Raw genomic sequence first — 56686 nt, forward strand, 5'->3', positions numbered from 1 at the left:
GAGCCTGTAAATTATTTTGTGTAAGTTCCATTTTTTATAAATGATCTTTTAATCGATCATCGAACTGAATCGTAAACCAATTCATTGCTAAACGCCAATTTTGAATTGGCATCGTCCATTTCTTCGCAGCATTTGATGTTGCTAAGTAAATGACCTTCTTTACTGAGTCATCAGATGAAAAGATTTTCCTTTTCTTCGTTGAATGGCGTATTACGCTATTCAACGACTCAATCGCATTTGTTGTATAAATTGCATGACGTATTTCGGCTGGATAGCTAAAGATCGTTCGGATATTTTCCCAATTGGCCCGCCAGGATTCTCCAATTTTGGGATACTGGTGATTCCATTGATCACAGAAGATGTCTAGGGATTTTAAAGCATTTTCCTCTGTACTTGCCTGATAAATCGCTTTCAGACCCGACGTAACAGCTTTGTAGTCTTTCCAGCTTACAAATCTCAGGCTATTGCGTACAACATGCACGATACACAGTTGAATATCAGTATGAGGGTAAACAGAGGCTATCGCGTCAGGGAAGCCTTTTAATCCATCTACACAGGCAACAAGAATGTCCTGTACTCCTCGATTTTTTAGCTCTGTCATGACTGACAGCCAGAATTTGGCACCTTCTGTCTGAGCAATCCACATACCCAGTAATTCTTTTTGCCCATCCATATTGATGCCTAAAGCAAGGTATACGGACTTGTTAATCACATTGGAGTGCTGACGGACTTTGACAACAATACAGTCAAGATAGACAACAGGATAAAGGCTATCTAAGGCTCTATTTTGCCACTCAGTCACTTGCTCAATCACAGCATCGGTAACTTTGCTGATGAGAGATGCTGACACATCGGCATCGTACATTTCTTTGAAGAAGGCTACAATTTCCCTATTAGTCATTCCTTTTGCATACAGTGAGAGGATTTGGTCATCCATACTGGTGATGCGTGTTTGGTGCTTTTTGATAATTTGTGGCTCAAATGAACCTTCTCGATCACGGGGAATATCTAAAGCCAGTTGTCCATCTTGAGTTGTAATGGTTTTAGAACTAAACCCATTACGGCTATTTGAGCCTTTCTTGGGCTGATGCTTTTCATAACCGAGATGGTCTGAAAGTTCAGTATTGAGTGCAGTTTCAATCATGAATTTTTTAAAGACTGCTGTCATTTGGTTTAAGTCTTCTGGTGTTTTTAGACCTTTAGCCAATTCGGCAGCCATACTTTTGATTGTTGCTTCATCCATGTGAAGTACCTTTTGTAATTATCCTCTGAAGGATAAATGAAAATTAAGTACTTACACAAAATTTAGAACAGTCCCCTAGCGATACCCATAACAGTGCTAAACTGTTTTTTCTCAATGATTGTGTAGATATCGTTTAGATTACCAATCACTGTAGACAGATGTGCAATTTGCAGTAGAATTTCTACAGTAACTGCATGAGAGGGGACATCATATTGAGCTACAAGCTGCTCAATGAATTGCTCATCTTCTTCTTGTCGACGAAGAATACTTGTACCAATATCTTTAAGCCTTAACGAGCTATTGTGAGCCTGACTCTTCTTTTTTTTCTTTGAAGCACCATTTGTTCCTTCATTTTTTTGACTAGAGCCTTTAGAAATATTATCTGTTTGATCACTCTCCTGACTAGGTTTTTCGTCAACGTTGACAGCTACCTTACTCTCATTACTAGGTTCTTCTGCTCCTTCATCTTTTTGACTAGATTCTTCAGCAGTACCATCAGTTACTTTGTCCTCTGTACAAGGTTCCTCGGTCGCATCATTAGCTATTTCTTCTCCTTGATGGTATTCTCGAAAAGAATTTTTGAATTAAGGTGATTCTCTCATCTGGTCGTTCAGCTTACTTTGCTTTAGATTGAGTCCGTTTGCATGGTCGAATACTTTGAATGTATTGACCGTCTCCCGTGTCCTGAAAGAAACCATGTTTAGATTGGACTTCCAGACATTGACCCTTTTTAAATGGTTTAATCTGTTTAGCCACTCTTTCAGGAAGAGCATACATATTGAGGATGACTTCTCCCTTAGTCGTGTTGAATATCACAGCTTCTTCACCGAAACCGATATTTTGCTTTAAAGTGATTTTTTCAGTTTTCGCCGTTGCAACAGAGCACATCAATAAACTAAATAAGCCACAAGTGAGTAGCCGAACCATTTTGAAGGTCTTCATGAGTGTTCTTCCTTATAGATAAATGAAAGTTAGTCTGTGATGAGCTATCTGCGCTGTTCTACCTTTTGTACTTCACGCTGTGCGCATGCATTCCATTGGGGAGAAGCTTCAACATATTGAGAACAGTTCATCAGAGCACCCATAGAAGCCTGTTGCATGGTGCCAAGCATTTGCCCGTATGCATCAATATCAGCAATTGAAACATCACCTGCACGCTTGGTTTGAGTCGTATACTGACGTTGGGTAGCTTGTTCAGCTTTCCTTTGTTGCTCCAATGCTTGTTGAGCACGAAGTTCCTGTTGCTTCAATACTAAATATTCTTCCTTAGTATTAAAGTCAGCGAAGCCAGTAATTTCTCCAGCAGCGTTGTATTTCAAAGCCCGCCATACTGTTTTCCCTTTTTCAGTTACAGGGATAATGCCATCAGGTGAACTCATGATTCGTTGAGCCATTTCCTGTTGTTGCTGAGCCTGATAAGAAACCACCAACTCATTGGCTGAGTTAGCAACTTGTTGAACATCTGGATTACCAGAGAATGTAGCAACTGCAGTAAGTGCAGAGCTAAGTAGATTTGAAAACCCCATCTTTATGCACCTTATATTTTCTCGTTAGAAAGTGAAGACTTAGTTCTGATTTCAGGAATAGTTACACATTACATGTATCTATATTGGGTACAAAATATATTGTATCGATAATAGGTACATGACAGCAAGTATCAATACCCCAGAAATGCAGGCTTTAACTAAGTGGTTGAAGCAAATGCGGGAAGAACAACATCTCACTATGCGTGCATTAGCCGAACGCATGGGTAAACCACACTCGTATGTTCAAAAGGTTGAACAAGGTGAGCGTCGGTTAGATGTTGTAGAATATGTATGGTATTGCCGTATACTTGAAATTACCCCAGAAGAGGGGTTGGAGCAGATCAAACAAGCGATTCCAGCATCAAGAGATTGATATAGATCATAGTAACCATAAGAAGGGAGTTACTTGTTTTGCTCTTGGGGATCAAGGTCAATTAAGCGAATACCCTGATGAGGGTCAATGTTCAAGGCTTGGCAATAATAAATAAACTCAACGACCTCCAAGCGATAATCACCATGCTCCACATCTTCAATGTATTGCAAAGGTTTCCCAAGCTTATGAGCTAATTGCTGCTGAGTTAGATCATTGAGTTCACGTTGCTGTTTCAGCCATTCTTTCAATGCTTTCATTTTCACCTCCATGTATTAAATAATAACCCCAACTACAGCATGTAGCTTAGTGAAGACATGCGTGTCTTGGTCATTGCAGATACGAATCGCATGTGCAATGGATTGGATTTGAGGGTGAGGAATTGATGCAAGGATATCGGAAACTGTATCAAGTTCGGGAAAGTATTTCTTCATGGTCACTCCTATGTAAATAGACCATGTAGATAATATCTATGCAAATTGAAGGCAAATACAGAAGTCGTTCTCTTCCTCCATAAAAGCTAAGCAATTTGGCCCCGCAAAAAAGGGGGATATTTTAACAAAACTCCCCATAACCATCAGGCATTCCCCCTAGATGTCCAGTCCGAAACAGGAAATGTAAGGAACCTTAAAAATGCCTCTTTAAATATCATATTCATAAGCTTCAAATTCTTCTTTTATAACTTATTAGATTTTATTGTGTTGGTCTTTTTACAAGCAATGTCTTTCAAGAGAATAGAGTTGACCTAATTTATTAGAAGGAAGAGTTTCTTAGTAGAATTTCTTAGAAAATTCCTATATTTGTCTAGACTAATTATATAAAAAATAAATTATTGGTAAGATTAATTTACAATAATTTCTAATTGAGCTTGATGAAGATAGTATAGTTAAGCCTTGTTGATATAATTAATAAATATCTTTTAACCGAATCAAGCAACTTCCGATTTTATAAGGTTTTCAAGGTTGATTAGTTTTTTGATGTAAGACCATGTTTTCTCTGGATTAATTAGAGATTTGTTGACTGTGCCATCAATAATAAGACCATCGACAATATTAAGAAATAGACTTGTTAAACCAGCCGCATCTTCCACTTTTAATTTTATTACAATTGAAAAAACTAAATTATAAATCCATGCACGATAATCATTGATAGGATTTTTTACAGATGGATACGTTTGAATAATTTCCATTGTTGCTTTCTTGAATAGACAGCCATTGAAATCGTCAGTATGAATCCAGTTAATATACCAATTAAATACACTTTGTAACTGAGTTAAAGGTAGATCATTAGCGTTTACTTTTTCAAGAATAGCCTGTTGTATGTCACTATTTCTTTGATATAGACATGCTTCAATAAGGTTTTCTTTTGATGGGAAATACTTATAAAAAGTCATTTTAGCAACATTGGATTCAGCTATAATTCTATCAACTCCTATAGAGTTGTAGCTTTTCTGGTTAAAAAGCTTTAATGCTGTTGTTATAATAGTATCTTTTTTTGACATTGATTGCCCCATAATAAATCTTTTTAAAATAGTATACTCTATTAAGATAGAATAGTTATATCAAATCACTCTGTATTGTATCAATAATGTTTCTTTAATTCAATAATTTAGCTATATATAAATATGAATTTTTTGTGAAAATAGTCACACTAATTTTTTATTAAGAATAAGATGAAAACATAGATTGATTTGTAGTAATAATAAACCTAATATCAGATTGTTAAGGATGAGCATATAGTCTTCTTTTTTAGCAATTGGATGCAAGGGTGAAATAAAGGGGGCTCATAACTTAGCCATAAGAAAAAACCTAGTTATTGAGAATGAATATGTCTAAAAAATTCGAAGATTTTAATAATCCACGGCAAAAAGCATTACAGGGGATGAGGAATAGTATTCCTGCAGAACAGTGGGAGGAAAATCTCCTGTTTCTCCAACAGTTACGTAATAAAATAGCAGCGTTGCCAGTGTGTAAACATCCTGCAATTGAATTGTTAAATAATGGAAAGATTGATAAAGCTTCATTAACAAAAATCCATTTGGAATATCGTCATGCCATTGTGCAGATTTTTACTGATGCGTTATTAATGGCTCAATTCCAGACAAAACAACTAGAGCCATCTCTCCCATCTGGATCAAAAATGTTTCCACGGGTCTTATTGAGTTTGAATATACTTGATGAGTTTGGTTTCCGACCAGGATTAGATTCAGAAGGTTATTATCTTGGTAATCCTGAATATGCACATTATCCTCTATATGAGGATTTACTAAACGATTATGGTTTGAGTGAGCAGGATCGTCGAAATTTTCAACCCTCGCAAATAGCAGACAAAGTAAGAACCTTTTTAGAATCATCTTATGATAGCTATATTAATGTAGTTGCACTGCTTGCCGTCGCAGAAGAAGAGGTAATCCTCTTTAGCCCACCTTTACGAGAAGCAACTAAAGCTGTCGGTATTGATATCGAAGGTGGAGGGTATTATCACGTTCATGGTGTATCTACGGATGAAACTTCTGAAGCAGCAGATGATGACCATGAAGATGATTTATGGTTTGCATTGGCACAAGCAATAACGAAAGATAACTATGAAAGTTTGACAACGTTGTGTATTGAATACTGCGACTTATGGAATAAGTTCTGGGATAAACAGGTAGCTGATTTAAGCTATATTGAAGAGAAAAAACTCGCCTGATTTCACTCAAGTAAGTAAGTGAATATATTCATTCATATCTAAGGCTAATAAGAACCTATTAATCATAATAGGTTTTTTTATTATCTTTCTGGAAGTAATTAGAATTTTATTTATTCTTTCCAATTGGTATAAGTAATCTAATACAATCAATAATATCGCCAATAAAAACAATATTTATTTTACGAAAATCCCCATAACCATCGGGCATTCCCCCTAGATGTCCAGTCTGAAACAGGAAATGCAAGGAACCTTAAAAATCCCTCCCTAAAAGCTACTCTAAAAAAATATCCATCAACCAAAGCAAAAAAATCCCCTATTAAACTACTCAATTACAGGGGAAGTACTTTGATCATAGATGGGATAAATGAGGGTTGATTGAAATGTAGTCCTGCCAGTCAATACCGAGAGAATTGGCAAGATTTTGGTGATAATTTTTTAGAATCTGATTCTTTTCATTTTCAGAAGCATCAATGAATTGCAGTACTAAATGGTTGGTGTCGATACCTAACTGGGTTGCATGTTCAACGAATCGTTGATTCATGACTTGTGAGTGAAGTGTTTCAACCGTAGTGCCTATACTTTCTGCTTCATCAACTGTAATACAGGCAAGCTCTTTTTGTAGGGCAGGATTTTGTGCAAGAAAAGAAGCCACAGCTTCACGGAAATATTCTGAATAGTCTTTCATGTTAGGTACTAAATAAAGTTTTTTTGAATAAACGCATCATAGTTGGAAAGTTTGGAGAAAAAAATATAAAGGGGATGTATTAAGTGTTTGTAGAGGATTTGGGGTATTGTCCAGAAGGGGCATAGCATAGTGTTACGGATAGGTTCATATAAAGCAAAACTCCCCAGAACTTTCAGGGGCCTAGCCTAGATGTCCTGTTTGAAACAGGAAATGCAAATAACCTTGGAAATTCCCCTACGCCTTAAGTTTTCCAAGCGTCCTGCTCTGTGTAGCGATAGCAACTCTGAAAAGTTGATGTATCGACATCGCAATACGCATGGAAAGCCAAAGAGCTGAAAACGGTATGGGGAACATGTTGGGTTGGGAATGGAAGTAGGTCCAATGACCTATTTAGACCATCAGACTATCGATCAAATGGACCACAAAATAGTCCGTTGGGCCAGAACTGAACCAACTTTATGGGCAACAAAAAACCCCATAAATCAAATATTTATGAGGTTTAATGATGGTGCCGGCACACGGATTCGAACTGTGGACCTACTGATTACAAGTCAGTTGCTCTACCAACTGAGCTATGCCGGCGATGTGGAGTGAATTTTACAGTTTCTTAAAAAAAATACAAGCCAAAAAATGAGCATTTAAATTTTTTCATATGATTTTTAAATACTCATCGGGTTTAGCCTAAAAAAGTTAGGGTTTTACTACATTAATGCGCTTTAGCATGTGAAGTATAAACCGCTAAAAATATTCCAATTAAAGACAAGAACACGGTTAAGCCGACAATCGCACTCCAGCCACCGTGTAACCAGAACCAACCGCCCGCCGAGCCAACAATACTTGAACCCATATAGTAAAACAGCAAGTAAAGCGAACTGGCATGAGCTTTAGCTTGTTTGCTTTCGGCACCCACAGAACTACTCGTAAGTGAGTGGGTAATAAAGAAGCCTGTGGTAATAAATGCGATGCCAATAATAATGCCGAAAAGAGAGCTGAGCAGGGTCATGAGACTACCCAAGATCATGAGCGCAAAGCCACTCATCATCATGGTTCTCTTGCCGAAGCGATCAGCTAAGCTACCTGCCAACGATGAAGACACCATACCAAAGCTATACGACAAGAAAATAAGGCTAATTTGTGTCTGGCTGAGTGAATAAGGTGCACCGCTTAAGCGGAAGGTTGCATAGTTAAACAGGGTGACAAAAACACTGGTAAGCAAGAAACCAATGGCAAACAGGCGTAATAATTTAGTATTGCTTAAATGAGCACGCCACATTTGCATGTGAAAGCCTAAATTCAGCCCTTTTTTCTGCACAAAATTACGCGAAGTAGGCAGTAGTTTTAAAAATGCAATTGAGCAAATAAAACAGATTGCTCCAAGTAGGCCTAAGGCGGTGCGCCATGAAAAATATTCAACCAAAATACCCATACCGACACGGCCCATCATGCCACCAAAGGCTGTCCCTGCAATATATAAACCCATGGTTTTACCGAGGTGTTCAGGTGCAATTTCTTCGGCAATCCAAGCCATAGTCACTGCGGGTACGCCACCAAGCAGTAAACCTTCTAACGCACGTGCTATGAGTAAACTGTGCCAGTTCGGTGTAAGCATCGAGACAATATTTAAAATTGCGGCACACAGCATTGAGGTAAAGATTACGCCGCGACGGCCAATCGCTTGTGAAAAGGCACTCGATAGCACAATTGAAATTGCTAAAAAGGCAGTCGTTAATGACAGTGCCAAAGAGCTACTCGCAGGACTAATCTGAAAGCTTTGGCTAAATGCAGGTAAGAGTGGCTGTACACAATAAATTAGAGAGAAGCTAGCAAAACCTACGAGGAATAAAGCAAATCCTGCATGTTTATAAGCTTTAGTCCCTTTGTGAATCCACTCACGGGAAAGAACAGACGTTGCCTCAGTGTTTAAGGTACTGGGTGTAGATGAAGAGTTCATATCATGACCATGACAGAAAAAAGAGCAGGGCCTAAAGGCATGCTGCATCGAGAAAATTCGATAAATTAAAATTAGCAATTTAAAAGGTATTTTTCTAATATATTTAATAATGGGACACGATATGTTTTATATATAGTAATGGAACTCAGGCATATACGCTACTTTTTGGCAGTAGCAGAAGAAAAAAACTTTACCAAAGCTGCGCAGCGCTTAAACATGAGTCAGCCGCCTTTAAGTATGCAAATACGAGACTTAGAAGAAGAGCTAGGTGCAGATTTATTTATTCGTTCGCCTCATGGGGTGGAGCTGACCGAAGCTGGGCTTGCCTTTTTAAATGCAATTCAGCCAGTACAGCAGCGTGTAGAAGATGCAGCAAACCTTGTTAAACAGGTGGCAAATGGCGAAGTGGGTCAATTAAGGTTAGGTTTTACAGGTACTTCAATGTTGAACCCTTTAATTCCTAAATGCGTTCGCTATTTCCAGCAGCAATACCCGAAAGTAAATTTAAAGCTTGAAGAAGCCAATACTTTACTACTCATCGACTTATTGCTTGAAGACCGTTTAGATGTCGCAATTATTCGTTCGCCACGCAATATGCCGGATAGCCTCATTCTACAAGAATTATTGGCTGAGCCACTCATTGCTGCTTTACCTTCAGAGTCTTTTCAACTCGACGATGCATCACAAGAAATTGATTTAACTGCGCTGCGAGAGCTTGATTTTATTGTCTCGCCACCTTCAGTGAGTGCAGGGCTTTTTGATGCGATTAAACAAGCCTGCCATGAGCGTGGCTTTGAACCGAAAATTGGACAAAATGCCCCGCAAATTGTATCAATTTTATCGTTGGTGTCTGCAAACTTAGGGGTGTCTTTGGTTCCCGAGTCGACCAAACAATTGCAAATACAAGGTGTGGCTTATCGCTCTTTGAAAGCACCTGTACCTACGGTGGGTTTAGGGCTTGCTTATAAAAAACATGCCCCTTCACAGATGGCGATTAACTTTGCCAGTGTGGTGCAAGTGGCTTGTCACCACGCCAACGAAATAAATGAAATCAGCTAGTTTGATTTCGGCGCTTTGTTCATTAAAAAGATGCCTGAAATAATGAAGATTGCACCATATAAAAACGATAAAGTCGGTTGTTCATGAATGAAAACCCAAGCCATAAGCGCTGCAAAAATGGGTTCTGAAAGCTCGGTCACTTGTACCTTTGCGGCACTCATATAAGACAACGCTTTAGTGGTACAGAAAAAGCCGAGTATGGTTGGTAGAACAGCTAAACCAATCAAACCTAAAATGATGTCACTATTAAAAGTAATGCTATGCAAATTTACTAAAAACGGAACTGCAAGATAAACGCTACCAAACAGCAGTAAGTATTTAGTCAGAAACAGCCCGCCATTTAATTTGAACTTTTTCACTAAAACCGAAAATAAGCCATAACCCGTACCGGCAATAGAAGCATTGATCAGCATTAAAAGGCTATTTTCACCTTTCCACGAAATAATGCTAATCCCCGTGACAGCTAATAATGTTCCAATAAGCGAATGAATATAGATACTTTCTTTTAAAATGAACCTCCCAAAAAATAGGGCAGAGATGGCAGCCGAAGCCATGAGTACCACCACGACATTGGCCGCAGCACCGTGGTTATAAGCAATGGTCTCAAAAAAGAATAGCGAGAAAATTCCTAAAAAAGCACAGATAGCAATTTGAGTAAAAACGCTGAGTTTACTTGGCGTACTGCTAATAAATGCAATCTTTTGGCTAACTGGCACTTTAAATAAAAACACACTTAAAAAGAAAAAGGCGATAATGGTTTTTAAAAAGGCAATGTCTTGTGGGTTTAAACCACTGTGCATGAGTAATTTACTAATTACACCAATAGATGCATTTAAAGCTGCTGCACACAGTGCAAATAGGGTTCCAATAATTAAATTATTCACTCTTATAATTTTTCCTAATTTTTACGCATGCAGTCTACATTATTTTTTGGTTGAATATTCAATTAAAATAAACAGTTAAGGTTGAATGTTTTTAAAAAATTATTCTGTATGGATTTAACTATTTTTATAAAAACCTAAACTCTTCTAATAGACTTTTGTTTCAAATAATTGTGATTTATAGCGCCAGCTCATATTATATAATTAGTTAATTATTAAAGAATTTTAAAATGATTAAATCTATTATTTCAGGTTGCGCGGTTCTTACACTTTCAGCTTTAACGGTAACTCATGCAGAGTTTTCTTATGAACAAGAATTACAACAAGGCTGTAATAAAGTGAAGCAGTACGCGAGCTTAGGTAAGAAATTCTACGATCAAAAACAATATAAAAAAGCGCTCGAAAATTTCCAGAACCAAGCCTCTTGGACTGCTTTTTGTAAGGCCAATGCAGATGAAACCACAGTTAAATTTACCGACCGTGATATTGAAGTTGCCAACAATAACGTGGGCTTAGCCTATGCCAAATTGGGTCAGCCACTTTGGGCAAGAGCATGGTTTATGCTCGATGAAAAATCCAAATCTAGTCAATTTAACCTTAAGCAGTTGCCTCAACCTAAAGCATCCAATGATTTGTCGGGTGAATACGTCCGTTACTCAGGTTTTGGTGAGTGGGATCACATCATGGTAAGCCGTAAACAGGGCCAATATGCCATTGGCTATTCGGGCGTTTATATGGGCTTACGAAGCTTAATTTACGGCCCAAATATGGGTGAGTTTGACACCAAAATGCCGACTAATGCCAAGCAAACCATTTATAAAGATCAAGACTGCCGTATTCAGCTCGATTTTAAATCTAATGCGAAATTAGGAAATTATATTCAGGTCAAACAAAACGAAGGTGAGTCGGGTTGTGGCTTTGGACATAACGTTTATGCCGATGGAACGTATTTAAAAGTTGAGTCTGGAAAATAAGACTAAACATATAGGAACACAATAATGAAAAATATATTTGCACCTTTACTACTTGTTTCTACGGTTATTTTTTCTGCTCACATTTATGCAGAGCCGACTAATACCTGTAAGGAAGTGAAATTCCAAAAGGCTGATCAGGCTTGGAGTGGCCACTATTATTTACATGGTGTAATGGAAGTTGGTTCAGAACTTTTACTTCAGCCAGACGGCAAGTTTCAATGGATGCTTGCTGTAGGTGCTTTAGACCAATATGCCGAAGGCACATGGTGGAAAAATAGTGACTGTATTGGTTTAAAACCAGAGGCTAAATTTAAAAAGGATTTAAGTATTTTCCCTGAAAGCCTAACGATTTCGGATAAATCCTTAGATGCGATCTGGGAAGGGGGACGCCAGCAAGGCACATATAGCAAAGACTAAATAAAAAAGTCCGACACTGAGTCGGACTTTTTTATGGCTTATATTTTAATGATTGACCGCTGCAAGTTGCTGAGCGTTATAGCGTGCGCCCATGTTTGGATATCTTGCAATAATCGCTTCAATTTCTGCTAAATCTGCTGCTGTTAAATGAAGGTCTACAGCACCCGCATTTTCCACAAGACGCTCAATTTTACGCGTACCCGGAATTGGAATAATGTCGTCACCTTGCGCCAAAATCCAAGCCAAAGCCAGTTGAGCCGCTGTCGCATTTTTGCTTTGAGCAAACTCGCTAAATGCTTGCGCCAAGCTTTGGTTATTTTTCCAGTTATCGCCCTGATAACGTGGTAACTGGCGACGGAAATCATTTTCATCTAGGTTATTTACATCAAGCGTATTGGTAATTAAACCACGCGATAGCGGTGAATACGGCACAAGGCTAATACCTAACTCACGAATGGTTTGCAAATGGGTTTGCTCAAACTCACGGGTAAGTAGCGAATATTCATGTTGAACCGCTGCAATCGGGTGAATCGCATGTGCTTTACGAATGGTTTCAGCCGATGCTTCACTCAGCCCTAAATAACGAACTTTACCTTGTTTGACCAAGTCCGCCATTGCGCCAATGGTATCTTCAACCGGAACATTTGGGTCTATGCGGTGTGCATAATACAAATCAATCACGTCTGTATTTAAGCGTCTTAAACTGTTTTCGACCGCGACTTTAATCCACTCAGGTGAGCCGTCGATATAAGACTCTAAAGAGTTTTTCGGGTTGAGGTTATCTTCTTTATAGCGGAAGCCAAATTTGGTCGCCAAGAACACTTTGTCACGGTGTTTTTCTAAAACTTTTGAGAGCAACACTTCGTTTGCGCCGTTGCCGTACATGTCGGCAGTGTCCCAAAAGTTAATGCCGAGGTCTAAGGCCTTTTCTAGAGTTGCAATGCTTTGTGTGTCATCTGAGGCACCATAGGCAAAGCTCATTCCCATGCAACCTAAACCAAGTGCTGATACTTTTTCGCCTGTTTGTCCTAAAGTTCTATATTTCATTTTTCACACTCTTTTTGCAAAATCACTTGAGTAGAAAAACTATAAAATGCTTTGGCTCAAACTGACGTATAACATTCAAACCAATAATTATAAAATTCAAACAATCTGTTTTTAGGCCACACAGTCTTCACGGAACTTTTTAGGTGAAAATCCGGTATTTTTCTTAAAGAAGTTAGTGAAATACGCTGAATATTCAAAGCCTAAGCTATAGGCAATTTCGGAAATATTCCAACTGGTGTGTTGTAGCAGCGCTTTGGCTTCTTGCGTAATGCGCGAGCTAATATGCTCAGACGTAGTTTTACCTGTGGCTTCTTTTACAGCTCGGTTTAAATGGTTCACATGCACTGACAAGCCATAGGCAAAGTCATTTGCAGTTTTGAGTTTAAGCTGAAAATGTGGCGAGTCGATTGGGAACTGGCGCTCTAATAATTCAAAGAACAAATGGCAAATGCGCACCGAAGCATTACTATGTTTTTCAAACTGTTGGGTCGGTTGCATTTTCATGGCTTCATGCACAATCAGATGCAAATAATTTCTTAAAACATTGTATTTATGAATATAGTCTGAATTTATTTCATTCATCATCTTTTTGAAAATAAATGAAATTTCTTCAACCTGTTGGTCGTTTAAAAAATATAGTGGATCGCCGTCGACTTTAAACAGTGGTGAGTCTTTTAAAAAGCTTTGTCGTGATTCTTGGTTTACAAATTCTTCGGTAAATAGACAAAACCAGCCTGCCTGTTCGGGCGAATTAATTTCCCATGCGTAGGGCACCATTGGGTTTGAAAACAGTAAAGCAGGGCGGTCGACTCGTATCCAGCGGTTAGCATAGTGAAGTTCACCTGTGCCTAAAACCAGTGAAATTTTATAATAATCGCGGCGGCTATAAGGTGTCAGAAACGAGCAGGCATCGCGTTGGAACACGTTAAAATGTCCAAACGAAGTCGATGGAACCGAGTAATCGCTATCTCTGGTTAAAGAAAAGCGCCGATAAAAATCATGTATGGTTTCCATGTCTTTGCCTGCATGCGTTATCAATTTATTTAAAGTTATAAAATTCAAACTTTATTTACTGTAGCTTTTATTTATAGCGCGATCAATCGGTTCATTTAAGCAGTTTTGAAAATGAATAATTTTTTATAAATACTCTGGGTAAGCAATGTAAGAGGACTCTACGCATTCAAAACCCATTTGGCGGTAAAGGGTAACCGCTGGGGTGTTATCAACGTCGACAATTAAGTGGGCAATCCGTCCAGTTGCAACGATTCGATTAACCGCGAATTGTAAGATGCGTTCGGCAAAACCTTTTCGACGATAAGCAGGGAAGGTATATGTGCCACCAATAGAAACGAGTCGATCAGTTTCTATGCCTAAACGCACAATCGAAACGATCTGTTGATCTGCTTCAAGCACAATAATTTTTTGTTGTTGAATTAGAGATGCCCAGTCAGGTGTTTCATTTACTGAGCGCTCTTTATTGTATTGATGTTGATATTCGTTAAGGCGGGCAATGTCCGAAAGTTCAGCCAAACGGCCTTGAGCTTCAGAAAATTGGCGTGAGCAAACCATGATCCATTGATCATATTCTCTTAAAATACGCGCTTTTTGCTTGATCTCGGCATGTAATAAGTCCCGCCCAATTGCAGTAGTTACGATCCGACGCGGTTGAAGCTGTAAAATTGATGTACACAGTAATGATCTAGATGATGCCTCTGATGGAACCCAGAAACAGGTGCCACCAGCAACGATGACCGCGACTCCTAGCAGTAGCTTGGCGTTTTGTGAGTCATACAACCGCAAGAGTTGCCACTCTGCATTGGTAGCTTGTGTTTGAGCAAGAAAGGCCATCGCCCCAATAGAATAATTGGACCGTTCATCAAGCCATTGAAAGATAAGTTGGTATTCTTCTGAACTGGTGGGAGGCCCCTTTATTATCATTATTAATTACCTATTCAAATCATGAACTCAATCATAATTCACTATCCTATATTTTTATTATCATGACATCGTTAAATTTAAATTGAAGGTCTTTTTAGCTTAAATATCTAATTGAATAAACAACAATAATTATTTAACCAATTTCTATTCAACCTTACATTGACACTCAAAAACACGCGGATTATCCTTTGCCTGCTGGCCACATTGCCAGTGGGTTTTAGCAGACCCTTTTACACAAGAGTACTAAAAGCTTGCTTTTCAGTACTGGATCCTTACGTCCCCCTTTTTTCTATGGTAGGACGGAGGGGGACGCGCTTGCGCGTGCTGGGTCCTTGTGTACCAGTCTGCTAACCCCCTTCGTTCTGCCACCATTATTTAGCAGTAATCGTGGTAGTTCTTCTTTAATACACAAGGAGTTCGCCATTATGCGTACTATTTCATCTCTCTCTTTGGCAACCTTCGCCAAAATCTTTGACTCTATACCCAACTGGTCTTTAAAACGGTTTAACCGACTCTAGGTTTTAAGCCATAGGTCATTACGACTAAAAAATCATAGCAACAATAAAACCCGAGATAGGCGAGCACACCATTTTTGTGCTGCTTTTGCACGCCTGTATTTAGCGCTCAATTTAAGAGCGACGGCATTTCTATCTCTTTTATTTACAACAAAAAATTATTTTAAGCGATATACATGAAAAATTTAGAAGCTTCATTTAGAGCATTGCGAGTGCTCCACACGGCAAAAGATTTATTTAACCAATATGGGTTTCATAAGGTAGGGGTAGACCGAATTATTGCCGACTCCCAAATTCCCAAAGCTACCTTTTACAACTACTTCCATTCAAAAGAAAGACTCATTCAGATGAGCTTAACTTTTCAAACAGACGCTTTAAAAGAAGAGGTATTTTCCACGATCTATTCGTACCGTGAACTGATGGTGTTCGATAAACTCAAGAGAATTTTCTTTTTACATGCTGACTCAGGCGGGCTTTATCGTTTGCCTTTTAAAGCAATTTTTGAAATAGAAAAGCATTATCCGTCGGCTTATAAAGTGGTTATTGATTACCGAAACTGGCTTATTCAAGAAATTCATAAACTCCTTTTAACTGTAAAACCTGCCGCTACAGTTGAAGATGCACATATGTTTTTGTTTGTGGTCGATGGAGCAATGGTGCAGCTTTTAGGCTCAAATCAAACTGATGAAAGGGAATATTGATTGATTATTTTCTAAGTCGGGTTTGATGGGGAAAGGCCTAGATTTAGGCCTTTTTTAAAACTTAAATATTAGTTAGTTCAACAGTATGAGTATATTATTTTCATCAAAAGATGAAATTAATTTTAATTCCTTACTAAAGGATTCATAATCTAATTTTGCCATTTCAAAAACTTGCTCTAGAGTATCGGCATTCAAGTAGCCACCTGAATATTTTACAACGGCATTAATCGTTTGATCTAAATAATCATGTGAATTTTCGATTAAAGTATCAATATAAGGTAAAGAGCGACCACTATGAACTATAAGATTTCTGGTTCGATAAATTCGACGTAATTGCCAGCTTACCTTTTTTTCATGTAATGATATCTTTGCTAATACATTTTTGGGATTTTTTAAAATTTCTGATAATTCAAAACACCTATATCTAAGTAGGTGGAAGTTACCTAAATTTTGATATAAAGTGTTTCTTAAAGGTTTATATTTATCTAAGGCCATGAGCTCAAGTACTAACTGGTTTATTTTTTTATCTTTGTAATTGTCAATTTCTTTTAAAATATCAGTTAAATTGCTTCTGCCCCATTTCAAAAGATCTCTGATCAAATTTTGTAATAAGCGACTTATATATTCTTTTAGTAGGATTGGTTCTAATGCATTACATATTTTTTTAACCTTTCCACCTCCATTGATACTTGAGGGAACAATAGTTTCTATTGCTATCCAAATATTAATTAATTGATTTTCAGCTAAATCACTAGCTAATGCGGTTGAATGTAAGTCTATTACTCGATTAAGCTTCTTGAATGAATCTTTCTTCAAAGAAATATTTTCTAAAAAATAGTTTAATTTTTTTGAAGCAGTATGAGGTCTTACATCAATGCATTTATCCATAGGACTTTTTGCTTTACTGATAACTTTATCAATATTCTCACAACATTGTGTTATTATCGCTTTGGATCGCCATATAATTTTTTTCTTATGTGAATAAAGTGAGAATAAATCACTCATAATCTCTAAAGTATTCTCAGCTAAACGTCTAGCTGAATGTCTATCAAAAGTTTCTATGTCATCAATTCTTACCCACACTTCAGATTTTCCTTTCTTTAATTTTTTTAATTCTGCTAATTGAGAAAACTTATGTGGTAGGTCATCTATAATTTCAATATCAAATTGATCTACAGAATTCTTTATAGTTAATATATCTTTTGAAACGAGGAAAAAAATTTCAAAATGGTGATGTGTTGGGGAAATTGACTGAAAAAAATCTTGAACTTCCTCAACATCTTTGATTTCTCTTTCACTAAAAAAGAATTCCTTTGTTTTTTCATAAATATGTTGTTTAGAAATTCCCATATTAATTAATAAAGATGCTAGTAAAGTGGCTAGTTGATTAATTGTCTTTTTTGAGCCCTTATTATCAGAAATTTCATTTAATAAAAGCTCACAGCATAAAGTAAAATAATTCAATGGATTTAAGACTTTTTCTAGAACTTCTAATCTTAACTTTAAATCACTTAACCGAACATTTTCGTCTATTAAAACAAATTTTTCAATTTCAGAAGTTAATAGATTTTTTACAATAATATCATTTCTTAAAGAGAAATCTAATTCTTCCAATACAAAAGTTAAATTATTTCTATCTATAACTTCACTTTCTATATCATTAATTAGGGACAAAGCTTCTCTACAAATAAATGACGGATTTAAAGCAGGAGGTTTGTAAGAATCTAAAGTATAGTCAAAAAATAATTCATCAAATTTTTGACCCAGAAATAATAATAAACTTAAATTTTCATTAGTGTGCCAAGCATTGGAACTTATAAATAGCATAAATATTGCCTAGAAAATTATAAATATTAACTATAATTTTAACAAAAATTTTTAATTGGGAATTTAAAATATTGACTAAAGTGGTCAGATTAATTTTCTATCAATTTCTAATTATATTCTCCTTTAATGTATAATTTTATCCCTTCAAATTTGATTTTTAGTATAAGAATTAAAGACTATCCTATTTCCGATAGTCTTTAATTCTAATTTTTAACTTTCACTCAAAACCAATTGTTTAATCTTCACAGCTTTCTCAAAGTGATCTAGCTTATGCTCCATAATCCACCAATGCGCTGCTTCCATCAGTAGCTCAGGGTTATCATTCTTATTTTTAAAAAAAGCATAAAAAGATAGACCGACTTTGTCTCCCTTCTTTTCAATTTTATCGTCGCATCCCTTAATAAAAATTTCTCTTAATTCATGTCTCATATTGAGTATCACTTTAAGTTTATAAAACTAAGAGTTCATATTTCGCTCGCCCCACTGGCACATCATATCTAGCAAAGGAATTAAAGACTGTCCTCTTTCCGAAAGACGATACTCAACCTTTGGTGGAATTTGAGGATATTCCTTACGAATAATCAATTCGTCTCTTTCTAACTCTTTAAGTGTATTGCTCAGCGTTCTAAATGAAATATTGCCAATACAGCGCTGCAACTCATTAAAACGCATAACGGTTTTTCCATACAGCCAATACATGATGATCATCTTATATTTGCCATTAATTAAAGAAAGAGTGTAGCCAAAACCTGTTTCTTCTAATGGCGTATTTGATGGAAGGCAGTCAGTCATTTTTTTAAATCTACACTATCTTTTAGTATAGTATATAACAAAAATTACCGTACTTATATTTAGGAAAGCACACTTCTATAATCGATTTATCTACTTTTCGATAAGAGTGTTTTTATAATGAAAAAGACATTAGTGATCGTTACGCATCCTCACATAGACCAGTCTGTAATTAATAAAAGATGGGTAGAGGAGTTAGAAAAATATCCAGACCAATTTACCGTTCACCAGATTTATCAAACCTACCCAGATGGCGTAATTGATGTTGCCAAAGAACAAGCGCTTGTAGAAGAACACGAAAATTTAGTCTTTCAATTTCCAGTGTATTGGTTTAACTGTCCGCCGCTTTTGAAACAATGGCTTGATGAAGTTTTGGCGTATGGTTGGGCTTACGGTTCAACAGGTGACAAGCTTAAAAATAAAAAGTTTATGCTGGCGGTGTCTGCGGGTGCTCAAGAAAAAGTTTATTCAGAGCAAGGTGAATATAAGCTTTCGTTAGAGCAGATTTTTAGTTCTTTTGAACTCACCGCTTTATATGTTGGGGCAGTCTATCAACCGCTTTATGCATTTTATGGTTTAGACACAAACCCTTCACCAGATGATGCTATTCCAACTCACCAAGAAATAGATAACAGTGCCGTTCAGTATGTTCAGAAGTTATTAGCATTGTCTGAGTAAGTTTTAAAGGAACAGGCCTAAACATGAGGGTTTGGGTCTTTTATATAGAAGATTTTTTAAAAAATTACATTAAGGTTTTAAGTTAAATATACGATTTATCTATGATATAAATGTTCGTTAAATATAGATTAAATTTAAAAAATTATGACCGTTTTTCGCATTAAAGAAAAAGAAAATTCCCTTATAACTGAAGATGCTCATGAATTAATATGCTACGCAACAATCAGTGAAATAAACTCATGGAACGATGTTGTTAACTTATATTCAGAAATTAAGCAGAAACATTTCCCTAAAAAAGTATTATTACTTTTAGAAGATATAGGACAGTGCGAATACACGTCTATGCATGCTTCAATGGGAGAGGGGCTTTATTTTGATACCACAGAATTCGTTGAAGATGACAGTGCAGCAAGTTGGGAAAATACTCGACCTTTAGAGTTTCGATACCATATTGAACAATTATTAAAGCCAGAAAATTATTTAAACTTTAATAACTTGCCAAAAAAACTTAACTATAGCGATGAAGATCAGGCAACTCTGCTACAGATCAATGCTGAACCAGAAAAAATTTTAGATGAAGTTATTCAAGTAAAGTTAGTCAATATTCAAACTGAAACTAAAAAATTTGCAGCATGCCTCAATGGTTACTTTACTTGTGATTTGAACCCTTTTGAGTCTTTTAGCTTGATTGAGCATTTAGATCAAAACTATGGCTTAGAGTATGTGGGTTTAGGGGCAAGCTTATTATTCTTTATTAAAACATCAAAATTTGATGCAAATAAAACTCCTCAATTGCTTAATGAGTTGAGCAACTTTTATCAATTCAACCAAACAACGCATAATCAGCTAGAACAACATTTATCTAATCATGAATATCTTATTTTGCCTTATGTAGAGTCATTAGAAGTTTTTGATCTGGATTAAGGCTGATTAGAGAAATCTAATGAGTTTCTTTCTTAGTTGGGCGTTGGCTTTAAGAGATAATATTTTTAAAGTGTTTGCAAAAACCAATTTTGTCTATAAGTTGAAAACACAATAATACGTCTTTGGAAAAACTATGAATATCGCACCTTTTCCATTTCAAATTACAAATTGGGAAGAAATAGAAGTCACTGAATATAGCGGTGAAACTGGAAAAGCTTATTGGAAAACTCAATTTTTTGGTGAAGAAACAAATAAGATTAGAGTGAGACTTGTCGAGTACTCAGCAAATTACTTGGCAGACCATTGGTGCGAAAAAGGGCATATATTATTTTGCCTAGAAGGCGAGCTAGAAAGTAGATTAAAAGATGGAAGAACATTTACTTTAACTTCAGGCATGAGTTATCAAGTCGGAGACAATTCAGAGCCACATCAGTCTTTTAGCTTAAATGGTGCGAAGTTACTTATCGTTGATTAAATTAATTTTATTTAAGTTAAATAAAAAAGACCTAAATCAAAACGATTAGGTCTTTTTTGAATTCTGGCGGTGAGAGAGGGATTCGAACCCTCGATACGCGTAAACGTATACACACTTTCCAGGCGTGCTCCTTCAGCCACTCGGACACCTCACCAAGGCGTGCGATAGTAACTAAAAAAACGAGTCCTGCCAAGATTTAAGACGAGCTTTACAGAAAAAAAATAATAGAGGTGATAAGATTGCGCTAAAAATCATATTGGTTTAATTACACAATGCAAAATACGGCCAAAAAAGCGACCTTGCCTGCCACGGCTTTGGCAGCTCTTGGAGTGGTCTTTGGAGACATCGGAACAAGTCCGCTCTATGCCTTGAAAGAGTCCTTCCATGCAGCGCATGGGTTGGGAATTCAGCCTGAAAACGTATTAGGAATTTTATCCATTATTTTTTGGTGCTTAATGCTGATTATTAGCATCAAGTATGTCGCAATCGTGATGCGTGCAGACAACAATGGTGAAGGTGGCATTATGGCCTTACTCGCGTTGAATTTGCGTAAAGCGAAAATTGCCGACAACAAAAAAATCTACATGATTGCGATAGGCTTTATTGGAGCATCACTGTTCTTTGGTGACGGTATTATTACCCCAGCCATTTCAGTATTGTCTGCGGTCGAAGGGTTGTCTATTGCAACCGATGTGTTTGACCCGTTCATTATGCCTATTGCAATTGCCATTATCGTCACGCTGTTTTTGGTGCAAAAGCACGGTACGGCGTTTGTAGGTAAGTTTTTTGGTCCAATTACGCTTGTGTGGTTCTTATCTTTAGGCATCTTGGGTATTCACAGTGTCATCCAAACACCTGTGGTACTAGGCATGTTTAGTCCGCATTGGGCGATCCAGTTTATCTATCACCATCCGATCATGACATTTTTTGTGATGGGTGCTGTGGTGTTAACAGTGACTGGTGGTGAAGCGCTATATGCCGATATGGGACATTTCGGACCAGTTCCGATTCGTCTGGCGTGGTTCTTTGTGGTATTGCCATGCTTGGTTTTAAACTACGCAGGACAGGGCGCATTATTACTCAGAGACCCAGCGGCAATTGAAAACCCGTTCTATTTACTGGTGCCGCAGTGGGCCTTATACCCAATGATTATTATGGCAACCATGGCAACAGTCATTGCTTCTCAAGCCGTAATTTCTGGGGTGTTTTCTCTTACGCGCCAAGCGATTCAATTGGGTTATTTACCGCGTTTAAGTATTAAACATACGTCTGAGTCTGAAGAAGGTCAGATTTATGTACCTTTCTTAAACTGGTTACTTTTAATCGCAATTATTATCTTAATTTTAATCTTCAAAACCAGCTCGAACTTGGCAAGTGCCTACGGTTTGGCCGTAACTTTGACTATGCTCTGTGACACGATTTTGGTTGCAGTGTTTATCTATTCGGCGTGGAAGTGGAGTTTGCCAAAAGTGCTTCTCCTGATTATTCCGTTCTTTATTTTAGAGTCGGTGTTGGTCGGTGCAACTTCACTTAAAATCTTGTCGGGCGGTTGGGTGCCATTATTGATTGGTGCGATTGCAGTGACCATTTTAATGACATGGAAACGTGGCCGTGAGCTTACTTTTGCTAAGCTTGAACACGATACTTTGTCACTCGATTTGTTTGTAAAAAGTATTGGTAATAGTGTGCACTGGGTGCCAGGCGATGCTGTATTTATGACGGGTACGCCAAATGTTGTGCCACATGCCATGCTGCATAATATTAAGCACAATAAGGTACTACATCAGCGTAATATCTTGGTCACTGTAGTGATTGAAGATGTACCGTTTGTTGCACCTGAAGAGCGTATTACGACAGAAACCTTAGCTGAACATTTCTTCCGTATTAAAATTTTCTACGGCTTTAAAGATGAAATGAATGTGCCGAAAGCATTGATGCAAGCCTATGAACAATTAGGCCTTGAATATGACTTGATGCATATCAGCTTCTTTATTTCGCGTGATCGTATTGTTCATTCTGTGGGAGACGGTATGTCGCCATGGAGAGAAAAGCTGTTTATTTCAATGCAGCGTAATACTAGTCCGGTGAGTGACTTCTATCAAATTCCAACCAACCGTGTGGTTGAGTTAGGTAGCCAAATCGAAATATAAAATTTGATGTAATAAAAAAACCAAAACATATGTCTTGGTTTTTTTATGGCTCGGATTATTGAGCTTGTGGCATAGGTGCATCTGCTGGTAACGCCCCATCTTTTGCCATTGGGTCTGCTGATTGGTTCGGGTTAGCAGCTGGCGGTGGAGTGTTCGGATCTTGTGGCGCTGAAGCCGCTTGATTCGGTGCAGGTGGCACTGCATCAGTTGGTGCAGCTGGAGGAGCCATTTCACCGCCCGCTGGAGGTGCTGGTGGAACATCTGCCGGAATAGGAGCACCAGTAGGCGTTGCGCTTGCTGGTGCAGCAGAAACTTGCTGTACTTGTCCGCTATTGACCAAATCGCTAATAGAACCTGGTTGGCCGTTGACGGTTGTAGTCACTTTTACTTTAGATAAGCTTTCTAAAGTATCACCTGGCTGGACTGCTGGTTCAGCCAAAGCAGCCATACTACACAATCCTGTGATTACGCCAATACCAATAATCTTTGAATGGATCATTAAATGGACTCCGATTATATTTTTATCCAAATTTGTGGAGCTAACCATGTCATAAGCCATAAGTGCATTTCAACGAAAGATACGCAATTGGCGCAATTCAATAGCCAAAGGCTCTCATAATGCCAATAGACTGTTACGTAAAACCGATTAGAGTTACAAAAAATATGACCACGTTTTAACCATTTGAAAGATAAGCGATATACTTAAAAAAGCAGGATTGTTAAGCTGCGTGTGGACAGTGGTATTGATAGAAACATGGCAAGTAAAAAACGTAGTAAAGGTACAAATTCATTTTCTCTAAGTGAGCATTTTGGCAAGATTATTCTTGCTTGTATTGCAGCCGGAAGCTTTGCAATTGCTTTCGGCAGTGAAAAGATTTCGCAGTGGTTTTCGCCTTTAAGTACTAACTCGACTTGTCTTAACCAGTTTTATCGAGAAGTTCCGCCTGCTTTAAATAAAGAAAGCTTAAAAAAAGACAGCTATCCGCTGTGCTTTAACGGTTTTAATGTCCTCTATTCAGGTATTTCTAAAACACCATTATGGTCAGCCGAGCATTTAGATGCAGAACGTTTAAGTATCAAAATTAAACGTGAAGATAACTTCCATGAAGAAACGCGTGTTCCTCAAAAGCATCGGGCACTTTTAAGTGACTACCGTGGTTCAGGGTATGACCGTGGTCATATGGCACCGAATGGCGATATGCCAAATAAAGAATCACAGTCTGATAGTTTCTCGCTCAGCAACATGGTGCCGCAAGCGCCTAAAAATAACCAAGAAGTCTGGCGTAAACTTGAAGAAGCAACCCGTGCTATTGTCACCAAGCAAAAACAAGATGTATATGTCGTGACAGGACCTGTTTTTGAGGGTAAACGTCTCAAAACGATTGGGCAGGGTGTGATTGTACCTACCGCAGTTTATAAAGCGGTGTATATGCCAAAAACTGGCGCTATTGGGGCTTACTACGCACCTAATAATAACTCGCAGCAAGTGAAGGTAGTGAGTGTTTGTTATATAGAAGAAAAGCTTGGTATTAACTTATTTCCACAGTTAACCGAGCAGCAAAAACGTAACGTTTATCGCTTACCGTTGACTGCTAGCCAAGTTAAACCCAACCAAAAGCTCGACTATTTGCATTGGGATGGTGAAAGCCAGTGCGAACAAGACCTAAGCGCAGAACAAATTCAAGCGTTACAAGACCAATTTAAAAAGCAAAAAACTGGCTCTTCTGAACCGATGGAAGCAAAAGTTCCAAGTATTGATGAAGAAACTAGAAATGCCATTGTGAAACAATTGGTTGAAGCCTTGGTGAACTATTTCTTGCAGATAATGAAATAAGACGCTTCTAGCACTGTTGTGAAGGCTGAAACGATACAATAAGATGAATAGACAGATCTGTCTGTTCATCTATTTATTCGAATAAGGATAATAACAATGTTTGCCTCGATGTTTCTTTTTTCTTTTGCAATGTCGATTACACCCGGTCCCGTCAATACAGTCATTTTATCGACCAGCTTAAATCATGGTTTAAAAAGATCACTTCCCTATATTTCAGGCGCCACCATTGGCTTTACCTTACTTTTGATTTTTATGGCTTTTGGCCTTCAAAGTGTATTAACTCAGTTTCCAGTTGTCTTAAAAATTCTTGCAGTTTGTGGAACGCTCTTTGTTTGCTATATCGGCATAAAAATTATTCTTTCTGCTGCCAATATTTCAATTTCAAGTGCACCTGTAGAGCACATGCTTATTCCCAATTTTAAAGATGGTTTCTTATTACAGTGGCTTAACCCAAAAGCGTGGTTGGCTTGTGTGTCGGGCATTACCATGTTTACGAGCATTGAAAACCCGCAGTCGTTGCCGATCTTTATTATTATTTATTTCTTCACATGCTATGCCTGCTTGTTCTTTTGGGGACTATGTGGCGATAAATTTTCAGTGGTACTGAATCAGGGCAACCGTTTGAAATATTTTAATATCCTGATGGGCGCTTTCTTAATTTTGTCGGCTCTTTTAATTTTGATTGATTTTTTTTAAATTGGTCGTATTACACTGTGAAGATATAACAACGAGACAACAGCTATGTTTAAGCCATTTGAAAAGGGTACTGAGTCTTCTTCAATTGAAGATTTAACATTAGAAAATGATGTCGATTGCGTGAGTATTTATGGCAATTTGCAAATCACTAAAGACAAAGTCGGGTTAGAGCAGGCAAAGGCATTGCAGAGTTTTTTAAACGATATAGTTGCAGCTTTGGAAAAAGAAGAATTGCCTGAGAAAATTGAACGTCCAGCTGAACAAGAAATTAATAATCCGTTTTTGTAATAAATATATTTTACTCAATTTGCTATCGCGATGGTGGCACGGATGCCGCCTGTTTCACTGCGTTACATGGAAGTAACGTCAGTGAAACGAATGAGTTTTGTCACTTTTGCTTACTCAAAAGTGAGGCATTACCTATACAACTACAACTTGAGTGACCGTGGTATTTGCGGTTGTGCAGTTAATCCTTATCCCCAGCAACTACCTTATAAATAATTGCCCCAATCACAGCCCCTAAAATCGGTGCTACCCAGAACAACCACAACTGACTTAAAGCAGCCGTTTCAGCAAAGAACGCAACACCTGTACTACGTGCAGGGTTTACCGAAGTATTTGTCACCGGAATACTGATTAAGTGAATGAGTGTTAAGCCTAAACCAATCGCGATAGGAGCGAAGCCAGCAGGCGCACGGCGGTCAGTTGCCCCTAAAATAATGATTAAGAAGAAAGCAGTAAGAACCACTTCAATAATGAAAGCAGAACCTAAACCAAATTTATTTGGTGATAAGTCACCAAAACCATTGGTCGCAAACCCGCCAACACCACTAAAGCCTGCTTGGCCTTGAGCAATAATATAAAGAACAAATGCAGCAGCAGTCGCACCAACCACTTGCGCAACAATATACGGAATTAAATCTTTAACATCGAAGCGGCCACCCCAACACTTACCGCGGGATTGAAATGTCCACCTGAGATATGCCCTAGAGCATAAGCACCTGTGAGTACGGTTAAACCAAAGGCAAGGGCTACACCTGCAAAGCCAATGTTCAGGGAAAGCTGCGGCTAAAACTGCGCTACCACAACCACCAAAGACTAGCCAAAACGTACCTAAGAATTCAGCAAAATATTTATTCATTGTGATTACTCATCTATTGATCTATTTTTTAATTAATGTGAAATACGTCACAAAAAATTAAGCATGTGACTATATGAAATTTTTGTTTTCAGTGTTGTTTTAATCAAGAAAAGATTTGTAAGTTTTGGTTGGTTATTCTTTGTTTAAAAAATGATCTCTCCATTGTTGTGGGGTTTGCTTGGTCCAATGTTTAAATGCTCTTTGGAAGGCACTTTGTTCTGAATAACAAAGTAAAAGCGCAATCTCTTGTAGGCTTAAATGCGGGTCTTTTAAATATTCGGTTGCCAGCATAAAGCGTACTTGTTGAACGCGCTCTTGAAAGGTGGTGCTTTGTTGTTGTAAGTGCCTTTGGAGCTGTCGAACCGATAGGCCTAATTGAGCTGCAATATGTTCAATTTGATATTGATTCTTTTGCAGACCAGTCAAAATTGAATGCTGTAAACGCTGATCGAGTTGGGTCGAATTGGGTAACTGTTCTAAAAGTGCTTGGGCTTGCTGAACCAATAGTTGCTGTAATGTGTGGTCTGCGCTGCTAAGCGGTTTATGAATTTCGGTAATGGGTATAAGTAACTCTGTACGGGGCTGGCTAAAACGGACGGGACATTGAAAATACTGCTCGTAAACTCTGATATTTTTAGGGGCCGCATTTAAGAAACGCACTTCATGTAACTGCACATCTTCATGAGACATAAAAAGACGTAAGAACTGAATCACCAACGCAATCGCGATTTCATCGGTAAGCTGGGTAGGGTGTAACTCTGGTGCCTCCCAACGAATAGAACCATACCGCCCTTGTAGCTCAACCACTAAGGGGCTCCCGTCATAAATCAGACGGTGAAAGTCATGGTAACGAATTAAGGCTTCACCTAAGTTATCGCAAGAAAGAGCAAGGTAGGCAATAATACCTAAATGTTTGGGTTGTACATATTTGGCAATTTCTAGCCCTAACCCCGGCTTTGGGTCCAGTTTATAAATAACTTCTAATAGGTCGCGCCAAACCACATAGTCAAAGCGTTCCAGATTTTGGATTTGTTCTAATTGTTCAGGAATAGTTAACTCATTGGCTTCGCAATAAGCCTTTAATAAGTGCCCCAGTCCTCCATATACTGAGCCTGTATAATTTTTTAGTTGTGGCATCCCTAACCACCTCTTTCTTGTCGTGATTTGTCAATGAAACCATAAATTCTGGTCAATACCTAGCATAACGAATTTTATATGCTGAATAAAAAGAAAAAGGAGTAAAGCGATGTTAAAAGGGTTTATTGCCGGAATTGCAGTTGCGAATGCATTTGAATGGGTAGCACACAAATATATTTTGCATGGTGTACACCGTGCCGGACAACCGCGCTATAGCCCAGTGCCGAAAAGTATGGAGTCGCATTGGGCACACCATCGTGAAGTCCGTAAACAACAGTTTCATGATGATTGTTATGTTGAGGGCGTTGGAAACTGGCGAACCAAAAATGAGTTAATTTCACTTGCCGTGGTGGCAACCGTTTCAAGTGCAATTTTCTACCCCTTTTCAAAAGGTATGGCACTTGCAGCTTGGTACAGTGCAGGAAACTATTATTATATTCATCGCCGTGCACATTTAGAGCCTGACTGGGCAAAGCGTAAAATTCCGTGGCATTACGACCACCATATGAACTCTAATCAAGATGCTAATTGGTGTGTGACCAAACCTTGGTTTGACTATGTGATGGGAACACGTGTGGTGTCTTCGGCAGATTTAAAAGAACAAAATCCTTTGGGGATACGGTTACCTACTGCGCTTGCTAGGCCACTCTCTCAAGCTGTAGAAAAAATCTTTCCAGCAAAATGGGGCGAGAAAAAAGAACAGCCTAAACTCGTTAGTGATGTAAATGCGATAGAAGGTGCTGCATAAAAAATTAAAGGGGCATATTGCCCCTTTAAATATAAATAAGCTTACAAGCGCATTTCGATACCTTGTTCAGCCAAATATTGTTTAGCTTCTGGAATCGTATATTGGCCAAAGTGGAAAATACTTGCTGCCAATACGGCATCTGCACCACCTTGTAAAATACCGTCTGCAAGGTGTTGTAAGTTACCTACACCGCCTGAGGCAATCGTTGGTATGGTTACGCGGTCATTAATAGCACGCATTAAAGCAATGTCATAACCTGCTTTAGTACCATCGGCATCCATACTGGTAATGAGTAACTCACCTGCACCGTAGTCAGCCATTTTTACAGCCCATTCAATGGCATCAATACCCGTTGGTTTACGGCCACCGTGAGTAAAGATTTCCCATTTGTTGTCACCAGTTTTTTTGGCATCGATCGCAACCACAATACATTGTGCGCCAAAATGCTGAGAGGCTTCTTGAACAAATTCAGGGTTAAATACGGCAGCCGAGTTAATACTCACTTTATCTGCACCTGCATTTAATAACGCACGAATATCTTCAACCTTACGTACACCACCACCGACAGTTAAAGGCACGAATACAGTCTCGGCCATACGTTCAACAGTACGGTAAGTGGTATCGCGTCCATGATGTGTAGCGGTAATGTCTAAGAAAGTAATTTCGTCTGCACCTTGTTCGTTATAGCGACGTGCCACTTCAACAGGGTCGCCCGCATCACGAATATCGAGGAATTGAACGCCTTTAACTACGCGTCCGTTATCAACGTCTAGGCAAGGAATAATACGTTTAGCAAGCATAGCTTTTTCCAAAAATAATCGCCGTTGGTGAAAGTTCCTACACAGGCGCTACACCTTCATGGAGGGAAGAGGTATTCTATCAAACTTCACAGATGTTTTTTGCAGGTTTTCCATGTCGGTTTATACCCCGTTGAGTTTAGATGAAGTTCGCACCTTTGCTGCACCTTATGGATTAGAGGTGTTGGAGCTGAACCCAATTCAGGGAGGTATTCAAAACACCAATTATTTTCTGGTTGATGTAAACCGCAAACAATATGTACTCACCGTGTTTGAAGAGTTAGATGCACAAGGTGCAGGCGAACTTATTCCTGTACTTGAGCAGTTAGGTACTCATGATGTACCCGTTGCCGTGCCATTAAAGCACAGCGGCCAAGCGGTTCACTTTATTGCGGGTAAGCCTGCACAAATTGCACCACGTTTAATGGGACACCATCCCATGCAAACTACAGTAGCCCAAGTTGCTGCAATTGCAGATGCACAGGCGAAGCTACATGTAGCTTTACAAGATTTTCCGCTTGAACGCGAATATCGCCGTGATCATCAATATTGGACAGGTGTTGCAGAGCAGCTTAAACCAAATATGACTCAAGATGACCAAACGTTACTTGAGCAGGTTTATCAAGCCTTTAATGCGAAAACAGCGCAGTATTCAAATCGACCGACAGGTTTTATTCACTCAGATTTGTTCCGTGACAATACTTTGTTTGAAGGCGAGCAACTACAAGGTATTTTAGATTTTTACGAGTTAAATCAAGATGAGTTGCTTTTTGATATTGCGATTACCATTAATGATTTTTGTACCGAATATCCAGCAGCACATTTAAACTCAGACAAAGTAGGCGCTTATTTAGAGGCATACCAAAAAGTTCGTGCGCTGACTTCAGATGAACTTGAATGTTTAGATGTATTCTTGGCAATGGCGGCTTGCCGTTTCTGGTCAATGCGTTTGCAAGTTGCTCAAAAAAATAAAGAAGAAGGACGTACCGGCGATGACATCTTGCAAAAAGACCCGCAAGAAATGCGAGCAATGATGCAAGACCGTTTAAGCCATGTAAAAGCATAAAAGGGAATAAAGATGCGAGATCAGGGGCGTTTAGTCGAATGGTTCGACGAAAAGGGTTATGGCTTTATTCAGCCGGATGATGCTGAAAAAGAGCGAGTCTTTTTGCATATCAAAGATTTTGCACGCCCCGGACCTCGGCCAATTATTGGTTGTGCACTGGAATATCTGGTAATCCTTGATGAACGAGGCCGTTTTCGTGCTCAGCAGGTCACTTATTTAAAGGCATCTCAAACCCGTAAGGCTTTAAAACCTGCAAAAACACAATCTTCTTTTCAGGCCAGCCCATGGTCAGCAATGCAAATGGGGATTGTGTTTTATTTCGTCTTAATGGGAATTATGAGTTTTATTCATATTTTGCCGGCTTATACCTTATTGTTTGTCTTAATGATGAATGTGTTGAGTTACTGGCTATATTCACAAGATAAAGAAGCAGCGCAATTGGGCAATCGCCGTGTTCCTGAGCAGACTTTGCACATTGTCAGTTTCTTAGGGGGTTGGCCAGCTGCGTGGTGGGCACAACAAAAACTGAGACATAAAACACAAAAACAACCATTTCGTAAGATTTATTTTTGTACCATATTCTTTCATTTACTTTTGATTTTGTGGCTAATTTCTCCTTTAAACGTTTTGCGGGGATCATAAAAGTAAATTGTTTTATTAAACTTGAGAGGTATAAAAATGAATAGTTCTATCGACCAAGATCCAAATCGTACTTTAACACTTATTTTATATGTACTTTATATTGTTGCCATTTTTACGGGCGGCTTACTTGCGATTATTGCTTTAATTATTAATTACGTAAAACGTTCTGATGTACAAGGGTCGATTTTCGCGAGCCACTTTACATGGCAAATCAGAACATTCTGGTGGTATCTCGCTTGGAATATTATTGCCTTTCTGCCGTTTATTTTCCTGTTCTTTACGGGTGAAAATACCGATCTATTTGCGGGCGTTGCGATCTCATCGACTGTGTTCTGTGTGGGTGTTATCGCGGCAGCATGGATCTGGATTGTATATCGTGCCATTCGCGGTTTGATTGCGTTAAATGATAACCGTCCGATGTATCAACCTTAATAAATAAAAAAGAGAGCGTTAAGCTCTCTTTTTTATTCTCGGACTCTTTTGTTTTTCTTAATAGGCAGCTTAATTTTTAACTCACTGACTAAAACACCTAACACCACTAAAGCACCCCCAAAAAGGGCAATAACTGGTAAACGCTCACCTGCAATTCGACCAATAATGCCTGCCCAAACAGGTTCTCCTGCATAGATAATTGCAGCACGCGAAGGGTCAACCACACGTTGAGCCCAGTTCATTACAAATTGAATGAGTGCACTTGCTAAGCCTAATGCGACAGCAATGAGTACTAGGGGCCATGAAAATGCTGGAATTGTCTGTTCACCTACTATAGGCATAATGGTAAAAGAAAGTAGAGAGGCGACACCAAGTTGAATAATGGTGACGCGACGCAAATTTACCTTTCCAGCAAAGTAGCTAATAAAAATAATTTCTAAGGCAATCGCAATGGCGCCGAGCACTGTTAAAAGCTGTCCAAAACTCAAGGAAATTTGCTTAAAACCATTACACGTCAATAAAACAAGGCCAGTAAAAGCAAGAGCTGCTCCCACCCAGGTCATGATATGTGGAGTTTTTCTAAATATGAGCCACATTAAAATAGGAACAAGCGGAACATAAAGCGCCGTTAAAAAAGCTGATTCACTACTCGGAATAGTTTGCAGGCCGATTGTCTGCGTGCCATAGCCAGCTGCAATGACAAGGCCAATTACACTGCCAGCGCCCAAGTCTTTTAATGTAACGCCTTTCATGCTCTTTAATGAAATAAGTAATAGCGTTAAGGCAGCTACGGCAAAACGGCAGCCGACAAAAAACATAGGTGATGAAAAATTCAGTGCGTACTGCACAGTAAGAAATGTTCCACCCCAAATGACCGTAATCAAAATGAGAGCTAATTGAGGAACTTTGCTTGAACTCAGATAAGTTGGTGACATACTCAAACTAAAAGAAATTGTGCAATATACTGCACATATTGCGCTATTCTTCTGTTTTGTGCAATATATTGCTCAAATTTTCTTTATTCATCTATTTTATGAGCCAGTCGAGTAGCGTTTTACAACATGTAGGCACAAATATCCGTTCATTAAGAGATGAGCGTAGTTTAAGCCAACAGGACTTGGCTGATCGGGCAGGTGTAAGTAGACGTACCATTGCTGCTCTGGAAACAGGCCAAGTCAATATTAGCTTAGCTAAACTCGATGCGATTGCGGCAGTGTTGGGAGTAGATTTTAGAACAATTGTGAGTGCGCCTGAGCTAAAAGAACATGCCCTAGTAAATGCACTCGCTTGGCAAGGTGAAAAGGAAGAAAGTAAGGCAACTTTTCTTGCTTCAGTTCCTTCCCGTTCTCAAGTTGAACTTTGGACATGGTCTTTGGCTGTTGGGGAGTTTTATGTTGCTGAAGCCGATGCCGAAGGATGGCAAGAACTGATTTATGTGTTAGAAGGCGAATTGACCATACAATTTACAGACAGCTCAGAAACCATTGCGGCTGGTTCATCTTTTATTTTTGCCAGTTCAGTGACTTATACCTATATCAATAGCGGTAGCCAAGTACTTAAATTTATTCGTAATGTGGTGTATTGATTCGGAATATATTTTCATATCAGCAATAAAAAAAGAGCCTAAAACGGCTCTTTTTTACATCTTAAAAATTAAAGACGGTTTTCATCTAACAAAAGCTGAGCTTCACGAAGGTTTAAAGTACCTTCATAAATTGCACGGCCTGTGATTGCACCTAAAATGCCTGGTTGGCCTTTTAAGTTACGAACGTCATCAAGGTTGGTTACACCACCAGAAGCGATGACTGGTAAACCTGAGTATTGAGCTAAGTTTACAGTTTGCTCAACGTTTACACCTTGCATCATGCCGTCACGTGCAATGTCTGTATAAACAATGCTAGACACACCTGCATCTGCAAAGCGTTTTGCTAAATCAGTTGCTTTCACGTCGGTAACGTTTGCCCAACCGTCAGTTGCAACCATACCATTCATGGCATCAATACCGACAATGATGTGGCCTGCAAAACGTTTACAAGCTTCTTCTACAAATTCAGGCTCTTGAACGGCTTTAGTACCGATAATGACAAAAGTCACGCCAGCTTCTAGGTAGTGTTCAATCGTTTCTAATGAGCGGATACCGCCACCAATTTGAATTGGTAATTCTGGCTGAGCTTTTGCAATCGCTTCAACAACAGGTTTATGAATAGGCGTACCTGCGAAAGCACCATTCAAATCGACCAAATGCAAACGTCGTGCGCCTTCATTTACCCAATGCTGGGCAGTTGCAACCGGATCGTCAGAGAAAACGGTATCGTCTTCCATACGCCCTTGTTTTAAACGCACACATTTACCATCTTTCAGGTCAATTGCTGGAATGATTAGCATGCTTTCGCTCCTTGCTTCATCATGTTTATGAAATTGTGCACATCTTAGCAAAGTATTGATCAATCGCTAAGCCTTAGAAAAGACTTTTATAACTTTACCCTTGAAGTGCGGTTTGAATCTTTTCAGAAATATGTATTGGTAATACCTTTCGTTTTTTAAGCTCGAGAAATACCAATAGGGCAGCATAGGCGTCAGCAGCTGCATAACTGATTTGTTGTGAAGTAAGCGGTTTTCGCGCCCAATTTGAAGTTCCAACTTTCTTCGAATTGGCAAGATACTGACCAAGTAATAGTGCTACGGCTTTTTGTACACCCATTTGTTGTTTAAAGCCAAAATGGCTAAAACCTTTAGCAAGGTCAATGCAGCTTTCAAGCTTTATGCCTTTTTTGTGAAAAATATGCTTATCATTTTTAAGGCCAAAGCCGACTTTAATTTGTTTTGGATTAGACAAAATGGGCTGTAAAAATTTTAAAGTCGATGAATTGACATGAAATAAATAGGCTTTGTGTTCTGTAGCCAGCTGAATCAAATGTGGGCCAGTTGATACTTCACCTACCTGAAAAGTAGGTTTAGATTCAGAATCAAATCCTAAAAAGGTCGCTACCCTTAATTCTTCTTCAATAGTTTTGCATTGCTCGCTATTTTCAATCACCACAATATTTTGATGGTTAAGATTTTCAAAAGGAGGGAGCTGCTGAATAGAAGTTTTATCAAGAAGGGCAGAGGCTTCAGACATATTTAACAGCGTACAAATGAATAGTGCTATTCACTTTATATATGAATAAAGCCTAGAGAACTAGGCTTTATGTGCATCTTTAAAAATTATTCAGACTGAGATGGGCTACCAATTACAATACTTTCGCTTTTCTCGACATAACCTTCATAGGTTGGAGCCATAATTACGGCAATAACACCAAAAATTAATGCAAGTGGAATAAGCACAATATAAATCCAGCCTAAAACACGCTCCCAGCTTGGCGTTGGACGCTTAGGTCCATAATCATTAGGACCTTCAGTTCCTTTTGCACAGAATAAATAAATGGCAAGGCCAATATTCACGACCGGTACTAGCATCAGTAAAGAGAGCCACCCTGTATTATTGCGGTCATGCAAACGGCGGATGGTAAATACGAAGTTAATATAAATACCGACTATATAAAGAATTGCTATACAGATTAAGCCAAGTGTAGAAAAGTCTGGGGTACCTTCAGGGTTTGTAAAACCAAAAGTAAACATAATAAGTAGAATGGCGGTAACAAGGACTAGCGTAAATAAGAATGTCCAAGCAGCATAAGAGAGTCGCCCAAAACGACCACTAGCTTTAAAGGGGGAATCGTGCTGAAGTGGCTGATTTTCGAAAGGTGAATTCATTTTGTTTTCCTGATCATTTGGTTTTATTTAAAAGTATAAATATTCAATATTTTGTTGAATAAAACATCATTCTATAAATGATTAGTTGTTATTGTAAATAAAAAAAAGATCAGGCCATCTCGACCTGATCTTTTTCAGTTTTAAATCAGATTAAATATTCCATTCCACAAAGTTTTTCAGTAACTGCAAACCAGCAGTGTGACTTTTCTCTGGGTGGAATTGAGTCGCGAATAAATTATCTTTGTGAATTGCTGTGCAGAAGTTCACGCCATACTCACATGTTGCAGCCACAAGATTTTCATCTTTAGGTTCAACATAGTAGCTGTGTACAAAGTAAAAGCGGGCATCTTGTTCAATGTTGTTCCACATCGGGTGGCTTGGGTCCATTTGGTGAACTTGGTTCCAGCCCATGTGTGGGACTTTCAAACCTTCCATTTGAGGGAAGTGTTTTACTATCCCGTCAAAAATACCCAAGGCATCTACACCGCCGTTTTCTTCTGAGCTTTGTAGTAGTGCCTGCATGCCTACGCAAATTGCAAGAACAGGTTTATTAAAAGCTGCTTTGCGTACAACTTCATCAATCCCTGCTTCACGCATGCCTTGCATACAGTCACGCATTGCCCCAACACCAGGGAAAACAATTTTATCGGCTTGTGCAATTAATTTTGGATCATTTGTCACATCGACGGTTGCACCTACATACTCAAGTGCTTTAGCGGCTGAGTGCAGATTACCCATGCCATAATCAAGCAATGCGATACGTGTCATTAGAGGCTACCTTTTGTCGATGCAATCGTGTTTTCAGCACGTGGATCAATTTCACATGCCATACGTAAAGCACGAGCTAGTGCTTTAAATACACTCTCGATTTGATGGTGGCTATTTTTACCTTTCAAGTTATCGATGTGTAAGGTCATAAGCGCATGGTTTACGAAACCTTGGAAAAACTCGGAAAATAAATCTACGTCAAAGGTACCGATGCGCGCGCGAGTAAATGGAATATCCATAAATAAACCCGGACGACCAGACAAATCTACAACCACACGAGATAAAGCTTCGTCTAATGGCGCGTAAAAATGCCCATAACGACGTAAACCTTTTTTATCACCTAAAGCTTGTGCAAAAGCTTGTCCAAGCGTGATACCGCAGTCTTCTACGGTATGGTGATCGTCAATCTCTAAGTCTCCATCACAATGAATATCGATATCAAATAAGCCATGTCGCTTGATTTGATCAATCATATGGTCTAAAAATGGAACTCCGGTGTTTAGTGTGCCTTGACCAGTACCATCGAGATTTAAACGAACTCGAATTTTGGTTTCATTGGTATTTCTAACCACTTCACTGATACGTTGCGTCATGGACACGTTCCTCAAAAAACGTCAAAAATGATTGGATGTTAACGACAATTTCGCTGTGACGAATTCGTGACAGCATCATAGTTTGCTCAGGAGGGTTAATCAATGCCTATTACCGTACATGCTTATAGTTCTCTAGATAATTCAGAGATCCGCGATCAGCTTGAGCGACTGTATGACACAAGTCCGGAGTTTGGTGACGGGCACGATGCGATTGAACAACTTGAACAAGATTTACAACAGTATACCACGCTATACACTGCCGAATTTAACACCAAAATTATAGGTGCAATCTGGTGTTCAGGACAAGGTGAAAGCAAGGTGCTTGAATATATAGTTGTACACCCTGCAAATCGTGGACGCGGAGTAGCAGAGCGTCTAGTTGAAGAAGCTTGTCGTATAGAAGAAGCAAAAGGCGTTAAAATTTTTGAGCCAGGTTGTGGTGCAATTCATCGCTGCTTAGCTCATATTGGAAAATTGCACAGTTAAAAACCTATTTTTACGACACTTGTGATTTAAAATTAAACACTTGTTACAAAAAATGCGGAAGTTGCTTGACGTCCTCCCATAAACATTGTTTAATACGCCCACTTCGGCGTGATAGCTCAGTTGGTAGAGCAACGGATTGAAAATCCGTGTGTCCCCAGTTCGATCCTGGGTCTCGCCACCATTATTTGTGTTTTCAATCCCTGATCCCATCAGGGATTTTTTTTGAGTATAAAAAATACTCATTTAAATCAAAAACTCAGGATAATTGTTGACTATTGTTCTGAGATACGGCTTAATACAGGCCATCGGCGTGATAGCTCAGTTGGTAGAGCAACGGATTGAAAATCCGTGTGTCCCCAGTTCGATCCTGGGTCTCGCCACCATATTCGAAAAAGCCCCATACTTTAAGTATGGGGCTTTTTTCATGTCTATTTATTTGATTCGTGAGTAGAATGACTTCACTTGTGTATAACTCTCATTTTATCCACAAGTAAAGTGAGTTATCCCAAAGTCTGGCTTTATTTCCTAAAGCTCTTCATTTGAAGAAGCGCCTTTAGTCATGAGGGTTGTCACTAATAAGACGTTTTCCTAAACATACTGCTTCTACTTCGTCATAGCCGAGCTGCTCGTAAAAATTCAACACATTCAGATTATCTTTGCGCACTAATAATTGTAATTTGGGACAGCCACGCGCCATAAGCCGCTTCTCAAGCTGTTGAACAAGCGCTGTGGCTATTCCTAAGCGTTGTTGGTGGGGGTGAACAGCCAGATAATTAATCCAGCCTCTATGGCCGTCGTAGCCGCCCATAAGCGTGCCAATCAGTTGCTCATCCTTAATAGCAACGAGGAATAAATCGTCCTGCTGCGAAACTTTCCTGAAAATATCCGTTTCAGGGTTATTCCAAGGGCGAGTTAGGCCACAGCTTTCCCATAAACTGACCACATCATCCAGATCTGCATTTGTAAATTGGCGAATAATGAACATATGGATTTCTACTTTTTGTTTTGATGTATTGAAAAGATAAAATAAAAATTCGAACTTGAGCAGTAGTTTGTGAATAATTTACACAAATAAAAAAGCACCCCCGTAGGAGTGCTTAAATTAAAAGTATGACTTAAGCTGATTTTGCAACTGGTGTTGGTTGAAGCATTTGGCCTGTTTCTTCGAAGTTTGCATGCCAAGACAATGCTTCACGAAGTAAGTGAGGTGTATGTCCGCCTTTAGCACATGCACGATCAAAGTAGTCATTTAATGCATCACGGTAAAGCGGGTGTACGCAGTTGTCGATAATAGCGCGAGCGCGTTCACGAGGTGCTAAACCACGTAAGTCTGCTAAACCTTGCTCTGTCACTAAAATATCAACGTCGTGTTCACTATGATCAACGTGACTCACCATTGGCACGATAGAAGAAATATCTCCGCCTTTAGCAATAGATTTGGTTACAAAGATTGCCAAGTGCGCATTACGAGCGAAGTCACCTGAACCACCAATACCGTTCATCATTTTAGTACCACACACGTGAGTTGAGTTCACGTTACCGTAAATATCAAACTCAAGTGCAGTATTAATACCGATAATACCTAGACGACGTACAAGCTCAGGGTGATTAGAAATTTCTTGTGGACGAAGCACTAATTTGTCTTTGTAAGCTTCGATATTGCCAAAAACTTTTTCACCACATTTTGCTGAAAGCGTAATTGAACTACCAGAAGCAAATTTCATTTTGCCTGCATCAATTAATTCAAAAGTACAGTCTTGTAGTACTTCTGAGTACATGATGAGGTCTTCAAAATTAGAATCTTTTAAACCTGTTAGTACAGCGTTTGCAATTGAACCGATCCCTGCTTGGAGTGGACCAAGGTTTTTCGGTAAACGACCTTCAGCCACTTCTTTTTCAAAGAATGCTATAAGGTGATTGGCAATGCCTTGAGTCTCATCATCTGGTGGAGTGACTGTCGATGGAGAGTCATGTGTATCGTTAAATACAATACCAACAATTTTCGAAGGATCGATTTGGATAGCTGTTGTACCAATACGTTCATCCACTTTTGTTAATGGAATTGGCGTACGTGTTGGGCGGTAAGTTGGAATATAGATATCGTGCAAACCTTCAAAGCTTTCGCTTAAAGAAGTGTTGATTTCAACAATTACTTTTTCGGCAAAAATCGCAAAACTTGCAGAGTTACCAACAGAAGTTGTTGGAATAATGCCACCATCTTCAGTAATCGCAATTGCTTCAATGACCGCAACATCTGGACGTTTAAGTTGCTGGTTACGCATTTGCTCAACAGTTTCTGACAAGTGTTGGTCAATAAACATGACTTCGCCGTTGTTAATTGCGCGGCGTAAAGTGTTATCCACCTGGAATGGCATGCGACGAGATAAAACACCTGCTTCCGTGAGTTGTTTGTCTAAGTCATTACCTAAGCTAGCACCCGTAATTAACGTGATTTTTAACGGATTCTTTTTTGCAAGCTCTACAAGTGCTTGTGGAACAGCTTTAGCTTCACCGGCACGAGTAAAACCACTCATACCAACGGTCATTCCATTTTCGATGAATTGCGCAGCTTGTTCAGCACTGATGACCTTGTCATGAAGAGAAGCTAGGCGAATACGACTTAAAGACATTGGACATCCTCAATATTGTCAAAACATACCGGATTTTAGCTATGAAAAAATGAAAAGTGCATAGGTGTTAGGCTAAGGTCTAATTTTTTAAATAAATGCGGGTATAACTTATTTTTATGATTTTTAATATATTGATTATTATTGTCTTTTTTGAGGTTTAAAATAGCGCTTTAAATGTTCAATTGCTCAAATTAAAAGCGCTCACTTAAAGTTTGTTTGATTTTTTCTAAAGGATTGTGCGTTGTATTTTCTTCAGGGGCGGGTTTTGGAATTGGTAAAGAAATAATAACCTCTAAACCGCCTTGTTCACGATTGTGAATCTGTATTTCACCTTGGTGAATATCGACAATACGTTTAACAATGGCAAGACCCAAACCGCTTCCCTGAATCGTTCTAGCCGAGTTGCCTCTTACAAAAGGTTGCATTAATTCTTCAATTTGATCTTCTGGAATGCCTTCACCATGGTCAGCAACCGTAATTAAAATATGTTCATTTTCAACCTTTGCACTGAGTTCGATCGGTTCAGCACCATAACGCTTGGCGTTATTAATGAGGTTGGCAATAAGTCGTTTTAAAGAGAGACTGCGTGCAGGAATGATAGGAACATCCTGCATGTTAAAGCGAATATCAAGGGGTTTAAACTGAACCACCAATTCTTGTAAAAGAATATTGATATTAGTGTCTTTTAATTCCTCATCTGAACCATCGCGCATATATGAGATGAACTGATTTAGAATCGCATCCATATCATCTACGTCATAAACCAGACCTTCACGTAGAAACTCATCAGGTAGCATCTCTGCAGTTAAACGAATACGTGTGAGAGGAGTCCTTAAATCATGTGAAATTCCCGCTAGCATGATTCGTCTTTCACGCTCCGTTTGTTCAAGCGTATATACCATACGGTTAAACGCTTGGTTTACTTGGCGAATTTCTAAAGGGCCATGGTTAGTATCTAAATAAGGTGCAGTTCCAGACTTACTGTATTCGTTGGCAGCATTTTGCAAACGACGTAATGGTCGGTTCATTTGTCGAACCAAAATTAAAATAATGATGGCCGAAACTAATGGGACACCCACAACCCAGCCTACCAGTAGCTCGGGGCTATAGTTGGCATAGGTTTTTAAAGGTTCACGAACCCAGTTACCATGCATTTCTGGTGTTTGAATCCAGATACGTGGGCTAGGTTTAAATTGGAAATAGACAGTAACGTCTTTTGCGCCAATTTCATTTGCCAGTTTTTGCTCAACTTGGTTGGTAAAAAACTCGGCAATAATTTTATCGCGGACACTTGGATATTCTTTGGGGTTCGTGACATATTCAATGCCAACCCGATTGCGTAACCATGTGTCGACGTCAACTTCGCTATCACGATGAAAAATACGAATATTAGGGTTATTTACCAGTTCTAGTTCAACTGCTAGATAGCGTGCATGTTGCTGAATTTCAGGTAAATAGAGGGTTCGCCAAAAAAACCACAATGACATAAATAAGCTAAAGAGTACCACGAGCAGTACCAAAATTGTGGTACGCATGGCCGCAGAACGTGGCTTAATCTTATCGAGAAAACGTTCCCATCGGGTCCGTTTACGCTCTGAGTACGCAACGTAGTCGGTAAAGGTTTGCGGTGGTATTGGCTCTAAACTCACTCTATTTTATCTCAAGCTTATTCAGCACCATCCGGAACAAACACATAGCCTACGCCCCATACAGTTTGAATGTAACGTGCGCGTGCCGGGTTATCTTCAATTAAGCGGCGTAGACGAGACACTTGAACATCAATAGAACGTTCCATTGCACCCCATTCACGGCCACGAGCCAAGTTCATGAGCTTGTCGCGTGTTAAAGGTTCACGTGGATGCTGTACCAAAGCTTTTAATACGGCAAATTCACCTGTAGTCAATGTAACGATTTGACCCTCACGAGTCAGTGTACGTGTAGATAAATCTAGAGACCATGGACCGAAGCTAACCACTTCAACTTGTTGGCTTGGCGCACCCGGAACTTCACGTACCTGACGACGCAATACTGCGCGAATACGTGCTAAAAGTTCATTTGGGTTAAATGGTTTTGGTAAATAGTCATCTGCGCCGGCTTCAAGACCAGCAATACGGTCAGAGTCACTACCACGTGCAGTTAACATGATAATTGGAGTATCAATATTTGACTGACGTAAACGACGACAAATACTTAAACCATCTTCAACGGGCAACATAAAGTCGAGCACGATAAGTGAAAATAACTCACGTTGTAATAAACGATCCATTTGTGAGGCATCATGGGCAGTTTTTACAACAAAGCCTTTATCTTCCAAAAAACGTTGCAAGAGGGTACGTAAACGCACATCGTCATCGACCACTAAAATGCGCTCGACACGATCCGTTTCGTTATGTACGGTTTCAGGATGTTCAGCAGGTACAACTAAACTCATGATGTACTCCCTTTTAAAGTCATAATTTATATATTATTGGATCGGTTAGGCTTATTGCCAACAAGCCCTCAGTATAATGCCGATGTTCTTGTTAAGACTATGTATCAATTTGCTCAAAATTACAATTTTCGTAGGGGCTTGAAACCAAAAAACAACATCTTATGCCCATAATTTAGCAAAGCCTTAAAGAAAAACTCAAATATTTGGCTATTTACCTCTTTCTCATCGATTAAATTCTAATAAATATTTGTTTCAAATAAATTATTTTAAAAATGAGTTTCGGTTTTTAAGTTCTAATTTTTAATTTATTCATTTGTGGTTTAAGTATGAGAACTTAATAATTTATTTAGAAAGATAAGAAAAACTATATTTTGATCGTTCTGGCAATGTATCAATATGTTCTTTTTCTCATAATTTATATTAAAAATTTTCTTTAATTAAAGAAGAATCTATAAATTTCATATTTTTTAAAAGGTAAAAGGCTAGCTTAAAGGCCCAAATGAGTCACAGAAAAAACTTTTTTACGGCCATAAGAATGTGAAAAATTCATAGTCAATACAAAAAAACGTTTTGAATACGCAAACAAGTGTGGATTTTATGGTCTTGGTCTTTATAATCAGTGCTTTTAAACTTTATCCTTGTGGGATCAAACACGATGACTGACTTAGTTCAGCAGTTGGCAAGTGAGCTTGCCGTACGTCCAAACCAAGTAGAAGCTGCCATCCGCTTAATTGATGAAGGTGCCAGTGTTCCATTCATTGCCCGTTACCGTAAAGAAGTAACACAAGGTTTAGATGATACGCAGTTACGCCAATTAGATACTCGTTTAGCGTATTTACGTGATTTATATGAGCGCCGTGAAAAGGTCATTCAGTCATTGCAAGAACAGAATAAATTGAATGATGACTTGTTGGCGCGGGTGAATGCAGCCGAAACAAAAAATGCTTTAGAAGAAATTTATGCGCCGTACCGTCCTAAACGTACGAGCAAATCTTTCAAGGCGAAAGAAGCGGGCCTTGGACCAATTGCCGAAAAAATTATTTCAGAACAAATTGATCCGACAGAAGCATTGGCTGGTTTTAGTCATGAAGACTATCCGGACGTTGAAAGTCAATTAGACGCAATCCAGCATATTCTGATTGATGACTGGGCACAAAACATTCCTCTTACTACAGAATTAAAAGCAACTTTTGCAAAAACAGCAGTATTAAAAAGTACTGTTGCATCTGAAGAGAAGAAAGAAGTGGGCAAAAAGTTCCGCGATTACTTTGAATTCTCTGAAGGCCTAAACAAATTACCATCACATCGTTTATTGGCGATGTTACGTGGCCGCCAAGAAAACGTACTTGGTTTAAAAGTTGATGGCGAAGATGATGCACCATTGGCTCGTATTGAAACTGAATACAACCTTGATCAGATTCAGCCACAAACACGTCAAGATTTCTTAAAACAAACTGCAAAATTATTCTGGTTAGGTAAAGTTCGTCCTCAAATCGAGCATTCATTACTTACAGAAAAACGTCTTGCTGCTGAAGCAGAAGCAATGCAGGTGTTTGCTGAAAATCTTCGTCACTTATTGTTATCAGCGCCAGCTGGTAGCCGTACGACTTTGGGTGTTGACCCTGGTATTCGTACTGGTGTGAAACTAGCTGTGGTAAGCGAAGCTGGTGATGTACTTGCACATAGCACGATTTATCCATTTGCGCCTAAAGAAGATAAAGAAGGCTCAATTGCTGAGCTTGCACGTCTATGTCGTGAATACAATGTCGAGCTTATTGCTATTGGCAATGGTACTGCGAGCCGTGAAACAGAAGCTGTTGTAGCTGAAATGATGGCTGCAAATACAGATCTTAAATTAACTCGCGTAACCGTAAGTGAAGCAGGCGCTTCTGTTTACTCTGCAAGTGAACTTGCTGCGGCGGAACTGCCAGAGCTTGATGTTTCAATCCGTGGTGCAGTTTCTATTGCGCGCCGTTTACAAGACCCGCTTGCTGAGCTTGTTAAAATTGATCCGAAGTCGATTGGCGTAGGTCAATATCAACATGATGTGAACCAAACTGGTTTAGCAAAAACGCTTGATGCAGTTGTAGAAGACTGTGTGAATGCTGTTGGGGTAGATGTAAATACTGCTTCACCAGCAATCTTGGCTTATATTGCAGGTTTAAACAAAGCAATTGCACAGCAAATTGTTGAATACCGTAAAGAGCATGGCCGTTTTGACACACGTCAGGCACTTAAAAATGTACCGCGTCTTGGCGAACGTACTTTTGAACAGGCTGCTGGTTTCTTGCGTATCCAAAATGGTTCAGAGCCATTAGATGCATCTGCTGTTCACCCTGAAAGTTATGGTCTTGTTGAGAAAATTGTTGCAGCAAAAGCTACAACGGTAAAAGACATTATTGGTAATACCGAAATTATTCGTCAGGTAAAAGCAGAAGAGTTTGTTGATGACAAATTCGGTTTGCCAACTATTCAAGACGTTTTAGCAGAACTTGAAAAACCGGGCCGTGACCCTCGTCCAGAATTCCGCACAGCTAAATTCCGTGAAGACATTACTGAAGTTGCTCAGTTGACTGAAGGTATGCAGCTTGAAGGTGTTGTGACGAATGTGACGAATTTTGGTGCTTTTGTTGATATTGGTGTGCATCAAGATGGTTTGGTTCATATCTCTGAATTAGCCAATGAGTTCGTTTCTGACCCGCATAAAGTGGTAAAACCAGGTCAGATCGTACAAGTGCGTGTTATGCAAGTTGATGTTGAACGTAACCGTGTAAACTTAAGTATGCGTGCAGAAGGTGCGGCACCTGTGAAAGCACAGCGTCCCCCACGTCGTGAACAAAATAACGAACAGCGTTCTGAGCGTAAACCACAAGGTAAACGTCCACAACCGCGTAAAGATCAAGTTGAACGTCCGCAGCGTAGTAAGCAAGAAAAACCACAAGAGCAAAAAATTGGTGGTTTTGGTGCATTATTATTGCAAGCAGGAATTAAGGGTTCTAAATAAGAGCCTTTAGAGAACTTAAAAAAGCCTCCTAAACGGGAGGCTTTTTTATTGTTTCTAAATCGTCTTCTAAATGGCTAGCGCTATGTTTTATTAAAACATCAGGCTCATAAAGATGAGGTGAATCTTAAGATCAACAAAAACGTCGTGAAATCTACAATCAACTATACAACGTTATAGCATAACTCAACTTTAACCCGATTCAGTTGTCAGACAATATCGATAAAGCCTTGAAGTAAGTTCCTCACTTTCAGGCAGTTACATTAAAAATTGATTGTTTTTTTATATTATAAATGGTTGTTTTTATGCCGGCTTTAGAACTGAAAAATAGATTTCACGTAAACGACCTCCTTTCGGGAGTGGTCGTATTTCTCGTGGCCTTACCCTTATGTTTGGGTATTGCCTTAGCCTCAGGTGCTCCAATTATTTCTGGCATTATTGCTGGAATAGTGGGTGGAATTATTGTTGGCCTGCTGAGTGGCTCTCATATCAGCGTTTCTGGCCCAGCAGCAGGGTTGACTGCGGTCATCCTTGTACAACTCGATCAATTAGGCGGCAATTATGCCGCCTTTTTATTGTGTATTGTATTTGCAGGAATTTTACAAATTCTGTTTGGTGTATTTAAGTTGGGTTTCTTTGCCAACTTTATTCCAAACAATGTCATTTTAGGATTGTTGGCAGCCATTGGTGCCATTCTGATTGTGACACAGTTACCTTATTTATTTGGGTTGACTGATTTTTCATGGAAAGAAGTTTGGACTGCTACACCGGATACGTTTATCCAAAAATTTGATGCTGGAGCAGCATTGATTGGACTGCTGAGCTTATTTTTAATTTTAGCTTGGGACAGTAGCCCACTTAAAAAGTTAGCGTTGCCTTCTGCCTTAATTGCCGTGGTACTCGCAGCAGTTTTTAACTTTGTTTTAATAAGTATCGGTTCTTCATGGGCTGTGCAAAGTAATAATTTGATTCAACTACCAAATATATTACAAGCACCAGAAGAGGTATTGGTTTTTCCTGACTTTAGCTATTTAGCTGAACCATTAATTTATACCGGAGCCATTACACTTGCGATCGTGGCATCTTTAGAAACATTACTAAATTTAGAAGCGGCCGATAAGCTTGATCCTCAAAAGCGTTCATCTCCACCTAATCGTGAGTTATGGGCGCAAGGAGCAGGTAATATTGTGTCGGGTTTAATTGGCGGAATGCCAGTGACCTCAGTGATTGTCCGTAGTTCTGTAAATGCCAATACAGGTGCACGTAGTAAATGCTCAACCATTATTCATGGTGTGTTGTTACTACTTGCCATTCTATTTTTTGTCCCACTCATGAACATGATTCCTTTGTCTGCACTTGCAGCAATTTTGATCGTGACTGGTTTTAAACTGACTCATCCAAAGTTATTCAAACAGCTTTACCAAAAGGGTTGGAGACAGTTTTTACCATTCATTATTACCTTGGTTGCAATCTTGCTGACAGATTTATTAACCGGAATCTTGGTGGGGCTATTTACCAGTAGTGCATTTATTTTATATGGCAACTTCAATAAAGGTGTTCGTGTTTATAAAGAAAAGCATTTACATGGAATCGTGACGCGTATTGAGCTTCCTTCACAAGTGACTTTTCTAAATCGTTCCGCACTCATTTCTGCCTTGGAACATGTTCATAAAGATCAACAGTTGATTATTGATGCCACTCAATGTGATTCGATTGATCCGGATATTTATCAAGTCATTCAAGACTATCAAAATGAGACGGCAGTTAAACGCCAAGTCGACCTTAAGCTTATTGGATTTAAGCAGCACTATGAGGAGGTAGATGATGCAGTACTGGATATCTACATTAGTACGAGAGATCTACAACGTAAATTAAGTCCACAGCAAGTCATTACTTTACTTAAAGAAGGAAATGAACGTTTCGTAAAAAATGAGCGCTTGCAACGTGATATTTATCGCCAAATTCGTGTTACTGCAGATGAAGGCCAGCACCCAATTGCTGCCGTTTTGGGCTGTATGGACTCACGTGCTCCAACTGAAATGATTTTTGATGTGGGTATTGGTGATCTATTTAGTTTAAGGATTGCAGGAAATATTGCAGGTCAAAAGGTATTAGGCTCGCTTGAGTTTGCTTGTCAGGCCAAAGGCTCAAAAGTCATTTTAGTTTTAGGCCATACTGACTGTGGTGCAGTGACTAGTGCATGTCAGTTACGCTTACAGCAAAAGCAAATCTCTGATGTCAAAGAGATGCCGCATATTCAATATGTGCTTGGTCCGCTCATGCATTCGGTAGAAAGCGTATATGACATTATGCAACCCCGTGAATTAAACAAGACCTTCGTAAATCAGGTAACTGCTATGAATGTTCACTACAATATCCAATATATTATTAATAACAGTACGGTACTTAAAGACTTATTGGATCGTGGTGAAATAGCGATTGTTGGCGCGATTTACGATGTTAAAACAGGGCATGTCGAGTTTTTAGATGCGTAAATAGAATCAAATAAAAAAGCGCCTTTCATGAGGCGCTTTTTTATTTAAGTTCGCTGAATATTTTAAATTACCAATGCTCACCTGGGAAAATGCGTGCATATGCTTTTTGCACCCAGTTAAGTTTTTCAGCTTTTTTGCCTTTTGCGGCGTCTGAACTTGGAAACAGACGGAAACCAATCGACATAAACATATTGTTAATGCCAGGGGCCACTGAATAGGTCATAGAAGCCAAACGGCCTAAGTTAGTTGCAATACGTTTTGGACGTCTCACAATTGCATAAGCAATTAAATCGGCTGCTTGCTCAGGTGAGAGAGTCGGTACATATTTATAAATCTTGGTTGGCGCAATCATTGGTGTACGCACTAAAGGCATGTAAATTGAAGTAATTGCAATTTTATGTGCATGAACTTCTGCCGATAGACAACGGCTAAATGCATCAAGCGCAGCTTTAGAAGCAACATAAGCCGAGAAGCGGGTTGCATTTGCTAATACACCAATCGAACTAATATTGATAATTTGCCCATCTTTGCGTTGAATCATGTGAGGCAAAATATTGAGCACTAAACGTACAGCGCCAAAGTAGTTTAATTGCATAGTACGTTCAAAGTCGTGGAAACGATCATAAGACTCATGAACAGCACGACGAATAGAGCGACCTGCGTTATTAATTAAAATATCAATATGGTCAACAGAAGCTAAAATCTCTTTAGAAACCTGATCAATCATTTCCATGTCATTCAGATCACATGGGAAAATTGATGCCTGACCGCCACGGCTTTCAATATCTGCTTTGACTTCTTCTAATGTTTCTTGAGTACGGGCAACCAGTAAAACATGCGCACCAGCATCAGCAAGTTTATTGGAAATCGTTAAACCGATTCCACTTGAGGCGCCTGTCACTAAGATGACTTTACCTTGTACCTTTTCCTGGAACAGAGCTTCTAATTTTTTATTCACAGCATTTTACCTAAGTAGGGGCAGGGGCTATTTATTCCGGTATGTAATTTTTATTTTTACAACCGTTGGTTCATCCTGATGAACTCCTAAATATTGCCTTATCTTAATAGATGTTTAAAAATTGTCTAGTATGTAAATATATGAAATTTAACAATTTATTTAGAGTAAAAACTCTAAATTATTACCCTAATCCATTAATTATTCTTAATAGTTAAATCACTTAAAAATAAAAAAGCCTCTATATTCCAGAGGCTTGTTAGATGGGTTTAAAATTTATACGGATGAAAGTGCTTGTTCTAAATCGGCAATGAGGTCATCAACATGCTCGATACCAATTGAAAGACGTACCATATCTTCACTTACACCAGCAGCTTTTAGTTCTTGTTCGTTGAGTTGGCGGTGAGTTGTGGTTGCAGGGTGACACGCCAGACTTTTCGCATCACCAATGTTCACAAGGCGGGTAAATAGCTGGAGGGCATCAATGAAGCGAGTACCGCCTTCACGGCCATCTTGAACCCCAAAAGATAAAATTGCAGAAGGTTTACCTTTTACATATTTTTGCGCAAGTTGGTGTTGTGGATGATCTTTTAAGCCTGCGTAATTGACCCATTTTACTTTCGGATGATTTTGCAAATATTCCGCAATTCTTTGTGCATTTTCAGTATGACGTTCCATCCGTAAATTAAGCGTTTCTAGACCCTGTAAAATTAAGAAAACACTGAGCGGGCTAATAGCTGCGCCTGTATTACGTAATGGTACAACGCGAGCCCTTGCTATATAGGCAGCTTCACCTAATGCCTCGACATAGTTCACACCATGATAGCTTGGGTCTGGCGTGTTCAATACTTTAAAACGCTCCGGATATTTACCCCAAGGAAACTTACCGCTATCGATAATCGCACCACCAATACTATTGCCATGACCACCAATATATTTAGTCAAAGAATGTATGACGATATCGGCGCCATATTGGAATGGTTTTAATAAAGCAGGGGTAGCGACTGTATTATCAACAACGACAGGTACGCCATATTCATGGGCGATTTTCGAAATTTCTTCTAGATCGATGATATTTCCAAGCGGATTGCCGATTGACTCAACAAAAACAAGTTTAGTTTTATCATCAATTAAGTTACGTAAACTTTCAGGCTTTTGATAATCAAAAAAGCGAACTTCAATGCCTTGTTTTGGCAGGGTATGAGCAAATAAGTTATACGTTCCACCATATAAAGTTGAGACTGAGGCAATATTATCTCCAGCTTCAGTAATGGTCTGAATTGCGTAAGTAATAGCTGCCATTCCCGATGCCAAAGCTAATGCCCCAATACCGCCTTCTAACGCAGCAAGGCGCTGCTCAAGTACGGCTGTGGTTGGATTCATAATACGGGTATAGATATTGCCTTGAACTTTTAAATCGAAAAGGTCGGCACCGTGTTGTGTGTTATCAAATGCATACGAAGTTGTTTGATAGATAGGGACTGCAACAGCTTTAGTGGTTGCTTCTGGAGTGTAGCCTGCGTGAATGGCTAAGGTTTCATCTTTATAAGTCATGATTACTTCATCTTCGTGAGTTAAATATTGAGCGAGTCTAGCTTAAAATTTATATAGAAAATTGCAGAAATTCTGGTTTGTTATCCAATTTTAGGAATATAGATAGAAAAATATACGCTGAAACGTTGTATAAATCTTATACATAAACATTTTGCAACTTATTGAAAAAGAAAATTGTTTGATAAATCCGTACGATGGAAATCATAACTTCAAGTCATTAGTGTTTTCATCGTATAATACGCGCGATTATTTTGTCGCGTCTTGCGATGTATTGGTTTTTCAATTGAGGAGTCCTGCGTGGCCCAATATATTTATACGATGAACCGAGTGTCTAAGATGGTTCCGCCAAAGCGCGAAATCTTAAAAGACATCTCTTTATCATTTTTCCCGGGTGCCAAAATTGGTGTTCTCGGTTTGAACGGTGCGGGTAAGTCTACCTTGCTTCGTATTATGGCTGGCGTAGATAAAGATTTCTCTGGTGAAGCTCGTGCACAACCTGGAATTAAAATCGGCTATTTAGAGCAAGAACCGCCACTTGATCCGACTAAAGACGTTCGTGGTAACGTTGAAGATGGTGTGCGTGAAGCTTTAGATGCTTTAGAGCGTCTTGATCAGGTATTTGCAGAATATGCAGACCCAGATGCTGATTTTGATGCGCTTGCGAAAGAGCAGGAAAAATTAGAATCAATTATCCATGCTTGGGATGCACATAACCTAAATAACCAGCTTGAAATCGCGGCAGATGCCTTGAACCTTCCAGCTTGGGATGCAGATGTAACTAAGCTTTCTGGTGGTGAACGCCGTCGTGTAGCACTTTGCCGTTTATTGCTCTCTAAACCAGATATGTTGCTTCTTGACGAACCAACGAACCATTTGGATGCAGAGTCTGTATCTTGGTTAGAGCGATTCTTAAAAGATTTCCCTGGCACAATCGTGGCGATTACGCACGACCGTTATTTCTTAGATAACGTTGCCGAGTGGATCTTGGAGCTTGACCGTGGACACGGTATTCCTTACCAAGGTAACTACACTTCTTGGTTGGAGCAAAAAAATGCTCGTTTAGAACAAGAGCAGAAACAAGAAGAATCTTTTGCTAAAGCATTGAAAAAAGAACTTGAATGGGTTCGTCAAAATGCGAAAGGTCAGCAAAAGAAAAACAAAGCGCGTATGGAGCGTTTTGAAGAGCTTAACTCACGCGAATTCCAACAGCGTAATGAGACCTCTGAAATCTATATTCCACCTGGTCCACGTTTAGGTAACAAGGTTGTTGAAGTAGAAAATATCAGCAAGTCATTTGGTGATCGTTTACTTTACGAAAACTTGTCATTTACCGTACCACCAGCAGCAATTGTAGGTATTGTTGGTCCTAATGGTGCCGGTAAAACTACTTTATTCCGTATGATGACAGGTGAGCAAAAACCTGACACCGGTACTGTAACACTTGGTGATTCAGTTAAAGTTGCTTATGTTGGTCAGATTCGTGACACTTTAGATGATAACAAAACGGTTTGGGAAGAAGTTTCTGGCGGTTTAGACATCTTGAAAGTGGGCGATTATGAAATTGCATCACGTGCTTATATTGGTCGTTTTAACTTTAAAGGCCAAGATCAGCAAAAACGCGTAGGTGAATTGTCAGGTGGTGAGCGTAACCGTTTACAACTTGCGAAAATTTTACAGCAAGGTGCAAACGTTATCTTACTGGATGAACCATCAAACGACTTGGACGTAGAAACTTTACGTGCACTTGAAGATGCAATTTTGGTATTCCCAGGTACAGTAATGGTTGTATCGCATGACCGTTGGTTCCTTGACCGTATTGCGACTCATATCTTGTCATTTGAAGATGAACAACCAGAGTTCTATACAGGTAACTATACCGAGTTTGAAGCTTATCGCCGTGCTAAGCTAGGTGATGACGCTCAGCCTCATCGCAAGAAATACAAAAAAATTAGCGGTTAATTACTGCTAAATTTAAAAACCAGCCTAAGGGCTGGTTTTTTGTTAGAAGGCAAGTTTACTAAAAGCTTCTTGTAAGCAACGTTCAGCATCAGGATGTCCCTGACTTGCTGCTTTGTTTAACCACTTTTCAGCTTCAGTGTAGTTTTTATCTAAACCAAATTGACCATTTAAATAGCCAATACCAAGTTTAAAGGAAGCGTCAGCATTACCTCTTAAAGCTGCACGGAGGTAGCACCACATCGCATTGCGGTCATTTGGGGTAATATCTAACCAATTCTGCATACGTTCATGATCTTGTATGGCTAACTCTTCAAAGCGTAAGCCTTGTTCAATTTCATCCTCAGCTTGTGAATGCATATCGGCTGGTAAGTTTTCAAAGGCAAACAAGTGATTAAGCCCATGCTTGATTGTTTTCATATTCATGACAGTCTCCCCTTGTTCCTCAATTTGATTGAATTGACTCACACTTTTAAGCTAGTCCCTTATATGAAAATCTTATGTTATTTTTTGTAAATCTGATATAGCGCATTTGGATGAAAAATGATGAAGTTTTAGCTTACATAAAAGTTACACGTGTTTTTACGCTTAGCGAAATTTCTATAAAAGTATTGGTATACAAACATGAAAATAGAATTTAAAAAGTTTAAGAACAAATGATTATTCAAAATAAAAAAATTGAGAAAATTTATAAATATCAAACAAAAGAAATTTTCTTAAACAAAACCAGCCTAAGGGCTGGTTTTGTTTTTTAGATTAGTAAGGGTGCTTATTTAGTAAAGTCACCTCGTAAATCTGACAAGATGAGAGAAGGAGCTACCGTCACTATATCAAATGCCATCGCTAAAGGATAAAGCGCCATACGCGTTACACGTTTAAACGGATGTTTCTTGGTTATTTCATCTTTTTGTTGTAAGGCGATTGGATATGGAGTTGGAATCGTTTGTTGAACTTTTAAAGTAGGGCTGGTTTGATAAATTTGGCCTTTAAAACGAATAATAGCGTAAGGATATAAAAGCTGTGTTTGGTTCTCCATAACCATAAAATGATTTTTAAACCCTAAATTTTTTAAATTATCTTTCTGTTGATCAGAGAGTTTTGAAGCGGGAATATTGTATTGAAACTTGAGTTCACCATGAAAATGCGTAGGATCATCCATTTCAAGTAGTAGAGGAGATGGAATAATTAAAGTTCTTTGATTTACAGGAATATTTTTAATGATATTTAAAAATTCCGAACTTCCTTCGGTCATTAAATAATTAAAGTCTTGACCTATAAATACGATGCCTTGTTCTTGCTGGTTTTTAACGGCTTGCCCAAGTGCAATAATTTGATCTGTCTTTAAAATAGTTGTTTGGACCTCAGTCGTCTCATTCGGCAGGGCAGTCGATAATATAGAAGTTGCACATCCACTTAAGCCAAGACAAGTTACTAGTAGGCAAGTGGTCAACGTTTTATACATAAGCATTACTCGTAAAAAATTATTTTTGTGAAGATAAAAAATGGCTTAGCTTTAAGTGAAAAGAATGAAACCAATAAATCAATGTTTTGTAATTTTATTACATGCTAGGTGCCTGCTATAGTGGCTTTGTTCAACTTTTTAGTTTAATGGTGTGCTGTTGCCACGTTCTGCACTTTTTATGTCCGTCTTATTCTGTTTGCTTATATTCCAAAGTTTATGGAATGTGGCAGCGGCATTTTGCGCCCATGAGAATCAGGAAAAAGCATTACATCATTTTGGGCATCATGCAGCGTTGAGTTATGAAGCTTCACAGCATAGCCATACTGAAAAGACAGAAGTTGAAGGGACTATGCATAAAGCTCCCTTAAGCTTGTCCGATCATCATGACCATTTACCTTCATGTTTTCATGTTGTGATTGTAGAAGCACAAGAAAAAATTGTTTCACCTTTAATACAGTCATCTGAGTCAAAACAACAATATTATTGGTCCAATTCTTATAAGTCCCCTCATATCTCTAAACAAGACCCTCCTCCTATTTTAACCCTGCTATAGGTGGGGTAGCCGAAAAATAACCCACCAGAAATATTATTTATTTCATAGGGTTACTTTATGTCTATTTTTTTATACGAAAAACGTTTCGTTAGTCTGAGCTCATCTTGGATACTTAAATCATTAGTTGTTGCGGTTGCGCTTTCAACTAGTGTTGTAACAACTGCGGCTAATTCAAATCAAAACCTTGCTGAAAATACTCAACCGCAGCGTATACAGAATGTTTTAACGTTTGAGCAAGTACTAGAGCAGGTTAAGCAATTTCAGACACAAACAGGAATTTGGCAAGCTCAACAAGATATCGCAGAGAGCAATATCAGACAGAGCCAGTTATGGGAAAATCCGACGGTTTCTGTACAGCAAACGGGTTTTAAATCTGGAAAAGATCAGGAACTAGAACTTGGTATATCGCAAAAACTAGATGTTTTTGGTGTACGTTCCGCAGCAAAAAAACTGGCAAGTGTCCAGCAAAATCAAGTTGAGTTAAATCAGGTTTTATATGATGCTCAGCTAAAGCTTGCTGTCAAATATTTATGGTCACAAGTTTCGATTTTGGAGCTTGAACATGAAGTTGCTAAAGCCCAGTTAAGAACGAGTAAGAACCTTTTAGATGCTACTCGTTTACGCTTTCAGGCCGGTAGTATTGCTCAGGTTGATTTAGACCGGACTTTAATGACGCATGTTGAAAACCAACGTTTATATCAGGAAGTTGAATTATCACTAAGTAGTGCCAAAAGAAAATTGGCGAACTTATGGGGTGAGACTGAAGATAACTTCACCTTACGGCCAGATATAAAAAGTGCGTGGCCTTTAAAAAATGAAGGTGACATCGATCAATACTTAAAACAGAATTTGTTAGAACAGTCCATGCGACTTCAAGCCATCCAACAAAATTCTGAAATTAATTATTTAAAAGCAAAAAATCGTCCAACACCTACCGTAAATATGGGCGTAGTTCGTAGTAAAACCGCAGAAACGAGCAGTACCGAAAATCAGATACGAGTAGGTATTGCGGTTCCTTTAAACATTTTTAATCGCCAGCAATATGCGCTGAAAGTTGCCCAAAGCAAACTCAATTTAATTGATCAGCAGCAAAGCTTTTATAAAAAGCAAAGTCTGAATTCTATTCGTACTCTACAGTACGAGTTAGCGGGTTTGAAGCAGCAATATAACTTGATGAATGAGCAACAGATTCCTTTATCAGAGACGGTACAGGAGAAAATGTTGCTTGGCTTTAAAGTTGGTAAATTTGCAATTACCGATGTTCAGCAATCTACCCTTCAATTACAAGAACAACGCTTGAAAAAAGTTCAACTTCTTAAATCTGCTTGGCAAAAAGCAATTGAGGCAGAAAGTTTAGCTCTCGGGATCGATCCAAACATGGTGATGTCTGGAGATGCATTAAATCAAATTAATCAAAATTTATGGCAAGACACCTATAAGTTGCCGACAGTTGGAGGGGCAGAGTAATGTCAGTGAAGAAAATGAAAAACCAATGGCTTATTGCTCTTTTGTTGTTGATTGTCTGTCTTGCTTTAAGTGCTTGGTTATTTTTCTCTGGAAAAAAACAGTCCAATACCGAAAAAAGTGAAGAAGGGCATGCAGAAGGTGAAGCTGGCCATGGTGAGTCTGAAAAAGAGGAAGGAAGTTTAAACCTGACTTCTAAGCAACTGGTTGAATATGGTGTGAAGTTAGAGCAAGTAGGGCGTGGAGAAGTTGAGCAGAGCCTTTCTTATCCTGCCAAACTTGTCGTAAACACAGACCAGCAAGCACATGTCTCTTCAACTTTTTCTGCACGAGTAGACAGCGTAAATGTTGCACTGGGACAACAAGTTGAAAAGGGTCAGGCACTTGCGACTTTATTTGTGCCAGATTTAGTCGATCAACAAGCCAATTTAAGCATGGCGCAAGAAGCGTTGACATTAGCGCAGCAAGATTATCAGCGTGAAAAGCAATTGTGGGAACAAGGTGTTTCAGCACGTCAAGATTATCAGAAAGCTTACAATGCTTATCGTCAGGCGCAAATTCAGGTGCAGGCTGCAAATAGCCGTTTAAGTGCCTTGGGAGCAAATCGCTCAAGTAAAGGTCGATATGTTTTGACTGCACCTTTAAGCGGTGTAATCAGTAATAAAGATATTGTGATTGGTGAGCAAATTGGTCCTGACAAACAGTTATTTGTTATTGATCGTCTAGATCAGTTATGGGTTGAGTTTGTGCTACCAAGTGCAAATACCGATATTCAGCCTAATCAGGAAATTGAATTTAAGTCGCTGCAAACGAATAATATTTTCAAAGCACAGGTGCAAAGCCTAACTTCAGAAGCAGATACTCAAACTGGTCGTTTACAGGTTCGTGCCAAGGTACTGACACCTTCAAAAGAACTACGTCCTAACTTAATGGTCAACGTGTTACTGAAACAAAATAATGCAGCGACTGTATTACGGGTTAACAAGGCAGCGGTACAACAGATTGATGGAAAGAATGTGGTCTTTATTGCAAAACAGGAGAAGGACAAAATTCATTTTGCTCCTGTTGCGGTAGAGTTAGGCAATTATTCTTCAGATGCACAATGGGTCGAGGTTAAATCAGGAATTACTGAAAAGCAGCAATATGTGGCTCAAGGTAGCTTCTTGCTCAAGTCCGAACTTGAAAAAGGGGAGGCTGAGCATGGACATTAATAAACCTGATTTGCCAGAGGCTGAAGGTTTGTTTGAT

The 56686-nt window shown here is 38.9% G+C and carries 59 protein-coding genes, 4 tRNA genes and 1 pseudogene (1 of these 64 cut by a window edge); 28 read left to right on the forward strand and 36 right to left on the reverse strand.

What is annotated here, in order from left to right; all coding sequences use genetic code 11:
- Positions 1–34 precede the first annotated feature (34 nt).
- The 3 genes from MKL62_RS02370 to MKL62_RS02380 all read right to left on the reverse strand — a co-directional run bounded on the left by MKL62_RS02370 (position 35) and on the right by MKL62_RS02380 (position 2769).
- Positions 35–1243 carry an IS256-like element ISAba26 family transposase gene (locus tag MKL62_RS02370; protein ID WP_000343018.1) on the reverse strand — a complete coding sequence of 403 codons (1209 nt, stop codon included), beginning with the start codon at positions 1241–1243 and terminating at the stop codon, positions 35–37.
- A 615-nt stretch (positions 1244–1858) separates the two neighbouring features.
- Positions 1859–2185 carry a hypothetical protein gene (locus MKL62_RS02375; protein WP_005066939.1) on the reverse strand — a complete coding sequence of 109 codons (327 nt, stop codon included), beginning with the start codon at positions 2183–2185 and terminating at the stop codon, positions 1859–1861.
- A gap of 44 nt (positions 2186–2229) precedes the next feature.
- Positions 2230–2769, reverse strand: a complete 540-nt coding sequence (locus tag MKL62_RS02380) for a hypothetical protein (RefSeq protein WP_005066940.1) — start codon at positions 2767–2769, stop codon at positions 2230–2232.
- Positions 2770–2887: 118 nt separating this feature from the next.
- On the opposite strand from MKL62_RS02380, the gene MKL62_RS02385 reads away from it, so the two are divergent.
- Complete coding sequence (locus MKL62_RS02385) at positions 2888–3142, forward strand: helix-turn-helix domain-containing protein (protein WP_004735509.1); 255 nt, start codon at positions 2888–2890, stop codon at positions 3140–3142.
- A 29-nt stretch (positions 3143–3171) separates the two neighbouring features.
- Here the strand turns inward: MKL62_RS02385 and MKL62_RS02390 are convergent, their stop codons facing one another.
- The 3 genes from MKL62_RS02390 to MKL62_RS02400 form a co-directional block, all read right to left on the reverse strand.
- Entirely contained in the window at positions 3172–3399 is a 228-nt protein-coding gene (locus MKL62_RS02390) for a helix-turn-helix transcriptional regulator (RefSeq protein ID WP_004735507.1), read from the reverse strand.
- A gap of 15 nt (positions 3400–3414) precedes the next feature.
- Positions 3415–3573 carry a hypothetical protein gene (locus tag MKL62_RS02395; protein ID WP_004735505.1) on the reverse strand — a complete coding sequence of 53 codons (159 nt, stop codon included), beginning with the start codon at positions 3571–3573 and terminating at the stop codon, positions 3415–3417.
- A gap of 494 nt (positions 3574–4067) precedes the next feature.
- A complete protein-coding gene (locus MKL62_RS02400; RefSeq protein WP_025469777.1) occupies positions 4068–4640 on the reverse strand; it encodes a TetR/AcrR family transcriptional regulator in 573 nt (190 codons plus the stop codon).
- 326 nt (positions 4641–4966) lie between these two features.
- On the opposite strand from MKL62_RS02400, the gene MKL62_RS02405 reads away from it, so the two are divergent.
- Entirely contained in the window at positions 4967–5830 is an 864-nt protein-coding gene (locus MKL62_RS02405) for a heme oxygenase-like domain-containing protein (protein WP_005066945.1), read from the forward strand.
- Between the two features lie 349 nt (positions 5831–6179).
- Here MKL62_RS02405 and MKL62_RS02410 read toward each other — a convergent pair whose 3' ends face one another.
- The 3 genes from MKL62_RS02410 to sxtP form a co-directional block, all read right to left on the reverse strand.
- Complete coding sequence (locus MKL62_RS02410; RefSeq protein WP_005066947.1) at positions 6180–6515, reverse strand: DUF6388 family protein; 336 nt, start codon at positions 6513–6515, stop codon at positions 6180–6182.
- Between the two features lie 506 nt (positions 6516–7021).
- Positions 7022–7097 (reverse strand) — tRNA-Thr (locus tag MKL62_RS02415).
- A gap of 124 nt (positions 7098–7221) precedes the next feature.
- A complete protein-coding gene (sxtP, locus tag MKL62_RS02420) occupies positions 7222–8466 on the reverse strand; it encodes a multidrug efflux MFS transporter SxtP (RefSeq protein ID WP_004745335.1) in 1245 nt (414 codons plus the stop codon).
- Between the two features lie 138 nt (positions 8467–8604).
- On the opposite strand from sxtP, the gene sxtR reads away from it, so the two are divergent.
- Positions 8605–9525 carry a multidrug efflux pump transcriptional activator SxtR gene (gene sxtR, locus MKL62_RS02425; RefSeq protein ID WP_000423162.1) on the forward strand — a complete coding sequence of 307 codons (921 nt, stop codon included), beginning with the start codon at positions 8605–8607 and terminating at the stop codon, positions 9523–9525.
- On the opposite strand, the gene MKL62_RS02430 is transcribed toward sxtR, so the two are convergent.
- Positions 9522–10409 carry a DMT family transporter gene (locus tag MKL62_RS02430; RefSeq protein ID WP_004742070.1) on the reverse strand — a complete coding sequence of 296 codons (888 nt, stop codon included), beginning with the start codon at positions 10407–10409 and terminating at the stop codon, positions 9522–9524. The genes sxtR and MKL62_RS02430 overlap by 4 nt on opposite strands.
- Before the next feature lie 227 nt (positions 10410–10636).
- On the opposite strand from MKL62_RS02430, the gene MKL62_RS02435 reads away from it, so the two are divergent.
- Both MKL62_RS02435 and MKL62_RS02440 read left to right on the forward strand, forming a co-directional pair.
- Entirely contained in the window at positions 10637–11380 is a 744-nt protein-coding gene (locus MKL62_RS02435) for a hypothetical protein (protein ID WP_004745336.1), read from the forward strand.
- A 24-nt stretch (positions 11381–11404) separates the two neighbouring features.
- On the forward strand, positions 11405–11797 hold the full coding sequence (locus tag MKL62_RS02440; protein ID WP_004745337.1) for a hypothetical protein: 393 nt from the start codon (positions 11405–11407) through the stop codon (positions 11795–11797).
- Positions 11798–11842: 45 nt separating this feature from the next.
- Here MKL62_RS02440 and MKL62_RS02445 read toward each other — a convergent pair whose 3' ends face one another.
- From MKL62_RS02445 to MKL62_RS02455, 3 genes are all read right to left on the reverse strand, one after another.
- Positions 11843–12844 (reverse strand): aldo/keto reductase, encoded by a 1002-nt coding sequence (locus tag MKL62_RS02445; RefSeq protein ID WP_000877474.1) that lies wholly within the window; start codon positions 12842–12844, stop codon positions 11843–11845.
- A gap of 111 nt (positions 12845–12955) precedes the next feature.
- Complete coding sequence (locus tag MKL62_RS02450) at positions 12956–13858, reverse strand: helix-turn-helix domain-containing protein (RefSeq protein WP_000447716.1); 903 nt, start codon at positions 13856–13858, stop codon at positions 12956–12958.
- Positions 13859–13981: 123 nt separating this feature from the next.
- Entirely contained in the window at positions 13982–14782 is an 801-nt protein-coding gene (locus MKL62_RS02455) for a GNAT family N-acetyltransferase (RefSeq protein ID WP_004745338.1), read from the reverse strand.
- Positions 14783–15473: 691 nt separating this feature from the next.
- Between MKL62_RS02455 and MKL62_RS02460 the strand changes: the two are divergent.
- Positions 15474–16024: pseudogene (locus MKL62_RS02460) on the forward strand (TetR/AcrR family transcriptional regulator).
- A 46-nt stretch (positions 16025–16070) separates the two neighbouring features.
- Here MKL62_RS02460 and MKL62_RS02465 read toward each other — a convergent pair.
- The 3 genes from MKL62_RS02465 to MKL62_RS02475 form a co-directional block, all read right to left on the reverse strand.
- Complete coding sequence (locus MKL62_RS02465; protein WP_030423578.1) at positions 16071–17825, reverse strand: hypothetical protein; 1755 nt, start codon at positions 17823–17825, stop codon at positions 16071–16073.
- Between the two features lie 210 nt (positions 17826–18035).
- Positions 18036–18254, reverse strand: coding sequence for a DUF6500 family protein (locus MKL62_RS02470; RefSeq protein WP_005127850.1), 219 nt, complete (start codon positions 18252–18254; stop codon positions 18036–18038).
- Between the two features lie 27 nt (positions 18255–18281).
- On the reverse strand, positions 18282–18617 hold the full coding sequence (locus MKL62_RS02475) for a winged helix-turn-helix transcriptional regulator (protein ID WP_000128772.1): 336 nt from the start codon (positions 18615–18617) through the stop codon (positions 18282–18284).
- A 117-nt stretch (positions 18618–18734) separates the two neighbouring features.
- On the opposite strand from MKL62_RS02475, the gene MKL62_RS02480 reads away from it, so the two are divergent.
- The 3 genes from MKL62_RS02480 (at position 18735) to MKL62_RS02490 (ending at position 20691) form a co-directional block, all read left to right on the forward strand.
- On the forward strand, positions 18735–19292 hold the full coding sequence (locus MKL62_RS02480) for an NAD(P)H-dependent oxidoreductase (protein WP_002068688.1): 558 nt from the start codon (positions 18735–18737) through the stop codon (positions 19290–19292).
- Positions 19293–19436: 144 nt separating this feature from the next.
- The gene (locus tag MKL62_RS02485) at positions 19437–20216 is read left to right on the forward strand and encodes a hypothetical protein (RefSeq protein WP_004745341.1); all 780 of its coding nucleotides are present in this window, start codon (positions 19437–19439) and stop codon (positions 20214–20216) included.
- Between the two features lie 133 nt (positions 20217–20349).
- Entirely contained in the window at positions 20350–20691 is a 342-nt protein-coding gene (locus tag MKL62_RS02490) for a DHCW motif cupin fold protein (protein ID WP_001017481.1), read from the forward strand.
- Between the two features lie 64 nt (positions 20692–20755).
- Here MKL62_RS02490 and MKL62_RS02495 read toward each other — a convergent pair.
- Positions 20756–20845: transfer RNA gene (locus MKL62_RS02495), tRNA-Ser, on the reverse strand.
- Positions 20846–20963: 118 nt separating this feature from the next.
- On the opposite strand from MKL62_RS02495, the gene MKL62_RS02500 reads away from it, so the two are divergent.
- Positions 20964–22841, forward strand: coding sequence for a potassium transporter Kup (locus tag MKL62_RS02500; protein WP_004745342.1), 1878 nt, complete (start codon positions 20964–20966; stop codon positions 22839–22841).
- A 55-nt stretch (positions 22842–22896) separates the two neighbouring features.
- Here MKL62_RS02500 and MKL62_RS02505 read toward each other — a convergent pair whose 3' ends face one another.
- A complete protein-coding gene (locus tag MKL62_RS02505; RefSeq protein WP_004745343.1) occupies positions 22897–23340 on the reverse strand; it encodes a hypothetical protein in 444 nt (147 codons plus the stop codon).
- A gap of 255 nt (positions 23341–23595) precedes the next feature.
- Here MKL62_RS02505 and MKL62_RS02510 point away from each other — a divergent pair, with 255 nt between their 5' ends.
- The 3 genes from MKL62_RS02510 to MKL62_RS02520 all read left to right on the forward strand — a co-directional run bounded on the left by MKL62_RS02510 (position 23596) and on the right by MKL62_RS02520 (position 25659).
- Complete coding sequence (locus MKL62_RS02510; RefSeq protein WP_000157119.1) at positions 23596–24675, forward strand: DNA/RNA non-specific endonuclease; 1080 nt, start codon at positions 23596–23598, stop codon at positions 24673–24675.
- A 96-nt stretch (positions 24676–24771) separates the two neighbouring features.
- A complete protein-coding gene (locus MKL62_RS02515; RefSeq protein WP_000458288.1) occupies positions 24772–25371 on the forward strand; it encodes a LysE family translocator in 600 nt (199 codons plus the stop codon).
- 45 nt (positions 25372–25416) lie between these two features.
- Complete coding sequence (locus tag MKL62_RS02520) at positions 25417–25659, forward strand: hypothetical protein (protein WP_000476053.1); 243 nt, start codon at positions 25417–25419, stop codon at positions 25657–25659.
- Between the two features lie 178 nt (positions 25660–25837).
- Here the strand turns inward: MKL62_RS02520 and aqpZ are convergent, their stop codons facing one another.
- Complete coding sequence (gene aqpZ, locus MKL62_RS02525; RefSeq protein WP_425286075.1) at positions 25838–26512, reverse strand: aquaporin Z; 675 nt, start codon at positions 26510–26512, stop codon at positions 25838–25840.
- Positions 26513–26644: 132 nt separating this feature from the next.
- Positions 26645–27649: an AraC family transcriptional regulator gene (locus MKL62_RS02530; protein WP_004745349.1), complete on the reverse strand. Its 1005-nt coding sequence runs from the start codon at positions 27647–27649 to the stop codon at positions 26645–26647.
- Between the two features lie 109 nt (positions 27650–27758).
- Between MKL62_RS02530 and MKL62_RS02535 the strand changes: the two genes are divergently transcribed.
- Entirely contained in the window at positions 27759–28397 is a 639-nt protein-coding gene (locus MKL62_RS02535; protein ID WP_000911626.1) for a hypothetical protein, read from the forward strand.
- Positions 28398–28438: 41 nt separating this feature from the next.
- Here the strand turns inward: MKL62_RS02535 and hisF are convergent, their stop codons facing one another.
- Positions 28439–29197, reverse strand: coding sequence for an imidazole glycerol phosphate synthase subunit HisF (gene hisF / locus MKL62_RS02540; RefSeq protein ID WP_000880078.1), 759 nt, complete (start codon positions 29195–29197; stop codon positions 28439–28441).
- 112 nt (positions 29198–29309) lie between these two features.
- Here hisF and MKL62_RS02545 point away from each other — a divergent pair, with 112 nt between their 5' ends.
- Genes MKL62_RS02545 through MKL62_RS02555 form a run of 3 tightly spaced genes read left to right on the forward strand, consistent with a single transcriptional unit; the run spans position 29310 to position 31334 of the window.
- The gene (locus MKL62_RS02545) at positions 29310–30260 is read left to right on the forward strand and encodes a homoserine kinase (protein WP_000118185.1); all 951 of its coding nucleotides are present in this window, start codon (positions 29310–29312) and stop codon (positions 30258–30260) included.
- Positions 30261–30272: 12 nt separating this feature from the next.
- Positions 30273–30902: a DUF1294 domain-containing protein gene (locus MKL62_RS02550; protein WP_001205591.1), complete on the forward strand. Its 630-nt coding sequence runs from the start codon at positions 30273–30275 to the stop codon at positions 30900–30902.
- Between the two features lie 36 nt (positions 30903–30938).
- Positions 30939–31334, forward strand: a complete 396-nt coding sequence (locus MKL62_RS02555; RefSeq protein ID WP_001088855.1) for a DUF4870 family protein — start codon at positions 30939–30941, stop codon at positions 31332–31334.
- Positions 31335–31366: 32 nt separating this feature from the next.
- Here the strand turns inward: MKL62_RS02555 and MKL62_RS02560 are convergent, their stop codons facing one another.
- On the reverse strand, positions 31367–32269 hold the full coding sequence (locus MKL62_RS02560) for a DMT family transporter (protein ID WP_000075486.1): 903 nt from the start codon (positions 32267–32269) through the stop codon (positions 31367–31369).
- Between the two features lie 98 nt (positions 32270–32367).
- Here MKL62_RS02560 and MKL62_RS02565 point away from each other — a divergent pair, with 98 nt between their 5' ends.
- Positions 32368–32919, forward strand: coding sequence for a helix-turn-helix domain-containing protein (locus MKL62_RS02565; protein WP_000083599.1), 552 nt, complete (start codon positions 32368–32370; stop codon positions 32917–32919).
- A gap of 68 nt (positions 32920–32987) precedes the next feature.
- On the opposite strand, the gene hisA is transcribed toward MKL62_RS02565, so the two are convergent.
- The 5 genes from hisA to hisB all read right to left on the reverse strand — a co-directional run bounded on the left by hisA (position 32988) and on the right by hisB (position 36451).
- Entirely contained in the window at positions 32988–33719 is a 732-nt protein-coding gene (gene hisA / locus MKL62_RS02570) for a 1-(5-phosphoribosyl)-5-[(5-phosphoribosylamino)methylideneamino]imidazole-4-carboxamide isomerase (RefSeq protein WP_000905538.1), read from the reverse strand.
- Between the two features lie 94 nt (positions 33720–33813).
- On the reverse strand, positions 33814–34455 hold the full coding sequence (locus MKL62_RS02575; RefSeq protein WP_030423577.1) for a 3'-5' exonuclease: 642 nt from the start codon (positions 34453–34455) through the stop codon (positions 33814–33816).
- An 86-nt stretch (positions 34456–34541) separates the two neighbouring features.
- Positions 34542–35090: a DUF805 domain-containing protein gene (locus MKL62_RS02580; RefSeq protein WP_001087815.1), complete on the reverse strand. Its 549-nt coding sequence runs from the start codon at positions 35088–35090 to the stop codon at positions 34542–34544.
- A gap of 150 nt (positions 35091–35240) precedes the next feature.
- On the reverse strand, positions 35241–35858 hold the full coding sequence (gene hisH, locus MKL62_RS02585) for an imidazole glycerol phosphate synthase subunit HisH (RefSeq protein ID WP_000196730.1): 618 nt from the start codon (positions 35856–35858) through the stop codon (positions 35241–35243).
- Positions 35858–36451 carry an imidazoleglycerol-phosphate dehydratase HisB gene (gene hisB, locus MKL62_RS02590; protein ID WP_000194096.1) on the reverse strand — a complete coding sequence of 198 codons (594 nt, stop codon included), beginning with the start codon at positions 36449–36451 and terminating at the stop codon, positions 35858–35860. The genes hisH and hisB overlap by 1 nt, the downstream gene beginning before the upstream one ends.
- A gap of 102 nt (positions 36452–36553) precedes the next feature.
- On the opposite strand from hisB, the gene MKL62_RS02595 reads away from it, so the two are divergent.
- The 3 genes from MKL62_RS02595 to MKL62_RS02605 all read left to right on the forward strand — a co-directional run bounded on the left by MKL62_RS02595 (position 36554) and on the right by MKL62_RS02605 (position 37320).
- A complete protein-coding gene (locus MKL62_RS02595) occupies positions 36554–36937 on the forward strand; it encodes a GNAT family N-acetyltransferase (RefSeq protein WP_001123235.1) in 384 nt (127 codons plus the stop codon).
- 105 nt (positions 36938–37042) lie between these two features.
- Positions 37043–37118, forward strand: a tRNA-Phe gene (locus MKL62_RS02600).
- Between the two features lie 126 nt (positions 37119–37244).
- Positions 37245–37320 (forward strand) — tRNA-Phe (locus MKL62_RS02605).
- 170 nt (positions 37321–37490) lie between these two features.
- On the opposite strand, the gene MKL62_RS02610 is transcribed toward MKL62_RS02605, so the two are convergent.
- The 5 genes from MKL62_RS02610 to ompR all read right to left on the reverse strand — a co-directional run bounded on the left by MKL62_RS02610 (position 37491) and on the right by ompR (position 41998).
- Entirely contained in the window at positions 37491–37922 is a 432-nt protein-coding gene (locus MKL62_RS02610) for a GNAT family acetyltransferase (protein WP_000469972.1), read from the reverse strand.
- 130 nt (positions 37923–38052) lie between these two features.
- Positions 38053–39567, reverse strand: coding sequence for a succinyl-CoA:acetate CoA-transferase ScpC (locus MKL62_RS02615; RefSeq protein WP_000059344.1), 1515 nt, complete (start codon positions 39565–39567; stop codon positions 38053–38055).
- 35 nt (positions 39568–39602) lie between these two features.
- Positions 39603–39731 carry a hypothetical protein gene (locus MKL62_RS02620; RefSeq protein ID WP_085916955.1) on the reverse strand — a complete coding sequence of 43 codons (129 nt, stop codon included), beginning with the start codon at positions 39729–39731 and terminating at the stop codon, positions 39603–39605.
- Positions 39732–39758: 27 nt separating this feature from the next.
- Complete coding sequence (locus tag MKL62_RS02625; protein WP_000051217.1) at positions 39759–41216, reverse strand: ATP-binding protein; 1458 nt, start codon at positions 41214–41216, stop codon at positions 39759–39761.
- Between the two features lie 17 nt (positions 41217–41233).
- Positions 41234–41998, reverse strand: coding sequence for an osmolarity response regulator transcription factor OmpR (ompR, locus tag MKL62_RS02630; RefSeq protein ID WP_000060753.1), 765 nt, complete (start codon positions 41996–41998; stop codon positions 41234–41236).
- A gap of 655 nt (positions 41999–42653) precedes the next feature.
- On the opposite strand from ompR, the gene MKL62_RS02635 reads away from it, so the two are divergent.
- Positions 42654–45002, forward strand: a complete 2349-nt coding sequence (locus MKL62_RS02635; RefSeq protein WP_000131189.1) for a Tex family protein — start codon at positions 42654–42656, stop codon at positions 45000–45002.
- Positions 45003–45304: 302 nt separating this feature from the next.
- Positions 45305–47494, forward strand: coding sequence for a bifunctional SulP family inorganic anion transporter/carbonic anhydrase (locus MKL62_RS02640; protein ID WP_001111065.1), 2190 nt, complete (start codon positions 45305–45307; stop codon positions 47492–47494).
- 67 nt (positions 47495–47561) lie between these two features.
- On the opposite strand, the gene MKL62_RS02645 is transcribed toward MKL62_RS02640, so the two are convergent.
- Positions 47562–48452 (reverse strand): SDR family NAD(P)-dependent oxidoreductase, encoded by an 891-nt coding sequence (locus MKL62_RS02645; protein WP_001035487.1) that lies wholly within the window; start codon positions 48450–48452, stop codon positions 47562–47564.
- 273 nt (positions 48453–48725) lie between these two features.
- Positions 48726–50003 (reverse strand): O-acetylhomoserine aminocarboxypropyltransferase/cysteine synthase family protein, encoded by a 1278-nt coding sequence (locus MKL62_RS02650; protein ID WP_000221152.1) that lies wholly within the window; start codon positions 50001–50003, stop codon positions 48726–48728.
- A gap of 297 nt (positions 50004–50300) precedes the next feature.
- Here MKL62_RS02650 and ettA point away from each other — a divergent pair, with 297 nt between their 5' ends.
- Positions 50301–51962, forward strand: a complete 1662-nt coding sequence (gene ettA / locus MKL62_RS02655) for an energy-dependent translational throttle protein EttA (protein ID WP_000090021.1) — start codon at positions 50301–50303, stop codon at positions 51960–51962.
- 42 nt (positions 51963–52004) lie between these two features.
- Here ettA and MKL62_RS02660 read toward each other — a convergent pair whose 3' ends face one another.
- Both MKL62_RS02660 and MKL62_RS02665 read right to left on the reverse strand, forming a co-directional pair.
- The gene (locus MKL62_RS02660; protein ID WP_001056509.1) at positions 52005–52385 is read right to left on the reverse strand and encodes a tetratricopeptide repeat protein; all 381 of its coding nucleotides are present in this window, start codon (positions 52383–52385) and stop codon (positions 52005–52007) included.
- 343 nt (positions 52386–52728) lie between these two features.
- Positions 52729–53421, reverse strand: coding sequence for a YidX family protein (locus tag MKL62_RS02665; protein WP_005127877.1), 693 nt, complete (start codon positions 53419–53421; stop codon positions 52729–52731).
- 157 nt (positions 53422–53578) lie between these two features.
- On the opposite strand from MKL62_RS02665, the gene MKL62_RS02670 reads away from it, so the two are divergent.
- The 4 genes in view from MKL62_RS02670 to MKL62_RS02685 are tightly spaced (at most 57 nt apart) and all read left to right on the forward strand, a layout consistent with a single transcriptional unit that may run on beyond the window.
- Positions 53579–53974, forward strand: coding sequence for a cation efflux protein, CzcI-like (locus MKL62_RS02670; RefSeq protein WP_025468266.1), 396 nt, complete (start codon positions 53579–53581; stop codon positions 53972–53974).
- A 57-nt stretch (positions 53975–54031) separates the two neighbouring features.
- On the forward strand, positions 54032–55441 hold the full coding sequence (locus MKL62_RS02675; RefSeq protein ID WP_000021706.1) for a TolC family protein: 1410 nt from the start codon (positions 54032–54034) through the stop codon (positions 55439–55441).
- Positions 55441–56649 carry an efflux RND transporter periplasmic adaptor subunit gene (locus MKL62_RS02680; RefSeq protein ID WP_000111950.1) on the forward strand — a complete coding sequence of 403 codons (1209 nt, stop codon included), beginning with the start codon at positions 55441–55443 and terminating at the stop codon, positions 56647–56649. The genes MKL62_RS02675 and MKL62_RS02680 overlap by 1 nt, the downstream gene beginning before the upstream one ends.
- Positions 56639–56686: the 5' end (the start) of an efflux RND transporter permease subunit gene (locus MKL62_RS02685; RefSeq protein ID WP_002062176.1), read on the forward strand. 3111 nt of this gene lie beyond the right edge of the window; the window shows 48 of its 3159 coding nt (coding positions 1–48); its start codon is at positions 56639–56641; the stop codon falls past the right edge of the window. Before MKL62_RS02680 ends, MKL62_RS02685 begins: the two co-directional genes overlap by 11 nt.

This window comes from Acinetobacter sp. AOR01_HL (assembly GCF_027855455.1).
Lineage (GTDB): Bacteria > Pseudomonadota > Gammaproteobacteria > Pseudomonadales > Moraxellaceae > Acinetobacter > Acinetobacter baumannii.

Excerpts from the sequence above, each read along its gene's own strand:
- MKL62_RS02505 (WP_004745343.1), bottom strand. The coding sequence starts at position 23,340 with ATGATCCATTCAAAGATTATTGGTATTGGCGTAATCACAGGATTGTGT.
- MKL62_RS02455 (WP_004745338.1), bottom strand. The coding sequence starts at position 14,782 with ATGATAATAAAGGGGCCTCCCACCAGTTCAGAAGAATACCAACTTATC.
- MKL62_RS02500 (WP_004745342.1), top strand. The coding sequence starts at position 20,964 with ATGCAAAATACGGCCAAAAAAGCGACCTTGCCTGCCACGGCTTTGGCA.
- MKL62_RS02535 (WP_000911626.1), top strand. The coding sequence starts at position 27,759 with ATGTTAAAAGGGTTTATTGCCGGAATTGCAGTTGCGAATGCATTTGAA.
- aqpZ (WP_425286075.1), bottom strand. The coding sequence starts at position 26,512 with ATGAATAAATATTTTGCTGAATTCTTAGGTACGTTTTGGCTAGTCTTT.
- MKL62_RS02405 (WP_005066945.1), top strand. The coding sequence starts at position 4,967 with ATGTCTAAAAAATTCGAAGATTTTAATAATCCACGGCAAAAAGCATTA.
- MKL62_RS02390 (WP_004735507.1), bottom strand. The coding sequence starts at position 3,399 with ATGAAAGCATTGAAAGAATGGCTGAAACAGCAACGTGAACTCAATGAT.
- MKL62_RS02675 (WP_000021706.1), top strand. The coding sequence starts at position 54,032 with ATGTCTATTTTTTTATACGAAAAACGTTTCGTTAGTCTGAGCTCATCT.
- MKL62_RS02545 (WP_000118185.1), top strand. The coding sequence starts at position 29,310 with ATGTCGGTTTATACCCCGTTGAGTTTAGATGAAGTTCGCACCTTTGCT.
- MKL62_RS02435 (WP_004745336.1), top strand. The coding sequence starts at position 10,637 with ATGATTAAATCTATTATTTCAGGTTGCGCGGTTCTTACACTTTCAGCT.
- MKL62_RS02575 (WP_030423577.1), bottom strand. The coding sequence starts at position 34,455 with ATGTCTGAAGCCTCTGCCCTTCTTGATAAAACTTCTATTCAGCAGCTC.
- MKL62_RS02580 (WP_001087815.1), bottom strand. The coding sequence starts at position 35,090 with ATGAATTCACCTTTCGAAAATCAGCCACTTCAGCACGATTCCCCCTTT.
- hisB (WP_000194096.1), bottom strand. The coding sequence starts at position 36,451 with ATGACGCAACGTATCAGTGAAGTGGTTAGAAATACCAATGAAACCAAA.
- MKL62_RS02665 (WP_005127877.1), bottom strand. The coding sequence starts at position 53,421 with ATGTATAAAACGTTGACCACTTGCCTACTAGTAACTTGTCTTGGCTTA.
- MKL62_RS02385 (WP_004735509.1), top strand. The coding sequence starts at position 2,888 with ATGACAGCAAGTATCAATACCCCAGAAATGCAGGCTTTAACTAAGTGG.
- MKL62_RS02410 (WP_005066947.1), bottom strand. The coding sequence starts at position 6,515 with ATGAAAGACTATTCAGAATATTTCCGTGAAGCTGTGGCTTCTTTTCTT.
- MKL62_RS02490 (WP_001017481.1), top strand. The coding sequence starts at position 20,350 with ATGAATATCGCACCTTTTCCATTTCAAATTACAAATTGGGAAGAAATA.
- MKL62_RS02595 (WP_001123235.1), top strand. The coding sequence starts at position 36,554 with ATGCCTATTACCGTACATGCTTATAGTTCTCTAGATAATTCAGAGATC.
- MKL62_RS02560 (WP_000075486.1), bottom strand. The coding sequence starts at position 32,269 with ATGTCACCAACTTATCTGAGTTCAAGCAAAGTTCCTCAATTAGCTCTC.
- MKL62_RS02465 (WP_030423578.1), bottom strand. The coding sequence starts at position 17,825 with ATGCTATTTATAAGTTCCAATGCTTGGCACACTAATGAAAATTTAAGT.
- MKL62_RS02640 (WP_001111065.1), top strand. The coding sequence starts at position 45,305 with ATGCCGGCTTTAGAACTGAAAAATAGATTTCACGTAAACGACCTCCTT.
- MKL62_RS02530 (WP_004745349.1), bottom strand. The coding sequence starts at position 27,649 with ATGCCACAACTAAAAAATTATACAGGCTCAGTATATGGAGGACTGGGG.
- ompR (WP_000060753.1), bottom strand. The coding sequence starts at position 41,998 with ATGAGTTTAGTTGTACCTGCTGAACATCCTGAAACCGTACATAACGAA.
- MKL62_RS02485 (WP_004745341.1), top strand. The coding sequence starts at position 19,437 with ATGACCGTTTTTCGCATTAAAGAAAAAGAAAATTCCCTTATAACTGAA.
- sxtP (WP_004745335.1), bottom strand. The coding sequence starts at position 8,466 with ATGAACTCTTCATCTACACCCAGTACCTTAAACACTGAGGCAACGTCT.
- MKL62_RS02650 (WP_000221152.1), bottom strand. The coding sequence starts at position 50,003 with ATGACTTATAAAGATGAAACCTTAGCCATTCACGCAGGCTACACTCCA.
- MKL62_RS02470 (WP_005127850.1), bottom strand. The coding sequence starts at position 18,254 with ATGAGACATGAATTAAGAGAAATTTTTATTAAGGGATGCGACGATAAA.
- MKL62_RS02400 (WP_025469777.1), bottom strand. The coding sequence starts at position 4,640 with ATGTCAAAAAAAGATACTATTATAACAACAGCATTAAAGCTTTTTAAC.
- MKL62_RS02680 (WP_000111950.1), top strand. The coding sequence starts at position 55,441 with ATGTCAGTGAAGAAAATGAAAAACCAATGGCTTATTGCTCTTTTGTTG.
- MKL62_RS02510 (WP_000157119.1), top strand. The coding sequence starts at position 23,596 with ATGGCAAGTAAAAAACGTAGTAAAGGTACAAATTCATTTTCTCTAAGT.
- MKL62_RS02520 (WP_000476053.1), top strand. The coding sequence starts at position 25,417 with ATGTTTAAGCCATTTGAAAAGGGTACTGAGTCTTCTTCAATTGAAGAT.
- MKL62_RS02375 (WP_005066939.1), bottom strand. The coding sequence starts at position 2,185 with ATGAAGACCTTCAAAATGGTTCGGCTACTCACTTGTGGCTTATTTAGT.
- MKL62_RS02635 (WP_000131189.1), top strand. The coding sequence starts at position 42,654 with ATGACTGACTTAGTTCAGCAGTTGGCAAGTGAGCTTGCCGTACGTCCA.
- MKL62_RS02555 (WP_001088855.1), top strand. The coding sequence starts at position 30,939 with ATGAATAGTTCTATCGACCAAGATCCAAATCGTACTTTAACACTTATT.
- MKL62_RS02615 (WP_000059344.1), bottom strand. The coding sequence starts at position 39,567 with ATGTCTTTAAGTCGTATTCGCCTAGCTTCTCTTCATGACAAGGTCATC.
- MKL62_RS02515 (WP_000458288.1), top strand. The coding sequence starts at position 24,772 with ATGTTTGCCTCGATGTTTCTTTTTTCTTTTGCAATGTCGATTACACCC.
- MKL62_RS02550 (WP_001205591.1), top strand. The coding sequence starts at position 30,273 with ATGCGAGATCAGGGGCGTTTAGTCGAATGGTTCGACGAAAAGGGTTAT.
- MKL62_RS02395 (WP_004735505.1), bottom strand. The coding sequence starts at position 3,573 with ATGAAGAAATACTTTCCCGAACTTGATACAGTTTCCGATATCCTTGCA.
- MKL62_RS02475 (WP_000128772.1), bottom strand. The coding sequence starts at position 18,617 with ATGACTGACTGCCTTCCATCAAATACGCCATTAGAAGAAACAGGTTTT.
- hisF (WP_000880078.1), bottom strand. The coding sequence starts at position 29,197 with ATGCTTGCTAAACGTATTATTCCTTGCCTAGACGTTGATAACGGACGC.
- MKL62_RS02370 (WP_000343018.1), bottom strand. The coding sequence starts at position 1,243 with ATGGATGAAGCAACAATCAAAAGTATGGCTGCCGAATTGGCTAAAGGT.
- MKL62_RS02440 (WP_004745337.1), top strand. The coding sequence starts at position 11,405 with ATGAAAAATATATTTGCACCTTTACTACTTGTTTCTACGGTTATTTTT.
- MKL62_RS02480 (WP_002068688.1), top strand. The coding sequence starts at position 18,735 with ATGAAAAAGACATTAGTGATCGTTACGCATCCTCACATAGACCAGTCT.
- MKL62_RS02380 (WP_005066940.1), bottom strand. The coding sequence starts at position 2,769 with ATGGGGTTTTCAAATCTACTTAGCTCTGCACTTACTGCAGTTGCTACA.
- MKL62_RS02445 (WP_000877474.1), bottom strand. The coding sequence starts at position 12,844 with ATGAAATATAGAACTTTAGGACAAACAGGCGAAAAAGTATCAGCACTT.
- MKL62_RS02660 (WP_001056509.1), bottom strand. The coding sequence starts at position 52,385 with ATGAATATGAAAACAATCAAGCATGGGCTTAATCACTTGTTTGCCTTT.
- MKL62_RS02610 (WP_000469972.1), bottom strand. The coding sequence starts at position 37,922 with ATGTTCATTATTCGCCAATTTACAAATGCAGATCTGGATGATGTGGTC.
- MKL62_RS02450 (WP_000447716.1), bottom strand. The coding sequence starts at position 13,858 with ATGGAAACCATACATGATTTTTATCGGCGCTTTTCTTTAACCAGAGAT.
- hisA (WP_000905538.1), bottom strand. The coding sequence starts at position 33,719 with ATGCTAATCATTCCAGCAATTGACCTGAAAGATGGTAAATGTGTGCGT.
- hisH (WP_000196730.1), bottom strand. The coding sequence starts at position 35,858 with ATGACACGTATCGCATTGCTTGATTATGGCATGGGTAATCTGCACTCA.
- sxtR (WP_000423162.1), top strand. The coding sequence starts at position 8,605 with ATGGAACTCAGGCATATACGCTACTTTTTGGCAGTAGCAGAAGAAAAA.
- MKL62_RS02565 (WP_000083599.1), top strand. The coding sequence starts at position 32,368 with ATGAGCCAGTCGAGTAGCGTTTTACAACATGTAGGCACAAATATCCGT.